The following is a 53783-nucleotide window of genomic DNA, read 5'->3' as shown; positions in this document are numbered from 1 at the left end:
CGCCGTCTCGGGGCGCTCCGCGACCGCCGCGGCCTTGGCACGGGCCAGGACGAGCGCCAGCTCCGCGGGGGTCGGTGCGCTCAGGGCGTCCTCGTCCACACCGCTGACGATCACCTCGGGGGCGAACCCGGCCTGGCGCAGCAGGCCGAGACGGGCAGGGGAGGCGGAGGCGAGCACGAGACGGCGCTGATCAGTCATGCGGGCCATCGTAGAAGGGCCCGGAAGGGCCGTGGACCCCGCAGTGCCCGGCGGGCGCACCGCCGGGCCGCCGTACCGCTCGGTGGACGCCGAGGCGGATCAGTGGATGCCGAGCACGAACATCGCCACCAGCATCGCCAGCGCCAGCAGCACGCCGGCTCTGCGCATCATCGCCTGGGCGTCGCGCAGTTCCTTCGGCGGCTTGTTCTCGGGGTCGGACCACAGCATGCCTCCGATCCTGCTGCGCCGGGCGCCGCCCCGCCTGAGTACGGGTACTCAAGAGTCCGCGGCGCCCGGTTCCGCTCAGGCCGGCCAGTACGTCCGGGCCCAGGCGCGGGGGCCCGGACGCGGGCGGTCCGTGCGGGCGATGCGCCCCGGGTCGGACCACTGCTCGGGCGGCAGCGGCGCGCCGGACGACACGGCGGACGCCGCCGCGGCGCGCGCCCGGACCACCGCCAGTGCGGCGGCCAGCTCCTCCGGGGTGGGATTGCCCCGTACGACCTTGATCATGGGCAGGCCTCTCTGGGAAGTGCCGACGGCTACAGCGGGATGTTGCCGTGCTTCTTCGGGGGAAGGGATTCCCGCTTCGTACGGAGTTGACGCAGGCCCTTGACGATGTGGGCCCGGGTGTCGGACGGCATGATCACCGCGTCGACGTAACCGCGCTCGGCCGCCACGTACGGGTTGAGCAGCGCGTCCTCGTAGTCCGTCATCAGCTCGGCACGGGTGGCGTCCGGGTCCTCGGCGGCGGCGATGGTGCGGCGGTGCAGGATGTTCACCGCGCCCTGCGCCCCCATGACGGCGATCTGCGCGGTCGGCCAGGCCACGTTCAGGTCGGCGCCCAGGTGCTTGGAGCCCATCACGTCGTACGCCCCGCCGAACGCCTTGCGGGTGATGACGGTGATCAGCGGGACCGTCGCCTCCGCGTAGGCGTAGATCAGCTTCGCGCCGCGCCGGATGATGCCGCCGTACTCCTGGTCCACGCCCGGCAGGAAGCCCGGTACGTCCACGAAGGTGATGACGGGGACGTTGAACGCGTCGCAGGTGCGGACGAAACGGGCCGCCTTCTCGCTGGCGTTGATGTCCAGGCAGCCGGCGAACTGCATCGGCTGGTTGGCGACGATGCCGACCGGGTGGCCCTCGACCCGGCCGAAGCCGGTGATGATGTTCGGCGCGAACAGGGCCTGGGTCTCCAGGAACTCGGCGTCGTCCAGGACATGCTCGATCGCGGTGTGCATGTCGTACGGCTGGTTCGCCGAGTCCGGGATCAGCGTGTCCAGCTCACGGTCCTCGTCGGTGGTGGCGAGGTCCGCCTCCTCCGGGAAGGCCGGGGCCTCGGAGAGGTTGTTCGAAGGCAGGTACGACAGCAGTGACTTGACGTACTCGATGGCGTCCTTCTCGTCGCCCGCCATGTGGTGCGCCACCCCGGAGGTGGTGTTGTGCGTACGGGCGCCGCCCAGCTCCTCGAAGCCGACGTCCTCACCGGTGACCGTCTTGATGACGTCGGGGCCGGTGATGAACATGTGCGAGGTCTGGTCCACCATCACCGTGAAGTCGGTGATCGCGGGGGAGTAGACCGCGCCGCCCGCGCACGGGCCGACGATCAGCGAGATCTGCGGGATCACCCCGGAGGCGTGCACATTGCGGCGGAAGATCTCGGCGAACAGGCCGAGCGCCACGACGCCCTCCTGGATCCGCGCGCCGCCGCCGTCGTTGATGCCGATCACCGGACAGCCGGTCTTCAGCGCGAAGTCCATGACCTTGACGATCTTCTCGCCGTAGACCTCGCCGAGCGAACCGCCGAAGATCGTGAAGTCCTGCGAGTACACGCAGACCGGGCGGCCGTCGACCGTGCCGTAACCGGTGACGACACCGTCCCCGTACGGGCGGTTCTTCTCGATGCCGAAGTTGGTGGAGCGGTGCCGGGCGAACTCGTCGAGCTCCACGAAGGAGCCCTCGTCCAGCAGCAGCTCGACCCGCTCACGGGCCGTCAGCTTGCCCTTGGCGTGCTGCTTCTCGACCGCACGGGCCGAACCGGCGTGCGTCGCTTCGTCGATGCGGCGCGTCAGGTCCGCGAGCTTGCCCGCGGTGGTGTGGATGTCGCTTAGCGGCTCGGACATCGGGGGGCGGCTCCCTGCCTGGTCACGGGGACGACGTCTGGCACCGGTCACGGGGGGACGGCCAGCCGTCAGTCCGGCTCTGGCTACTGACTCGTAGGGTATCGGCGCGCCTGCGGAAAGGCAGTGCGTCCTTTGCCACACCTAGGCTGGGTTGCATGACACCACCGGATGCGCCACACAACCGCTGGTCGGACCTGGACCGGCCGCCCCTCAACGTGACCGCGCTGCGCCGCGGACTGCTCCGGCCGGACGCGCTGTGGACGTCGCTGGAGGTCGTGGAGTCCACCGGGTCCACCAACACCGACCTGGCAGGACAGGCCCGTACCGGGGCGGCGGGCGAGGGCACCGTGCTGGTCGCCGAGGAGCAGACGGCCGGGCGCGGACGGCTGGAGCGGACCTGGACCGCACCGCCCCGCTCCGGGCTCTTCCTCTCCGTCTACCTGGAGCCCGGCGACATCCCCGTGGAGCGGTGGGGCTGGGTGCCGCTGCTGGCCGGGGTCGCCGCCGCGACCGGGCTCGCGAAGTCGGCGGGTGTCGACATGTCGCTGAAGTGGCCCAACGACCTGCTCGTCTCCGTGGAGGGCGAGGAGCGCAAGACGGGCGGCATCCTCGGCGAGTTCGCCGGGGACGGCATCGTCGTCGGCCTCGGCATCAACGTCTCGCTGCGCGCCGACGAGCTGCCCGCCCCCACCGCCGGATCGCTGGCGCTCGCCGGAGCTGTCTCCACCGACCGCGAGACCCTGCTGCGCGCCGTCCTGCGCTCGCTGGAGGACTGGTACGGCCGGTGGAAGGCGGCCGGCGGCGACGCGGCCGCGAGCGGGCTCCAGGCCGCCTACGCGGCGGGCTGCGCGACCCTGGACCGGACCGTGCGGGCCGAGCTGCCGGGCGGGAAGTCGCTGGTCGGCGAGGCGGTCGCGATCGACGGCGACGGGCGGCTCGTCCTCTCCACCGAGGGCGGGCTCCAGCAGCCGGTGTCGGCCGGGGACATCGTCCATCTGCGGGGCGCGGCGGGCGGCCTGACCTGAGGCGGCTCCCGCCCCCGATGGGTGCGGGGGCGGATACCGCGTATGCCTGAGTTGTCACGCGCGACGCACCGACGGCGGGCAACCAAGGACGTGAGCTGGGGCACACCTGCCGTATCGTTGAGGCGATCCAGCGACAGATCGGCAGGGCAGTGCGCAGGGAACGGGCAGGAGGCGGCTGGTGACCGTCGGCGACACGACGTCCGGCGCGGGTGAGGAGCCCGGGCCTGACTCCTCGGTCCACGCCACACCCCACCACGAGGTCGACCACACGGTGGAACCGACCGACGACCCCCTCGCCATCCGCCTGGAAGCGCTGATCCTGGGGGCCGACCGGCGCTACACGCCCTTCCAGGCGGCCCGCACCGCCGGGGTCTCCATGGATCTGGCCTCCCGTTTCTGGCGTGCCATGGGCTTCGCGGACATCGGCCAGGCCAAGGCGCTCACCGAGGCCGATGTGCTCGCCCTGCGGCGGCTCGCCGGTCTCGTCGAGGCCGGGCTGCTCAGCGAGCCGATGGCGATCCAGGTCGCCCGCTCCACCGGGCAGACCACCGCCCGGCTGGCCGAATGGCAGATCGACTCGTTCCTGGAGGGCCTGACCGAGCCGCCCGAGCCCGGCATGACCCGCACCGAGGTCACGTATCCGCTGGTCGAGCTGTTGCTCCCGGAGCTCCAGGAGTTTCTCGTCTACGTGTGGCGGCGCCAGCTGGCCGCCGCCACCGGCCGGGTCGTGCAGGCCGCGGACGACGAGGAGATGGTCGACCGGAGGCTGGCCGTCGGCTTCGCGGACCTGGTCGGCTTCACCCGGCTGACCCGGCGCCTGGAGGAGGAGGAGCTCGGCGAGCTGGTCGAGTCCTTCGAGACGACCGCCGCCGACCTGGTCGCCGCGCACGGCGGCCGGCTCATCAAGACCCTCGGCGACGAGGTGCTCTTCGCCGCCGACGACGCGGGCACGGCCGCCGAGATAGCGCTCCGGCTGATCGAGGCGATGTCCCAGGACGAGACGATGCCGGCCCTGCGCGTCGGCATCGCCTTCGGCACGGTCACCACCCGGATGGGCGATGTCTTCGGCACCACGGTGAACCTCGCCAGCCGGCTCACCTCGATAGCTCCGAAGGACGCCGTCCTGGTCGACGGGGCGTTCGCCAAGGAGCTGGTCCGGCACGGCGAGGCCCCGGAGTCCGAGGCGCAGGCCGCCGAGGCCGTCGCGGCCGCCGCCGAACGGGCCCGGCTCGCCGAGAAGGAGGGCCGCGAGCCCGACGACGAGCCGCCGCTGCCCACGTACCGCTTCGGTCTCCAGCCGATGTGGCAGCGCCCGGTGCGCGGGCTCGGCGTGGTCGAGCCGTGGCTGCTGGCCCGCCGGGGCAGGACCGGCTCCTGAGCGGTTACGGCTTCGCCCCTGTCGGCGGTCCGGCGGTCCTGTCTAGGATTCCTGCCGGGTAACGCTCGTTAACGGGCGCCGTCGACCGACAGGGGTGCAGTCATGACCGTCACGTCCGAGCAGCGGTACGGGGAGTTCGTCGTCGTACGGCGGCGCGAGGGGCAGGACCACGTCGCCGAGCTGGTTCTCGACCGGCCCAAGGCCATGAACGCCGTCTCCACCGACATGGCCCGCTCCATCGCCGCCGCCTGCGAGGCGCTCGGCGCCGACCGGGACGTCCGGGCCACCGTCCTCACCTCCAGCCACGACCGGGCCTTCTGCGTCGGCGCGGACCTCAAGGAGCGCAACTCCTTCACCGACGCCGACCTCGTACGCCAGCGGCCCACCGCCCGCGCCGCCTACACCGGGGTCCTGGAGCTGCCGATGCCGGTGATCGCCGCCGTGCACGGCTTCGCCCTCGGCGGCGGCTTCGAACTCGCCCTCGCCTGCGATGTGATCGTCGCCGACGCCACCGCCGTGGTCGGACTGCCCGAGGTGTCCGTGGGGGTCATTCCGGGTGGCGGCGGTACGCAGCTGCTGCCGCGCCGGGTGGGTGCGGCGCGCGCCGCCGAGCTGGTGTTCAGCGCCCGCCGCGTCGAGGCCGCCGAGGCGCGCGAACTGGGCCTGGTGGACGAGCTGGTCGAGGCGGGCCGGGACCGCGAGGAGGCCCTCGCGCTGGGCGGCCGGATCGCCGCCAACTCGCCGGTCGGGCTGCGCGCGGCCAAGAAGGCGCTCCGGCTGGGCCACGGCCTCGATCTGCGGGCGGGCCTGGAGGTCGAGGACGCGGCCTGGCGGTCGGTGGCCTTCTCGGGGGACCGGGCGGAGGGCGTGGCCGCGTTCAACGAGAAGCGGCGCCCCGACTGGCCCGGCCAGTGACGACGCGCGTGCCTCACACAGAGTGAGCGCGATGCGAAGAAATAGTTGAAATTAGTTACGCATCAAGCTGATCAAGTAACTCAAAAGGGGGCAAATCTACATAAACTAGAGAAATGGGTGGTGACGATGTGCGGCTGCGGGCCGTGGTTTCGCTGGCGCAGTCCATGGCCGCGGCCTACACGCCGCGCGAGTCGTGGCGGGCGGCGGCGCTGGGCGCCTGTGAGGCGCTGAGCGGCAGTTTCGCCGCGCTCTCCGTGTGGGAGCGGGGCCGGGGCAGGCTGCGGGTGCTGGTGAACGCGGGTCAACGGGCCGAAGGGGAGGAGGAGTTCCCCGAGGAGGAGGCCTACCCGGTCCATGAGTTCCCGGAGATCACCGAGTTCCTGCACGAGCGGTGGGCCGGCGGCGGCGAGCCCGACGCCTGGGTGGAGACCGCCGACGGGCTGCCCGGCGCGGGCGGTCCGGCGCGCGGCGCCCGCCCGTACTGCCACCAGCGCGTCGCCGCGCTCCGGCGGCGCGGCCGGGGCTGCTGCGTGGTCGCGCCGATCGTGCTGCACGGCCGGGCGTGGGGCGAGCTGTATGTGGCGCGGCCGGCCGGGCAGCCCGTCTTCGACCGGGCCGACGCGGACTTCGCGACCGTGCTCGCCGCCGTCGTCGCCTCCGGGATCGCCCAGACCGAGCGCCTGGAGGAGGTCCGCAAACTGGCCTTCACCGACCCGCTGACCGGTCTCGCCAACCGCCGCGCGGTCGACATCCGGCTCGACGAGGCCATCGAGCTGCACCGCGTCGACGACACCGTCGTCAGCCTCGTCGTCTGCGACCTCAACGGCCTCAAGGCGGTCAACGACACCCACGGTCACGCCGTCGGCGACCGCCTGCTGGAACGTTTCGGCTCGGTGCTGTCGCTGTGCGGGGCGATGCTGCCCCAGGCGCTGGCGGCCCGGCTCGGCGGCGACGAGTTCTGTCTGCTCGCGGCCGGGCCCCCGGCGGACGCGGTGGTCGGCGTGGCCACCGAGCTCTGCGACCGGGCGGCGGTGATCGAGCTGGGCGACGGGGTCGCCTGCGGGGTCGCGTCGACCGGCGACCCGATCGGGCCGGTGCGCTCGGCCCGGCGACTGTTCCGGCTCGCGGACGCCGCCCAGTACCGCGCCAAGGCGGCGCGTTCGCTGGGGCCCGTGGTGGCCGGGCGGGACGGCGAGGTCATCCGGCTCGCGGACTCCCCGCCCAAATCCGCGCACGACCGGCGCAGGCTCCGCGGCAACCGGCCGTGAGCGGTGGCGGCGTCAGGTGCCGGGCTTCGGCGAGGCCGCGGCCCGGGTCTCGGCGCGGCGAGCAGCAGGAGCCGCGCGTGCGTGCGGCTTCCACGCATCGCTCGCGGCGGGCAACCCGCTCACATACTCGGGCCGCCTCGTAAGGGGCCCTGCTCGGTACCACTAGTGACATGAAGGCTTTCAATCCGTACGCTGCTGAATATGGATATGCACACTGTTGTGGTGGGGACGTCCGGAACCACCGCCGAGGACGTCGTCGCCGTGGCCCGCCACGGCGCCCGGGTCGAGCTCTCCGCCGCCGCCGTGGAAGCCCTGGCCGCCGCCCGGCTCATCGTGGACGCGCTCGCCGCCAAGCCCGAGCCCGTCTACGGCGTCTCCACCGGCTTCGGCGCGCTCGCCAGCCGCCACATCAGCCCCGAGCTGCGTGCGCAGCTCCAGCGCAACATCGTCCGCTCGCACGCGGCCGGCATGGGCCCCCGCGTCGAGCGCGAGGTGGTCCGCGCGCTGATGTTCCTCCGGCTGAAGACGGTCGCCTCCGGTCACACCGGCGTACGCCCCGAGGTCGCCCAGACCATGGCCGACGTGCTGAACGCGGGCATCACGCCCGTCGTCCACGAATACGGCTCGCTCGGCTGCTCCGGCGACCTCGCCCCGCTCTCGCACTGCGCGCTCACCCTGATGGGCGAGGGCGACGCGGAGGGCCCCGACGGCACGGTCCGCCCGGCGGGCGAGCTGCTCGCCGCGCACGGCATCGCCCCGGTCGAGCTCCGCGAGAAGGAGGGCCTGGCCCTCCTCAACGGCACCGACGGCATGCTCGGCATGCTCGTCATGGCCCTCGCCGACCTCAAGAACCTCTACACCTCGGCCGACATCACCGCCGCCCTCTCCCTGGAGGCGCTGCTCGGCACGGACAAGGTCCTCGCCCCCGAGCTGCACGCCATCCGCCCGCACCCCGGTCAGGGCGTCAGCGCGGACAACATGCTGCGGGTGCTGGCCGGTTCGGGCCTGACGGGACATCACCAGGACGACGCGCCCCGGGTCCAGGACGCCTACTCGGTGCGCTGCGCCCCCCAGGTCAACGGCGCGGGCCGCGACACCCTCGACCACGCGGCCGTCGTCGCCGGGCGCGAGCTGGCCTCCTCCGTCGACAACCCGGTGGTCCTGCCCGACGGCCGGGTCGAGTCGAACGGCAACTTCCACGGCGCGCCCGTCGCGTACGTCCTCGACTTCCTCGCGATCGTCGCCGCCGACCTCGGCTCGATCTGCGAACGCCGCACCGACCGGCTGCTCGACAAGAGCCGCTCGCACGGTCTGCCGCCGTTCCTCGCGGACGACGCCGGGGTCGACTCGGGGCTGATGATCGCCCAGTACACGCAGGCCGCCCTGGTCAGCGAGATGAAGCGGCTCGCGGTCCCGGCCTCCGCCGACTCGATCCCGTCCTCCGCGATGCAGGAGGACCACGTCTCCATGGGCTGGTCCGCCGCCCGCAAGCTCCGTACCGCTGTGGACAACCTGGCCCGGATCGTCGCCGTCGAGCTCTACGCGGCGACCCGGGCGGTGGAGATCCGGGCCGCCGAGGGGCTCGTCCCGGCCCCCGCCTCGCAGGCCGCCGTGGCCGCGCTGCGGGCCGCCGGAGCCGAGGGCCCGGGCCCGGACCGCTTCCTCGCGCCGGACCTGGCCGCCGCCGACGCGTTCGTACGCGAAGGGCGCCTGGTCGCGGCCGTGGAGCCGGTCACGGGACCGCTGGCCTGAGGTCACCGCCGTACCCGCGACACCGACGACGAAGGGCTGCCGCACCTGTCCGGAGCGGCAGCCCTTCGTCGTACGTACGGGATCAGAGCGCCGGGCGCGTACCCGTCACGGAGCGGCGGACCGAGTAGGTGACGAAGGCGGTGCCGAGGCCCAACAGGGCGGTGCCGCCGACGAGATACGGGGTGGTCTCCGGGCCTGGACCGGTGTCGGCGAGGCGCGCGTCCGAGGAGTCCTCAGCGGCGCCGGCGGCCGCGCGGGCGGCCGGGGCGGCCGGTGCGGACCGCGGGCGGTTCTCCCCGGTGTCCCCGGTCGCGTTGGCCGACGGGACGAACCAGAGAGCGGCCAGCAGCGTGCCTGCGGCGGTGGCGGTCAGCAGTGTGCGACGAGCGACGGACACAGATTCGATCCCCTTGCGACAACCATGAGTTAGCCCCGTGGGCCGATGCTAAGCAAAGCAGCGGGTCGGTGGAAAGTCGCGGCCTCGCCGAGCCTTACGCTCCGGCCTATGAGCACAGAAGAGACATCCAGGTTTGTTCGACTTCGCGTGGAGATGGTGCTGGAGGTCACCGACCTCGACGCCCTGACCGGCACCGCCCTCGAATCCATCGCCGCCGAGTACGGGGACCCCGTCGCGGCGGTCGCCGGAACCGACACCGCCGAGGAGCGGATGCATGCCGAGGCCACGGTCCGGGCAGACGGTGCGGAGGCCCTCGCCTCCCTGGTCGACCCGTTCGACCTGGTCAGCGAGGTGCCCGGGGTCGAACTCGCCCAGGCCTCCTGGAGCAGCGAGTCCATCGAGTACGACCCCGACGCGGAGGGCTGGGACGACGCGGACGACGGCGACGAGGGCCTCTTCCTGCCGCAGGACGAGGGCGACGAGGAGGGGTACGGCGACGCGGTCGCGCACAATGGGAAGAACGACGGCGAGGACGGTGACCCCGCGCAGCGGGTGTGACGTGTGAGAACACCGGCCCCGGCCCCGCTCACTCGCGGACCGGGGCCGCGCCGTGCGGCGACGGAAACCGGGGCCCGATCGGGGGGAACCACCGCACGCGGGGCCGCGTCGATGAGTGGTGTTCCCCACATCTGTCGTGGATGCGGAACGGAGCACCCGTGCCGGGTGTTCTTGGAACATTGACGGGGAATAGCCGCCTGGCGGCCCCGTCCGGGGATTTTGGGGAATCGGCAACGATGGAGAAGCGTGTGATGACGGACAGCAAGCGGCGCAGGGGCCTCGTGGCCGTGTCCGCACTGCTCGGCGGCGTGCTGGTGCTTTCGGCCTGTACCGACGACGGCGACAAGGGCGGAAAGACGAGCGCCGGGAGTTCGGAGTCGTCGCAGCAGGAGGTGGACAAGGCGGCAGCCGCGGACGCCTCCGAGGCGCAGATAGCGATCAAGCCGGAGAACGGCGCGACCAACGCCAGCATTAACAACGCGGCCCAGGTCACCGTCGCCAAGGGCAAGCTCACCGAGGTCGTCATGACCACGGCCGACGGCACCCCGGTCGAGGGCACGCTGGCGGCCGACGGGTCCAGCTGGAAGCCCGCGGGGCAGCTGGAGCGCTCCACCACGTACAAGATCGACGCCACGGCGGAGGACTCGAAGGGCCGCAAGGCACACGAGAACAGCTCCTTCACCACCGTCTCGCCCGACAACAGCTTCATCGGGAACTTCACCCCCGAGGACGGCTCCACGGTCGGCGTCGGGATGCCCGTCTCGATCAACTTCAACAAGGCGATCACGGACAAGAAGGCCGTCCAGGACGGCATCACCGTGACCTCCAGCAGCGGCCAGGAGGTCGTCGGCCACTGGTTCAACTCCCAGCGCCTGGACCTGCGCCCGCAGGACTACTGGAAGGGCGGCTCCACCGTCACCCTGAAGCTGGCGCTGGACGGCGTCGAGGGCGCGGACGGCGTCTTCGGGGTCCAGCAGAAGACCGTGACCTTCAAGATCGGCCGTAACCAGGTCTCCACCGTCGACGCGAAGACCAAGATGATGACGGTCACCCGCGACGGCAAGACCATCAAGACGATCCCGATCTCCGCGGGCTCCCCCGACAACCCCACGTACAACGGTCAGATGGTGATCTCCGAGAAGCACAAGGAGACCCGGATGAACGGCGCCACCGTCGGCTTCACCGATGACGACGGCAAGGGCGAGTACGACATCAAGGACGTGCCGCACGCCATGCGGCTGTCCACCTCGGGCACCTTCATCCACGGCAACTACTGGGGCAAGGGCATCTTCGGCAACGCCAACACCAGCCACGGCTGTGTGGGCCTCGCCGACGTGAAGGGCGCGAACGACCCCAACGCGCCGGGCGCCTGGTTCTACGACAACTCGATGGTCGGCGACGTGGTCATCGTCCAGAACTCCCCGGACAAGACCATCACCCCGGACAACGGCCTCAACGGCTGGAACATGAGCTGGGCCGAGTGGACGGCCGGCTCCCAGGCCTGATCCACCGGATCCGCCCGGTCCACCCGTTCTCCCCTCGCACCACCCCCGTCCCCACCCGAAGGCGGCGGCCCCGGAACACTCCGGGGCCGCCGCCTTCGGCGTTGCCGGGCCACGCATGACCTCCGAGGTAATCGACGCCCTCCGCCCGGCCCGGCAGCATCGTGGGTGTCCCGGAGACCGTCCCGGGAACCGCCCCGACGCCACCACGGAGGACCGGAACATGACCGCGTACGCCATCGCCCACCTGCACCCCGCCGACGGCCCCGTCGAGGACGAGGTGCTGAGCTACATCGAGCGCATCCAGGCCACCATGAAGCCCTACGGAGGCCGCTTCCTGGTGCACGGCGCCGAGGTGGAGGTGGTGGAGGGGACATGGCCCGGCGGGCTGGTCGTCGTCGGCTTTCCGGGGGTCGAGGAGGCCCACGCCTGGTACGCCTCGCCCGCGTACCAGGAGATCCTGCCGCTGCGTACCCGGCATCTCGGCGGTGACGTGATCATCGTCCCGGGCGTCGGTCCGGAGTACGACGCGTCGGCCACCGCGGCGGCGATGCGGGCGGCGCGGGACCGTACGGCCGGGGACCGTACGGCCGGGGACCGTACGGCCGGGGACCGCGCGACGCCGGACGGTACGGCGCCGGACGGTACGGCGCGGGAGGCCGGAGGCGACCCGGCTCAGCCCGTACGTTCCTCCGCCACCGCCGCCCGGTAGCTCCGCAGGTCGCTGCGGAGCACCTGGCGCACCCCCGCGAGGTCCTCGTGGCCCTCTGCGGGGCAGCCACCGGGCCGCTCCGGGCCGCTGGGCGAGGCAGGGCCCCGGAGCCGGTGCCAGGGCTGGAGCGGCAGCCAGAGGAGCCCGTACAGCCAGCGCAGCACCAGCCTCCGGAACCCCGGCCTGCCCGCGTCGGGCAGCCGGATCACCCGGACGCCCATGATCAGCTTTCCGGCGCTCGCCCGGACCGCCAGCGTCAGCAGCACCTGGTTGGCGAACGACAGCACGACCAGCTGGACCACCAGCAGGGCGACCGCGCGCCCCGTCCCGCCGGAATCCAGACAGGACCGCACCAGCAGCCCCACGGCCAGCAGGCACAGATAGGCGTCGAGCCCGACCGCCAGATAGCGCCGCATGTCCCCCGTGCCCTTGGGGATGCGCGGCCGCCCCCGGGGCGCCGGGGCGGGATACACCGAGGCGCGGGCGTACGCCGGGTACGCGGCCCGTGGAAGCGCCTGGCCGTACGGCGCCGGAGGCCGTGCGGAGGGCGGGTCCGGACGGGACAGCGCGGCGCTGCTCCCGGCCCGGCGCACTCCGTACAGCGCCCGTAACTCGTCAGGAGGCTGCCCTCTCCGACGCCCCCGCGGCTTCGTCATGGGGGCATCATGACTGATCGTCAGGCGGGGTGTCCCTGTTCCTGACGGGTAACTCCCACGGCCCTGCGTTGTTTCACCGGACCCTTACGGTTGGCGGCCTCCGGCCGCACGGACGCGTTGTTCCCGGCCGCACGGCGCGTCCCCTCCCGGCCGCAGGGCGCGTCCCCTCCCGGCCGCACGGCGACGGCGGGGGTGCAGCCCGCTCCACCCCCGATACGGGGGTGCTCTCCCTCCCCGCGGCGTGCCCCGGCCGACAGAATCGGAGCATCACCGACCACGGAGGCATCACCGTCATGAAGTCCCTGCTCTGGCTCGTCCTGTCCGCCGCACTCGCCGCCAACGTCTTCCTGAGTCTCGCCATCGAGGAGAGCGGCCTCCAGATCGCCCTGAGCGTCGCGGCGGGCGTCACCGCGATCGCCTCCGGGGTCGGGCTCTGGATGCTGCGGGACCCGCACGGGAGCCGATCCGGAATGTGACCTTCGCCACTCAGTAGTCCGTGGCCGGGGTACGGGCCCGGGCCGCGCGGTCCGCCCGCAACAGCGGTTCGGAGGGCGGCGGAGCGCCCGGCAGGGCACTCCGGACGCTGATCAAAACGCCCGATCATGGTCAATATGTGGATGGTCCTCGAAGATCATCGGGCCGCCCTGGAGAATCGGACCGTACGACGGTCCTGCGTATCGCCCGGCCGGGCGACGGCCGCGCGGCCCTCCCGAGCGGGAGTCCGCGTGGCCCCGGCGGGGGAGACGGACCGGTGGCGCCCTCCGGGACGGGGGCGCCGACGCGCACGAGCCCGACCACGGAAGGTCTTGATCAGATGCCGGTCATCCCCGAATCGCCCGACTCCGTCCGCACGCACGACGCCGCGGCCCGTGTCATCGAGCCGCTCTACGCCGAGATCCTGCGCCGCAACCAGGGCGAGCAGGAGTTCCACCAGGCGGTCCGCGAGGTCCTGGAGACGCTCGGGCCGGTGCTGACCCAGCGGCCCGAGTTCGTCGACGCGCGCATCATCGAGCGGATATGCGAGCCCGAGCGCCAGCTGATCTTCCGGGTGCCGTGGTCGGACGACTCCGGCGACATCCACGTCAACCGCGGCTTCCGGGTGGAGTTCTCCAGCTCGCTCGGCCCCTACAAGGGCGGCCTGCGCTTCCACCCCTCGGTCAACCTCGGCATCGTGAAGTTCCTCGGCTTCGAGCAGATCTTCAAGAACGCCCTCACCGGCATGCCCATCGGCGGTGGCAAGGGAGGCGCGGACTTCGACCCCAAGGGCCGCTCCGACGCCGAGATCATGCGGTTCTGCCAGTCCTTCATGACCGAACTCCACCGCCACCTGGGGGAGTACACCGACGTGCCGGCCGGTGACATCGGCGTCGGCGGCCGCGAGATCGGCTATCTCTTCGGCCAGTACAAGCGGATCACCAACCGCTACGAGTCCGGTGTCCTCACCGGCAAGGGCCTCGGCTGGGGCGGCGCACAGGCCCGTACGGAGGCCACCGGTTACGGCACGGTCCTGTTCACCGCCGAGATGCTGCGCAGCCGGGGTGAGTCGCTGGAGGGCCAGACCGTCGCGGTGTCCGGTTCCGGCAACGTCGCCATCTACGCCGCCGAGAAGGCCCAGCAGCTCGGCGCGACCGTGGTGACCTGCTCGGACTCCGGCGGCTATGTGGTCGACGAGAAGGGCATCGACCTCGCCCTCCTCAAGGAGATCAAGGAGACCGGCCGGGGCCGGGTCTCGGAGTACGCCGAACGACGCGGCGCACACGCCCGGTTCGTGCCCGGTACGGGGGTGTGGTCGGTCCCCGTGGACGTGGCCCTGCCCTGCGCCACGCAGAACGAACTGCACGAGGCCGACGCGCTGGACCTCGTGCGCAACGGGGTCAAGGCGGTCGCGGAGGGCGCCAACATGCCCACCACACCGGAGGCGGTACGGGTGTTCCAGGAGGCGGGCGTCGCCTTCGCCCCCGGCAAGGCGGCCAACGCGGGCGGGGTCGCGACGAGCGCGCTGGAGATGCAGCAGAACGCGTCCCGGGACTCGTGGACCTTCGCCCACACCGAGGAGCGGCTCGCCGAGATCATGCGGCACATCCACGACTCCTGCTACACGACCGCCGAGCGGTACGGGAGCCCCGGCAACTACGTGGTGGGCGCGAACATCGCGGGCTTCGAGCTGGTCGCGGACGCGATGCTGGCGCAAGGTCTGATCTGACGGTACGTGGCGAGGCGTCGGTGCCGGTGCCGGTGCCGGTGCCGGTGCCGGTGCCGGTGTCGGCGTCGGTGGGTGTGGGTGCGGGTGCCGGTGACCGTGCGGGTGCCGGTGGGGGTGTTGCCGCCGGCACCGCTACCTCGCGTGGGCGAGGCCGCCGGGTGTGGACTCCCCCGCGCGGGGGAGCGGGTTGGCTCGCGCGGGGGATTCCTCGTCGTGCCTGCTCCGCGAGGGTGGAGTCATGACCCCGAAGATCTTTCACCGCCCGCCGTCCGTCGATGACACCGAGCGGCCTGTTCCGCGCTGGGCGATGCGCCTGGCCTACGCGCTCCCGCTGTTACTGCTGCCGGCGTGCCTGTGGCGGCTGCCCTTCGCCCTGCACTACACGATGGGGCAGGAGGCTCAGGAGGGCAGCCTGCCGGCCTACTGGCTGAGCATCCCGTACGTTCTCGGGCTCAGCGTGCTGACGGAAGTGGTCGCGATCCTGACCATCGGACTGGTCCGGGGCTGGGGAGAGGTGGCGCCTGCCTGGATACCGCTCATCGGCGGCAGACGTGTCCGGCCGATGGCGGCCGTCGTCCCCGCCGTGCTCGGCGGCCTGATCCTCACCCTCCTGTTCACCGCCGTCCCGTTGGGCGACAACCGCGACCTCACCCTGTACGGCGTCATCGACTCCATCGGGTACACCAACGGCGCCTGGAACGTGTTGGCGACGGTGGTCGGCACCCCCCTCGCCGCCTGGGGACCCATCACCATCGCTCTCGCGATCGCCTACTACCGTCGCCGCCGGGCCACCGCCGTCGACGTCTCCGGACGAGCCCCGGAAGGAGTCGTTCACGCGGGCGGGCGGCGGTAGTACTCCGCGCAGCCCGTGTTCAGGGCCAGCACGAGGGCGAACGCCCCGGCCGCGACCGGGTGCCCCGTCCCGTACGCCGCCGCCGCACCACCGCCGAGGACCAGCGCCTTCACCGCCGGCACCCCCGCGAGCGGAGGCCTGAACCGGGCGCGGGGCGCGGCGAACAGCCCCCACAAGGTCACGGCCGCAGCGGGCACCCCGAGACCGAGCAGCACCGATACGAGGACTCCGTCCATGGCGGTGAAGCCCCACCAGGCGAGGCAGCCGATCGCCGCGAGCTCCAGCAGGAAGGCGAGGACTTCGTTGGCGGCGAACCAGGGGTGCTGCCGGAGCGCGTGCGGATCGTGGTGCCCCGCACGCCCTGCGGCCTGCCGTTCTCGCCTCATCCTGACCCCCTGAAGAGACCCCGCTGACGGTCGGGACGATAGCCCGGGCGTGACCACGACGTCCGCCCTTGCCCTTCGGAACCGGCGGACTGTCACACGACTTCGCCGTCAGCAGATCCGCCCGGAGCGCAACGCCCGGGCCGTGTCGGGGCGGTGCCGCGCTCCTAGGCTGGGACGGTGAGCATCCGAGCGACGAACCAGGCCGACGTGATCCCTCTGCGCCCGCTTCCGACGGCGGCGTCTCCGGCGATCCCCGCGACACCGGAGCTGCCGGGACTGCCCCGGGAACCGCTCTGGCGTGACCTCGTCGGAGAAGTGCTGCGCCGTGAACGGCGGTCGCAGGGGCGGACGTTGAAGGAGGTGTCCGAGGCGGCCCGGATCTCCATGGCGTACCTCTCCGAGGTGGAGCGCGGCCGCAAGGAGGCCTCCTCCGAGGTGCTGGCCGCCGCCGCCCAGGCGCTCGGCCTGAGCCTCGCGGACGTCCTGGCGCTGGCCGGGGAGCGGCTGGTCAGCCTCACGGCGGTGCGGTCCCGGTCCCGGTCCGGGGTCGGGTCGCCGGGGGCGGTGGGCGGTCACCGGTCGGCGCGGACGACAGGTCCGGCCCGTCCGGCTCGTCCGGCCGGCCCGATGGGCGGCGTGCTGCTGGCGGCCTGAGTTACAGGTGAGGTCGCCCGGCGGCCGGGAGGGCACGTCACGGGCGGTCATGGTCGCCCCGGGGTGCCCGGTCCGCGAGGGCTCGTAGCTCGGCGGCGACGGCGGCATGCCGTTCGCGCGGGATGTCGTGGCCGACGCCCGGCTGGAGGACGAGGCGGGCGTCGCGGATCGCGGCGGCGGTGGCCCGGCCGGCCGAGGGCTTGAGCAGCGGGTCGTCCGTGCCGTGCAACACCAGCGCGGGGAGGCGCAGTTCGGACAGGGGCGGGCCGTTCCAGGGGGCGCCGATCTGGCGGGACTGGGCGTCCGGGTCGGCGATGCCGGTGTCCACGTCGGCGGTGATCCGCGCCAGGGCCTCCGCCTCGTCGAACGGGTAGCCGGGCGAGGCGCAGAGCCGTGCCACCGCGAGGCCGGTCGCGATGCGCCCCGCCCGGTCCCGGGCGGGCTTGATGCGGGCGAACCTCGCGAGCGTGCCGAGCCGTAGATGGCGGAAGGCGCCCAGCCCGCCGACATCGCTCGGCAGCGCGGCGGACGAGGTGAGCGTGCGCACCCGGTCCGGGTGGCGCAGGGCCACGCGCTGGGCGACGACCCCGCCCAGCGAGTGCCCGAAGAGGTGTGCCCTCCCAGCCGAGCGCGTCCAGGACGGCGACCGCGTCGTCGGCCATGTCCTCGGCGGTGTAGGCCGCACCGCGGCCGGCGGCCAGGGCGGCGAAGGGGTTGCCCCGGGAGGCGGGCTTCGGCAGCCGGGTGGACTCGCCCGCGTCCCGCTGGTCGTAGCGGGCGACGGCGAACCCGGCGTCGGCGAAGGCCGCGCACAGCTCCCCGGGCCACCAGTGCCGGGAGACCGCAAGACCCATCACCAGGAGCAGCGGCTCACCGTCCGCGCCCTCCTGGAGCCGGTCGTGGGCGAGCTCGACCGCACCGTTGCGGGCGAAGCGGCGTTCGGTCCAGGTCATGACGGGCTCCTTCGGCGTCGAATGGCAAAATACTGCGAACGATGTTCGCAGTATTGGACTACCGACCAGTCCAGCAGTCCGGAACGACCGAGGGGGAGGTGCGGGCCGTGGCCGACCGCGAGACCCGGCCGACGACCGTCTGGTCACGTCCCGTGCGGGGCGCGCGCGGACCCGCACCCGAGCGGAGCCGCGCCGAGATCACGACGGCTGCCCTCGCCCTCGCCGATGCGGAGGGCCTGGCAGCCGTGTCGATGCGCGCGCTCGCGCAGCGGCTGGGCACCGGGCCCGCCTCGCTCTACCGCTACGTGGGGAGCCGGGACGAGCTGCTGGACCTCATGGCGGACGCGGTCGCGGCCGAGCTGGACCTCTCCGCGGCCCCCACCGGCGACTGGCTGGACGATCTCGTCGGCCTGGCCCGCCAGTCCAAGGCCGCGCACGTCCGGCACCCGTGGCTGGCCGATCTGAACGACCGGCGCGGCGAGGTGCTGGGCCCGCACGCGATCGACTACCTCGACCACGCGCTCCGGATCCTGGCCCCCGCACCCGGCACCGCCGGCCAGAAGCTGGAGGCCATCGGCCTGCTCGGCGGCCTGGCCACTCTCTTCGCCCGCCGGGATGCCCTCGCGGCGGACACCGAGGCCCCGCCCGCCCGGGCTGCCCACCTGGCCGCGGTCGCCGCCGAGGGACGCCACCCGCACCTGCTCGCCGCCCTCACCGCGGCGGGCGCCCCGCCCACGGCCGGCCCCGACGACCGGGACGCCCTCTTCGTACGGCTGCTGCGACGGGTGCTTCCGGCGACGCTGACCGGCTGACGCAGGGCCCCGGGCGAGCGGCCCGGAGACTCCTGCGGCCGGGCTCAGCCCTCGGCCGGGGCCACGCCGATCGGGCAGCTCACGCCCGTACCGCCGATGCCGCAGTAGCCGCCCGGGTTCTTGTCCAGGTACTGCTGGTGGTACGCCTCCGCCGGCCAGAACGGGCGGCCGTCGGCCGGGAGGATCTCCGTCGTGATCTCCTTGTGGCCCGAGGCCGTCAGGACCTTCTGGTACGCCTCACGGGACGCGTCGGCGGCCGCTGCCTGGGCGGGGGAGTGGGTGTAGATCGCCGAGCGGTACTGGGTGCCCACGTCGTTGCCCTGGCGGAAGCCCTGGGTCGGGTTGTGCGACTCCCAGAACAGCCTCAGCAACTCCTCGTACGACACGACGGCCGGGTCGAAGACGACGCGTACCGCCTCCGTGTGTCCGGTCAGGCCCGAGCAGGCCTCCTCGTACGTCGGGTTCTCCGTGTAGCCGCCCTGGTAGCCGACGAGCGTCGTCCAGACGCCCTCGGTCTGCCAGAACTTCCGCTCCGCGCCCCAGAAACAGCCCAGCGCGAAGTCCGCCACCTCCAGGCCCTCGGGATACGGGCCCACCAGCGGATTGCCGAGGACCGTGTGGCGGGAGGGGACGGTGAACTCGGGGACGGGGCGGCCGCGCAGGGCCTGCTCCGGGGTGGGGAGCACGGGAGTGCGGTGGTTCAGGAACATGCGGGGCTCCTCCGGGGGTCGGTTTTCGGTACCTACAACAAGGGAGCGGCCGCCGGGATTCCGGGCGGCGACGCCCACCCCGTGGCCCCGGTGACGTCCGCCAGGGCCCGGGCGAAGCCCCGCGTGCGCCCCGCGAGGCCGCCTCCTCGCTCTTCGTCGCGGTGTTCGACGGGGCCATCGCGCTCGGGGCGCCGGCCGGCGGGCTGGGTGGCGGCCGGCATCGGGATCACGGCCGTCGCGGCGACCGGCGCGGCGCTCGTGGCGGCCGCGCTGACGGCCGCAGCGGTGGGCCCGGGCCCCCGCGCCCGCCCGCGCCGAGCCGTGAAGCCGTACGGAGAGCCGTGAAGCCGTACGGAGATCAGTGCGGCAGCGTCGCCGGGCTGCCGCCGTTCGCCTCGTACCCCGCGACCGCCAGTGCCCGGTAGACCGTGTACTGCGCGGCCGGGTCCGGGCCCGCCGTCCACGGCAGCGCGCCCACGTGCCCGTCGATCCGGACCAGCTGGTGCATCGCCTCCGACCAGCGCTCCATGTGCACCAGGAACAGCACCAGGAGGTGGCGTACGTGGGCCAGCATCGGGTCGTCCGGACGTGCCGCGTGCACCGCGAACATCGCGCCCTCGACCGCCTTGGTCACCACCTGGCCCCGGTAGAAGCTCTGCACCAGATTGACCTCCGGCAGATGCTCGTACACCGCGAACAGCGGCAGCGCCGCCAGCAGTGAACCCTGCGGGGCGCGGGCGGCGGCGGCCGTGGCGAACGCGTCGGCGTCCTTGCGCGAGCCGTGCCACTTCTCGCAGTGGAAGTGCAGCGCCGCGATGTGCGCGCCCATGTGCGCCGGAGCCCGGTCGATGATCTTCGCCCAGAGCTGGTCGAACTGCTCGGGGGTGTAGTTCAGGCCCCGGGCCACCGCCAGCTCCACGATGTACGGAACGGGATCGCCCGGCGCGAGCAGGGCCGCCTCGCCGCAGACCGTACGGGCCTCCTCCAGGATGATCCGGAAGTCGTCGCTGCCCGCGGCCGAGGACCGCCAGGCCTGCTGCACCAGGAACTCCGCGTGCACCGCCGCGCCGCCCGCGTCCTTCGGGGACTCCGCGCGCCAGGTCCGCAGCCAGGCGCCGCCCACCCCGGGCCGCTGCGCCAGCTCCAGCGAGGCCGCGCCAGCGAAGGCCTGGATCCGCTGCCAGCGCACCTCGCCCTCCTTCGGCGTCCCGGCCAGCAGCTGGGAGGCCGCGCGCCAGTCCTGGGTGCCCTGGACGACGTCGAGCACGTCCAGGAGATCCTGGTCGGGGCCCGGCATCCGGACGTCCAGCTCCTCCTGGCGGGCGAAGCCGTACGTGTCCGGGTCGGCGGCGTCCGGCGCACCGGGTTCGACCTGGCGGATACCGCCCCGGCGACGCATGACCCAGGGGCCGATGATCGCCGCGAGCATGCACATCGCGAGCAGGAACAACAGAATCTCCATGGCCCCATTGTCCCCGGAGCGGCGAGTGGCCGGTAAGGGCCCTCTTCACGAACTACGCTCGGCCCCATGAGCGACCAGCACAGCTTCGAAACCCTCGCCATCCACGCGGGGAACACCGCCGACCCCCTCACCGGCGCGGTGGTACCGCCGATCTACCAGGTGTCCACGTACAAGCAGGACGGCGTGGGCGGACTGCGCGGCGGATACGAGTACAGCCGCAGCGCCAACCCGACCCGCACCGCCCTGGAGGAGAACCTCGCGGCTCTCGAAGGCGGCCGCCGCGGTCTCGCCTTCGCCTCCGGCCTCGCCGCCGAGGACTGCCTCCTGCGGACGCTGCTGACCCCCGGCGACCACGTGGTCATCCCGAACGACGCCTACGGCGGCACGTTCCGGCTGTTCGCGAAGGTCGCCGCGCGGTGGGGCGTGGAGTTCTCCGTGGCCGACACCTCGGACGTGGCGTCCGTGCGGGCCGCGATCACCCCGCGCACCAAGGCGATCTGGGTGGAGACCCCGTCCAACCCGCTGCTCGGCATCACCGACATCGCCGCCGTGGCCCAGGTCGCCCGGCAGGCCGGGGCCCGCCTCGTCGTCGACAACACCTTCGCCTCGCCCTACCTCCAGCAGCCCCTCGCGCTCGGCGCGGACGTCGTCGTGCACTCCACCACCAAGTACATGGGCGGCCACTCCGACGTCGTCGGCGGCGCGCTCGTCGTCAGCGACCCGGAGCTCGCCGACGAGCTGGCGTTCCACCAGAACGCCATGGGCGCGGTCTCCGGCCCCTTCGACGCCTGGCTCGTGCTGCGCGGCATCAAGACGCTGGCCGTCCGCATGGACCGGCACACCGAGAACGCCACCAAGGTCGCCGACCTGCTGACCAGGCACCCCAAGGTCTCCCAGGTCCTCTACCCGGGCCTGCCCGAGCACCCCGGCCACGAGGTCGCCGCCAAGCAGATGAAGGCCTTCGGCGGCATGGTGTCCTTCCGCGTCGCGGCCGGCGAGGAGGCGGCGGTCGAGGTCTGCAACCGGGCGAAGCTCTTCACGCTCGGCGAGTCCCTCGGCGGCGTGGAGTCGCTGATCGAGCACCCGGGCCGGATGACGCACGCCTCCGTCGCGGGCTCCCTGCTGGAGGTCCCGGCCGACCTGGTCCGGATCTCCGTCGGCATCGAGAACGGCGACGACCTGATCGCCGACCTCACGCAGGCGCTGGGCTGATCCGGCGGGAGCGACAGCAGTGGCGAGGGCGCCCGCGGGTGACAGGCGGGCGCCCCTCGCGTCTCGGCGTTCAGGCGCTCACCTTCTCGTCCGTGTCCTCCAGCATGCCCTTGATCTGCTCGCGCAGTTCGGGACCGTCCTCGTGTCCGTGGACCGACGCGGCGTGCTCGCTCGCGGCCCGGACGACCTCGTCCTCCTCACCGACGATGGTGAGGGTGCAGTTCATCTCGCTCGGATACTTGCGGCAGTCCGCCATCTTCCTGGTCATCACGGCCTCCTCGGCTCGTACGACGACCGACCTCTCCAGCGTAGGCCTCCCGCGCCGGGGGCCCAACGGCTCACCAGCCCTCCAACGGTGGAGTGACCTGGGCGGGCTCGGTCGCCCACGGCTGCTCGACGCCGACCCAGACGAGGAACGCGGCGAGCGCCAGGCCCAGCAGCCAGGCCGCCGTCCGGACCGCCGCCCGGCGCAGCCGCAGCCGCCGCCCGCCGTGCCGGACCGCCCGCGCGGCCAGGTCCGGCGGCAGGACCGGGTGCGGGCCGTCCAGCATCCGGCGGACCTGCTCCTCGCGCGGGTCGCGGCGCCCCGCGCTCACGGCGTCACCCCGGCCGTCCCGCGCCGGGGCCCGCCCGATCGCAGCGACGCCACTGCGCGGGCGCACACCGCGCGGACCCGGTCGGCCGGCAGCCCGAGCAGCGCCGCCGTCTGGTCCTCACCGACGTCCTCGTACATCCGCAGCACCAGCACCAGCCGCTCGATCGGGGTCAGCCGGTCCAGCAGACCGCCGCGCGGCCGCTGGTTGCGCCGGGCCTCCCGGGCGAACCGGAGGGCCAGCTCCCGGCGGGCCAGGTCGTAGGGGTCGCCGCCGTGCAGCCGGTCCCAGCCGGCGTAGGTACGGGCGAGCGCCGCGTGCAGCAGCCGCTCGGCCCGTACGTACGCGCCCGGCGGCTCGGCCGGTTCACCGGTGAGCAGCGTCGCCGTGTGCAGCAGGCGTCCGCCCGCGCCCGCCACGAAAGCCTCGAACTCCAGGGCGCGGAGCCGGTCCCGGTGGGTCGCCCGCTCTGCCATGGACCACATACGAGCCCCGGTGCACCGCCCCGGTCAAGAGCCCGGACGCGGCCGGTGCGCGCGGGCCGGCGCCGTCAGTCGGACTGCGGCGGCTGGTGCGCGGCCTGCCGGGCGGCCAGCGAGCCGTTGAACCGGGTGAGCAGGGTGCAGAAGATGTCCCGCTCCTCCTCCGTCCAGCCGTCCGTCACCTGGGACATCAGCTCGCGCCGCGAGGCGCGGACCTCGTTCAGCCGGGCCTGACCGCGCGGCGACAGCTGGAGCACCACGGCCCGGCCGTCCTCCGGGTGCGAGGTGCGCTTGACCAGCCCGGTGTCGACGAGCGGCGCGACCTGCCGCGTCACCGTCGAGGAGTCGATACCCATCCCGGCCGCCAGCGCTTTCACGCCCATCGGGCCTTCCCGGTCAAGACGGTTCAGCAGCAGGTACGCCGCCCGGTCCATCGAGTTGCGGACCTGGCCGACACCGCCGAGGCGGGTCTGCTCGGCACGGCGGGCGAAGACCGCCACCTGGTGCTGGAGCGCGTCCAGCAGGCGGTCGGGGCCCGGGGATTCGGGGGCGGCGCCCCCGGAAGGAGACGCAGCAGTCGTCATGTCCTGAGGGGGCATGGCCGGGGGCTCTCTTCAGTGCGGTGTCGGATGGGTGGGGGACAGAGTACGCGGCCCCGGGGCAACGCGTACCAGTGCCGCACAAACCTGCGGACACCACCGCAGGCCGCCATGAGACAAGTCTGCCGCGTGCTCTTCGAGCTGCAAGACTTGCGGACATGAGCTTCCGCGCGACCGCCCACCACCCGGCCCTGATCCTCGACGACGTCCGGGGCGCGCAGAAAATGCTGTCCGGGGTGGCCCGGGTGACCGCCCTGGAGGGCAGTCGGCATCTGACCGAGCTGGTCGGCGCCCCGGTCCACCTCAAGTGCGAGAACCTCCAGCGCACCGGCTCCTTCAAACTGCGCGGCGCCTACGTCCGGATCTCCGGCCTCACCCCGGTGGAGCGGGCGGCCGGGGTCGTCGCCGCCAGCGCCGGGAACCACGCCCAGGGCGTCGCGCTCGCCTCGTCGCTCCTCGGCGTTCGCTCCACGGTCTTCATGCCCGTCGGGGCGCCGCTGCCCAAGGTCGCCGCGACCCGGGAGTACGGGGCCGAGGTGCGGCTGCACGGCCAGGTCGTCGACGAGACCCTCGCCGCCGCCGAGCGGTACGCGGAGGAGACCGGCGCGGTCTTCATCCACCCCTTCGACCACCCGGACATCATCGCGGGCCAGGGCACCGTCGGGCTGGAGATCCTGGAGCAGTGCCCGGAGGTCCGCACGATCGTCCTCGGCGTCGGCGGCGGCGGGTTCGCCGCGGGCGTCGCCGTCGCGGTGAAGGCCCTGCGCCCCGACGTCCGGATCGTCGGCGTCCAGGCCGAGGGCGCCGCCTGCTACCCGCCCTCCCTGGCCGTCGGGCACCCTGTCTCGCTCGACTCCCCGGCCACGATGGCCGACGGCATCAAGGTCGGCCGGCCCGGCGACGTACCGTACCGGCTGGTCGAGGAGCTGGTCGACGAGGTCCGCACGGTCACCGAGGACGAACTGTCCAGCGCGCTGCTGCTCTGCCTGGAGCGGGCCAAGCTGGTCGTCGAACCGGCCGGGGCCAGCCCGGTGGCCGCGCTGCTCAGCGACCCGAAGGCGTTCCGGGGACCGGTGGTGGCGGTGCTGTCCGGCGGCAACGTCGACCCGCTGCTGATGCAGCGGATCCTGCGGCACGGGATGTCCGCGGCGGGCCGCTATCTGAGCCTGCGGCTGCGGCTCACCGACCGCCCGGGGGCGCTGGCCGCCCTGCTGGCCGCGCTGACCGTGGCCGACGCCAACGTCCTCGACATCAGCCATGTGCGCACCGACCCGCGCCTGGGGCTGACCGAGGCGGAGGTCGACCTGCATCTGGAGACGAAGGGCCCGCAGCACTGCGCCGAGGTCGAGGCGGCCCTGCGGGCGGCGGGCTACCGCGTGATGAGCTGACCGCCCGCTTCGCGCCGATTGGCCGGATCTCGGTATTCGCCGCGCGGTGGAGCCCCGCGAATCCTAGGATCGCGCATAGGCCACGTACGGGTGCGGTCAGCCGCGATGACGGGGGAGTTCCGCTATGCCAGGTGCGATCCACGCCGAAGGTCTGGTGAAGACCTTCGGCGACGTACGAGCGCTCGACGGCGTCGATCTCGACGTCCCCGAAGGCACCGTCCTCGGACTGCTCGGGCCCAACGGCGCGGGCAAGACCACCGCCGTACGGGTGCTGACCACGCTGCTGCGCCCGGACAGCGGCACGGCCGTCGTGGCCGGGATCGACGTCCTGAAGAAGCCCAACGAGGTACGCCGCTCGATCGGGCTCTCCGGACAGTTCGCCGCGGTCGACGAGTATCTGACCGGCCGCGAGAACCTCCGGATGGTCGGGCAGCTTTACCAGCTGAGCGCCCGGGACGCGAAGGCCCGCGCGGGCGTCCTGCTGGACCGGTTCAACCTCGGCGACGCCGCCGACCGCACCGCCAAGACGTACTCCGGCGGTATGCGCCGGCGGCTCGACCTCGCGGCGGCGCTCGTCGTCTCGCCGCCCGTGATGTTCATGGACGAGCCGACGACCGGCCTCGACCCGCGCAACCGGCAGCAGCTCTGGGACGTGATCGAGGACCTGGTGGCAGGCGGTACGACCCTGCTGCTGACCACGCAGTATCTGGAGGAGGCCGACCGCCTCGCGAACGACATCTGCGTCATCGACCACGGCAAGGTCATCGCCCGCGGCACCTCCGACCAGCTCAAGGCCCGCACCGGCGGCGAGCGCGTCGAGGTCGTCGTGCACCGCCCCGAGGAGATCGAGCCCGCCCGGACCGTGCTGACCGCCCTCGGCAAGGGCGAGGTCACCGTCGTCCGGCTCTCCCGGAAGCTGACCGTCCCGGTGAGCGGCGGGGCCAAGCTGCTCGCCGAGATCATCCGCGACCTGGACGCCCGGGGGGTGGAGATCGACGACATCGCCCTGCGCAGGCCCACCCTGGACGACGTCTTCCTCTCCCTCACCGGCCACGCGGCCGAGGTCTCCGAGCAGAGCAAGGAGGGCGCCCAGTGAGCGCGATCGCCAAGGACGAGGCCCCGGCGCTGCTTCCCCGCCCCTCCGGGAGCGTCACCCAGTCCGTGAAGGACTCCCTCGTCGTCGCCAAGCGGAATCTGATCCGGATGACCCGGATCCCCGAGATGGTGATCTTCGGACTGATCCAGCCGATCATGTTCGTGGTGCTGTTCACCTACGTCTTCGGCGGCTCGATCAGCATCGGCGGCTCCACCGATCCGCAGCTGTACAAGGAGTTCCTGATGGCGGGCATCTTCGCCCAGACCGTCACCTTCGCCACCGCGGGCGCCGGCGCGGGCATCGCCGACGACATGCACAAGGGGCTCATCGACCGCTTCCGGTCGCTGCCGATGGCCCGGGGCGCGGTCCTCACCGGACGGACGCTCGCCGACCTCGTACAGACCACCCTCACCCTCGTCGTGCTCGCGGGGGTCGCCCTGATCGTCGGCTGGCGCACCCACGAGAACATCGGCAAGGTGCTCTGCGGCTTCCTGCTGCTGCTCCTGCTCGGCTACGCGTTCTCCTGGATCGGGGCGCTGATCGGCCTGTCCGTGCGCACCCCGGAGGCGGCGACCTCCGGCGGGCTGATCTGGCTGTTCCCGCTGACGTTCATCTCGAACGCCTTCGTGCCGGTCACCGGCATGCCGACGTTCCTCCAGCACGTCGCCGAATGGAACCCCTTCAGTGCCACGGTGGCGGGGGCCCGTGAGCTCTTCGGCAACACCATGCCGAACATGCCGAAGTCGGTCACCGGGGCCTGGCCGATGGAGCACCCGATCCTCGCCTCGGTCATCTGGTCGGTGCTGATCATCGTGGTCTTCCGGACCCTCGCGGTCCGCAAGTACCGCTCGGCCGCCGCCTGACGGCCGCGTCGGGCGGAGCGATGAGTCCCGGTGGCGGTGCGAGTCGCTTCAGGGGGACGGGGGATGCCGCAGACACCACGGAGGACACCATGACCGCCACCGCTCCCGACGACCACGACCCGGCCCCCGAGCGACCCGGCCGCCCGCCCGTCGTCGACCGCTACGGCCGCGGCGAGGCGTGGGAGGACAACCCCGAGGGCCGGCCGGTGCTCGGCCGGGCCCGCGAGGGGGATCCGGGGGAGGGCGGGCCCTGCTGGTACTGGCGCACGGACGCGGACGGCACCGCCAGCTGGGGTCCGGCCAGCCGCCCCACCCCACAGTGGACCCGCCCCGGCGCGACCCCGGAGAAGACCCTCGGCCGCACCGGCGACCACTCCTGACCTGCCGGGACGGACGCGCGCCCGGACGGCCCGGAAGCTGCGCGGCGACGCACGGGAGCCCCGGCCTCTCTGAGGCCGGGGCTCCCGTGTCGTTCGGTCGTGGTCGGCCGGGTCAGCCGGAGTAGGGCTTCGCCGCCAGGATCTTCACCGTGGCGGTCTTGCCGTTCGGCAGCTCGTACTCCGCGTCGTCACCCGTCCGCTTGCCGTTCACACCGAGGCCGAGCGGGGACTGCGGGGAGTACGTCTCGATCTCCGTGCTGGCGTATTCACGGGAGGCGAGCAGGAAGGTCAGCGTGTCGTCCTCGTCGCCGTCGAAGGCGATGGTGACGACCATGCCGGGCTCGACCACGCCGTCGTCGGCCGGCGCCTCGCCGACCTTCGCGTGCTCCAGGAGCTGGGTCAGCTGGCGCACCCGCAGCTCCATCTTGCCCTGCTCCTCCTTGGCCGCGTGGTACCCGCCGTTCTCCCGGAGGTCACCCTCCTCACGGGCCGCCGCGATCTTGACGGCGATCTCCGTGCGCGCGGGACCAGACAGGTACTCCAGCTCGGCCTTGAGCTGGTTGTACGCCTCCTGCGTGAGCCAGGTGACGTTTTCGCTGGTCTGGGTCACAGGTGCTCCTCGTCGGTACTGGGAAGTGCTGGGAAATACAAAGCATCGCCCTACCCAGAAGCATGTGCCTCTGCGGGTGGGCGAAACCACGAGCCTAACAATTCCGCAGGAAAAGGGGGAGAAGGTAAACCGTCACGCGCCAGGACCGGCCGCTGTGACCCGTATCGTCGCAGGTCACGCGGGGTGTGCTGCGAATCAGCCGGTCGGGCCGTCGTCGGCGGTGCAGCCCATCGGCTCGACCGCCGTCGCCCGGGACCGGGTCACCACGTTCACGACCTCGTCGATCCGGTCCGCGGCCCGGTCGAACCGGACCTCCTTGCGGCCCACCTCGGAGCCGTCCTCGCTGAGCGCCCGCACCAGGCAGTAGCCGTGGCCCTCGCGGTCCTTGCGGACCTCCAGGTGGACGTCGGCCCGGGTGTCGGAGACGATCTTGAACTTGATCATCTCGGCGCTGATGCCCTGGCCGCCCACGTAGTCGAAACCGATCCACCCGATCACGCCGAGCAGAGCGACGCCCAGGACCGATCCGACGATCTTCAGCCTGCGGTCCGCGCGCTGATCCTCGGTCCGGCCGTACCGCCCCTCGGGCGCAGCCTCGCGAACCGCCGTCATGATCGTTCCCTCCGGACCGGGCATCGAGGAATTTTCCGGTCCCTCGTTCAGTCACTATAGAAGCCGCCCGTCCGTCACCCGACCGCGCCCCACACCGACGTCGCGCGGGCCGGCACCTCTTCTTCGAACCAGAGCGACCAATGACTGAGGATCGAGCTTTGACTGAGCAGCTGCGACTGATGGCCGTTCACGCCCACCCCGACGACGAGTCGAGCAAGGGCGCGGCCACCATGGCCAAGTACGTGTCCGAGGGGGTGGACGTGCTGGTCGTGACCTGCACGGGGGGCGAGCGCGGCTCCATCCTCAACCCGAAGCTCCAGGGTGACGCGTACATCGAGAAGAACATCCACGAGGTGCGCAAGAAGGAGATGGACGAGGCCCGGGAGATCCTGGGCGTCCAGCAGGAGTGGCTCGGCTTCGTCGACTCGGGGCTGCCCGAGGGCGACCCGCTGCCGCCGCTGCCCGAGGGCTGCTTCGCCCTGGAGGACGCCGAGTCCGCAGCCGGGCGCCTGGTGGCGAAGATCCGCGCGTTCCGGCCGCAGGTCATCACCACGTACGACGAGAACGGCGGCTACCCGCACCCCGACCACATCATGACGCACACGATCTCGATGATCGCGTTCGACGGTGCGGCTGACGCGGAGCGGTTCCCCGAGGACGAGTTCGGCCCGGTCTGGACGCCGCGGAAGCTCTACTACAACCAGGGCTTCAACCGGCCGCGCACCGTCGCGCTGCACGAGGCGCTGATCGCCCGGGGCCTGGAGTCCCCGTACGGCGAGTGGCTGGAGCGGTGGAAGGAGTTCGAGCGCGTCGAACGCACGCTGACCACGCACATTCCCTGCGACGAGTTCTTCGAGATCCGCGACAAGGCGCTGATCGCGCACGCCACGCAGATCGACCCGGAGGGCGGCTGGTTCCGGGTTCCGATGGACATCCAGCGCGAGGTCTGGCCGACCGAGGAGTACGAGCTGGCGAAGTCTCTGGTCGATACCTCCCTCCCCGAGAGCGACCTCTTCGCGGGCATCCGCGACAATGCCTGATATGTACGCGACCCAGGCACTGACGCACCTCGTCCCGTTCGCCGCCGAAGAGCTCGACAAGAACAAGGTCACCCCCGGCGTTCTCGGCTTCCTCGTGTTCGCCGCGCTCGCCGTCGGCGTGTGGGCCCTGATGAAGTCGATGAACCGCCACATGGGCCGGGTGAACTTCGAGGAGGCCCCCGACCCGGACGCCGAGCCGGCCGCCGACGCGGCGGCCGCGCCCCGGAAGTAGCCGGCGCGGCACGCCGTACGGGTGGGGAGGGCGTCCGGCCCGGTGCCGGACGCCCGTCGTGTACGGGTACGGGCGCCGGGCTCTCCCCGACGCCCGCCCGGTCACGCCGGTGCTGTCCCCGGCGTCACGGCCGGGCCGGCTCCGTCGGCACCCCCATGACCTGGCCGGCGCTACGGGTCGGGGTGAGCCCGAGCCGCCACGCCTGCCAGCCGTCCTCCAGGTCCACGCCCCGCTCCAGGGCCACCGCGAACGCCGCCGCGGACTGCTCCAGCTTGCCGTCCCGGGCCGGATGCCGGGCCTCGACCAGCTCGGCCAGCTCCTGCTGGGCGACCACCGTGCCCACCTCGACGCCCCCGGGCGAGGCGTACGGCAGCAGCGTGCACCGCAGGAACCGGGCCCAGTCGCCGCCCCGCGCGTCCCCGTACGAGTCGAACAGCTCGGCCGCCTGACCGCACAGCTCCAGCGCCTGCGGGGCCCGCCCGTTGCCCGCGTCGATCAACGCCAGCTCCACGCACGCCCAGGCCTCGCCGTACGGCACCTTGATCCGCCGGAAGTCCGCCCGCGCGTCCATCAGCAGCTGCCGGGCGAACCCCGAATTGCGCAGGTTGCCCGTCTGCGCGGCCCGCTGGTCCCGGGTCACCCGGCCCGAATGGTGCCGGGCGCACGCCAGCCCGTACACGTCCCGCATCCGGGAGAACATCGTGCGGGACCGCTCCAGCTCACGCACCGCCTGATCGGTGTCCCCGTCCTCCTCCAACGCCTGACCCAGGTAGTACAGGGTCCACGCCTCACCGCGCGCGTCCTCGTTGTCCCGGTGCCGGTCCAGGGCCTCGCGCAACTGCTCCAGCGCGGCCGCCGGATCGCCGTCCAGCAGCCGGGCCCGGGCCAGCTGGGTGATCGCCCAGGCCTCACCGCGCCCGTCGCGGGTGCGCCCGTACAGCTCCAGGGCCGTACCCAGCGCCTCCTCGGCCGCCGCCACCTCGCCCGTGCGCAACCGCACCTGCCCCAGCTGGAACTGCGTCCAGGCCTCACCGTGCAGCGACTCACCCTCCCGGTGCAGCCGCAGCGCCTCGTCCAGCAGCGCGAGCGCCTTCACCAGATCGCCCCGGTCACGCTCCACGGCGGCCAGCGCGTGCAGGGTCCAGGCCCGGTCCTCGGCCTGCGCCTGCGAGGACTGCAGGGCCAGCGCCTCGCCGAGCCGGGCCGCCGCCTCGGTCAGATTGCCCTGGTGGTGCAGGGTGATGCCGAGCGAGCACAGCGCCAGCGCCTCACCCGCGTCGTTCTGCGCCTCGTGGTAGAGCCCGACGACGGAGGACAGCGTGGTGCGGGCCTTGTCCAGCTCGCCGAGCTGCCGGGCCGCGATGCCCGTACGCCACTGCACCGAGCGCTCCAGCAGCCCCTGGTCCACGGCCTGCGTCAGCTCGCTGATCTCGCCCAGGCGGTACAGGTCGCCGCGCAGCAGGCAGTAGTCGCACAGCGCGCCCAGCAGATGCAGCACCGTGGCCTGGTCGACGCCCTCCGCGTGCCGCAGCGCCGCCGTGATGAAGCTCGACTCGTCGTCCAGCCAGCGCAGCGCCGAGTCCAGCGAACCGAAGCCGTGCGAACCGAACTGTCCGGCGCGGGTCGACATCTTCCCGTCGACCATCCGGATCACCGCGTCGGCCAGCTCCGCGTAGTTGGTCAGCAGCCGCTCCTGCGCCGCCGTCCGCTCGGCCGGCTCCTCCTCGTCCAGCAGCCGGGCCAGTGCGAACGCCCGCACCAGATCATGCAGCCGGTAGCGCGATCCCCGTACGCGGGTGAGCAGCCCGGCCCGGGCCAGCACGGTCAGCAGCCGCTCCGCCTCCTGCTCGTCGGCGGAGAGCAGCGCGGCCGCGGCTGCCGCGCCCAGGCTCGCCCGGCCCGCCAGTGCGAGCCGCCGCAGCAGCCGCCGGGCCTGTTCGCCCTGGTCGGTGTAGCGCAGCCACAGCGCCCGCTCCACCGGGTCCACCGGCCCGTACGCTCCCAGGTCCTCCGCCAGCGAGTGCCGGCTCCGCGCCCCCAGCGCGGAACCGGCCACCCGCAGCGCCAGCGGCAGCCCACCGCACAGCTCCACGATCGCGTCCGTGGACGGATAGTCGTACGGCCCGGTCTCCTCCTCCTCGGCCACCTCGCGCAGCAGCTCCTCCGCGCCCGCCGCCTCCAGCGGGCCGACCGGCAGATGGTGCACCCAGGCCGGCAGGTCCTCGGGCAGCTCCATCGGCTCCCGGGCGGTGACGATCACCAGACTGTCCGAGCGCTCCGGCACCAGGGTGCGGACCTGCCCGGCGTCCGTCGCGTCGTCGAGCACGACGGTGACCGGCGTCCCGGTGAGGTGCTGGTGGTACAGCTCGGAGAGCCGCCGCACCTGCTGCTCCGCCGAAGCGCCCTCCCGGAACAGCAACTGCTCGCGCGGCGCGCCCAGCCGGTTCAGCAGATGCAGCAGCGCGTCCCGGGTCGGCAGCGGGCTCTCCCCGGCCACCTGGCCGCGCAGATCGACCACGCACGCACCCCGGAACTGGTCCTTGAGCGCATGGGCGGCCCGCACCGCGAGCGCGGTACGCCCCGAGCCCGGCTCACCGTGCAGCACGACGACGGTCGGCCGGGTCTGCGTGGAGGCGCGGGCCGCGTGCACCCACTGGGCGATCTGCGTCAGTTCGGCCCGCCGTCCGGTGAACGGCCCCTCCGCGTTCGGGAGATGACCGAAGGACTGCTCCAGCACCACCCGGGTGCGGGCCGCCGCGCTCCGGTCGCCTCCGCGCAACGGGCGTCCCGCCGGGGCGGCCTGCTTCTTCGGGGCGCGGGCGGCCGGGGTCAGCATGCGCTGCTGGTCCAGATACGGGCGGATGCCCCGTACCTCCAGGGCGGTCAGCCACTGGAGCCTCAACTGCTCGGCGCCGCCCGGCTGTCCGGCGGCGGCGGCCCGGCGGTGGGCGGCGGGCCAGTGCGAAGCGGTCGCCTTCGCCACGGTCGTCGCTGTTCCGGCCACCGCGACGACCGCACCCGCACCGACGGCCAGACCGGTGTTCGCGCCGAGCGCCAGATCGGCCCCGAACGCGGCTGCCGCGGCAACACCCGTCACCAGCAGGGGCGTTCCCAGGGTCGCTCTGCTGAAGCGCTCCGCGAGCGGCCGATCGCCCGCCGCCACCGAGTCCAACGCCTGCGTGTACGCGGCGTACTCCTCGCCCGCGCTGGCCGCCATGGTGTCGAGCGCCGCCCGCGCCCGCGACATCAGCGCCCCGGCATCGGTCCGCCCGCCGGTACGCCGCGCCTCCTCCTCCACGGCGCGCACCAACAGCCTCTCGGCTTCCGCCCGATGGCTGTCCCGCATATGTGTCCCCCTCCGAGAGCTGCGTCGAGCTGCGCTCCGGACCTCGGGTTCCGGAGCGTCAGTTACCAAGCGTCGGGGTCAAGTGTCCTGCGTAGCGCGCTCCGGCGCGAGGGGCACCGGGCAAGGGGACGGTCAAGGCACGGCCGGGCGGCTCACCCGGCCAGGTCGCCGGGGCCCGCCGCGAGGGGACAGCCTCAGCCGACGTCCCGGCGCGCGAACCGCCACCAGGCCGCGGCCACGACGGGGAGCAGGTGGACGGACAGGGCGAGGAAGGCGGTGGTCGCGGTGGTGCCCTCCCGCATGGCCAGACAGGCGGCCTCGCCGATACAGGTGGTCCGGTCCGTCTCCATCAGCAGACGCTCGTTGAGGACGGCGAACGTGATCCCGGAGAGCTGGTACTCGGCCAGAGCCGGGACGTACTCCTGGACGATACGGCCGGAGGCGATCAGATAGGCGAGTGCGATGCCGAGGGCCGTGGCCGTACGGCGGGTCAGCATGGCGAGGGCGTAGCCCAGCAGCGCCACCAGCCCGACGAGGACCGCACCGCGCGCCCCGACGACGGTGAGCACCGTCCAGTACCGCCCGTCCGTGTCGGCCAGGGACCCCTTGAAGTGGGCCACGCCCAGCAGGAGGGGCACGAAGAAGACGAAGGTCAGGACGGCGGCGGCGGTCGCGACGGCGGTGACGAGCAGGCCCCTGGTGAGGAAGAGCCGGGTGCGCCGGGGCTCGGCGGCGGTGAGGGTGAGCATCACGCGGGACGACCAGTCGACGCCCCCGCTGAGGACGCCGAGCACCAGGGCGGCCAGCGACAGCCCCGACAGCACCGCGCGCAGGTCGACGAAGGAAGCCTTCGCCATGAGGTAGCGGGGGTCGTCGAAGAACTCGCGAGGGGACAGGGACTCGACCGAGCCCGCGGGCCGGGTCGCCGCTTCCTCCGCGTACGCGCGGTAGGCCGCTTCGGCCGCCCGCCACGCCGCCGCCACGTCGGTGTGATGACTGACGAAGGCGGTCACGGCAAGGGCCAGCAGGATCGCGGGGAGCGCGCAGAGGCCGTACCGAACGGGCTTCGGACTCAGTACCCGGCGCAGTTCGGCCCGGACGAGGCGGCTCAGGGGCGGCGACGAGGGTTTCGCCAGGAGGGTCATCAGCCGACGTCCGTTCGGGTGGAGCGCCACAGGGCCAGAGCGAGCACCGGGAGGAGATACAGGAGGATCCCGACGAAGCCGTCGGCGGCGGTCAGGTCGACGTGGACCGCCTCGCAGCCGGGGCCCGCGATGCAGTCGGACTCCGCCATGGGGATGACGGGCTTCTCATTGAGGACGGCGAACGTGAGGCCGTCCATGTCGTACTCGGCCAGTCGCGGCCCCCGCCCCCCGAAGATCCGGCCCGCGCCGGCGAGATAGAGGAAGGCGATCGCGAGGGCGGCGGGGACGTGGCGCGTCAGCACGGCGAGGCTGTGGCCGAGGAGGGCCAGCAGCCCCACGAGCACGATGCCCCGCAGGAACTGGCTGACCAGCACTGCCCAGTACGCGGCGTCCAGGCCTTCCGCACTGCCCCGGAGCTGAGCCGCGAGCAGCAGACACGGCACGAGGAGCAGCCCGCACAGGGCGGTCGCCGCCATGGAGAGACCGCCGACCAGCAGGCCGCGGGTGAGGAAGAGCCGGGCGCGCCCCGGCTCGGCGGCGGTGAGCGTGAGCATCACCCGCGAAGCCCAGTCGGCACCGCCGCTGACGATCCCGAAGACCGTGGCCGCAGCGCAGAGCCCGAGCAGGACGGTGCGCAGGTCTCCGAAGGAGAGCGCCTCCATCAGGTAGCGCGGGTCGTCGAAGAAGTTGTCCCGCCCAACGCTGCCGGTCGGCATGCCCGTGCGGGCGGCCTGCTCGATGAACTCCCGGTAGCGCGCGTCCGCTTCGCGCAGGGCCGGGCCGGTGTCCGGGCTGTGGGTGAACAGCTTCGACAGGCCGAAGGCCAGGACCAGCAGCGGCAGAGCGGCCGCGACGCGGCGTACGGCCGGGGGTGCGGTCAGCCGGAGCAGCTCGGCCCGCACGAGGCGGCGCCAGGGCGGGGCGCCGAAGCCGCGCACCTGGTCAACGGCGGTCAAGGGGACCGTCCTTCGCCGCGGCGTCGGCCGCCCGGACCGCCGCGACGTAGATGTCCTCCAGGGAGACGGACTCCACCAGCAGCTCGCGCGGATACACGTCCTGGGCGGTCAGCAGCCTCAGCACGTCGGGCGCGTGCGGACGTGGCTTCGGGACGGCCATACGTAGCTCGTCCGTGCCGCGCGGCCCGGCGGCCCGGGTGAGGGTGTGGCCGTTCCGCTCCAGTACGGCGACGGCCTGCTCGGTGACCGTGTCGTGCACCCGCACCACCAGGTGCTCGGTCCCCCGGGAGATCAGCTCGGAGACCCCGGCGTCGCAGATGACGCGGCCGTTCCTGACGATGGTGACCCAGTCGCAGACCAGCTCGACCTCGGCCAGGATGTGAGAGGAGACGACCACGGTCATACCGCGCTCGTCGCGCAACCTCTTCAGCAACTCCCGCATGTCCCGCACGGCTTCGGGATCGAGACCGTTCATGGGCTCGTCCAGGACGAGGAGTTCGGGTCCGGAGATCAGCGCCCCGGCCACGCCGAGCCGCTGCTTCATGCCGAGCGAGTAGCCGGAGTAGGCGCGCCGGGCGGCGGGCGCGATCCCGACCAGCTCCAGCGCCTCGGCCACTTCGGCCGCCCCCGCGCCGTGCAGTTCGCCGATCAGCCGGAGGTTGTGCTCGCCGGTCAACGAGGCGTTGAACGCGGGGCCTTCGATGAGCGCCCCCATCCGACCGGCGACATGCCGCTGGTCCTTCGGGAGCGCGCGGCCGAAGGCGTGAACAGCGCCGCTGTCGGGCCGGACGAGGCCGAGAAGGGTCTTGAGAGCGGTGGTCTTGCCCGAGCCGTTCGGTCCGAGAAGCCCCACGATCGAACCCCGGGGAATGGACATGGAGAATCCGTCCAGGGCCTGCTGCCGGCGGCCGCGCGCGGTGCGGAAGGACTTTCGGACGTCCTCGAAGCGGACGAGCGCGTCGGAGGGCCCGGTGGGTTCGGGCTCCTGCGTCACGCGGCTTTGCCGATCTTTCCGGTTTTGGGCTCGGGGAACGTTATGGCGCAGTAGCCGGTCCTGTTCCCGGATTCCCAGGATTCCTTGTTGAGCGGCACGAAGAGCAGTCCGATCAAGGATCCCTTGTTCTTCGAAACAAGAGGATTCAGTACGGGATCGCAGACCTTGCGCATGGCGTCCATGACACCGCGGTCACCGGGGAAAGGGCTTTTCCCGTCTTTCGGAATCTCGCCCTCGGAAAGAATCTCGAATCGGTGCGGCGTCGCGCAGTCCACCGTGCCGACTTCCTGGTCCGAGCTGACATCTCCCTGGAAGTTGGAACACATGCCGACCTCGAGATCGGCGAACGCGGTGGGATTTCCCTGCGGCAGACCGCTCATCGCGTCCTGGGAGTTCGCGGACTGCTCCGCCCCGGGAGCCGGGTCCTTCGCTTCACCCTCGGTCGTGGCGCAACCCGACAGCATCAGCGCCGCCAGGGCGACTGTGGCCAGCGGTAATGTGAGGTGACGGGGCATGCCTGGTTCGCCTTCTGCTGTGGGGGCCGCGTGGTGCGGGTGAACTTCCACCCGCACCACGGTAATTGATTCAAACGGTCGGGGAGACTAGCACTTGCGCGTACCGTAGTACGAGTCCCAGGTGTCGCCGTCGCTGCCGCCGTTGTTGTCCGCATACCAGTCGACCAGGTCGCCGGCGATGTAGCCGACGTAGTGGTTTCCGGTGTTGTGCTTGTGGCCGGACGCCTTGCTCGGAGCCTCGGCGCCCTTGCCGCTGTTGATGGTGATGGTGCTCCAGCTGCAGCGGGTGTCCGCCTGCGCCGTGGCACCTCCCCCGATCACCATGATGCCTGCGAGCGCCGCCGCGGCCGTACCGATCGCACCAATTCTGCGAACGTTGTTCTTCATTTCTCTGCCCCCTCGGATGGATGAACTGGTGAAGCCGGAGCTACTCTTCACGGCGGCTGTGGGGATGGTCAACGGAAATTAGGTCGATGGCTGGTTCAAGACAGTGGTACTGCTGGGCAATTCCGCCCGGAGGGTATACCTCCATGTTCCCTCTACGTGATCAAAAGGCCCGTCGAGGCGGACAATGGAGACGGAGGCCCCAGTTCCGCCCGCACGGTGAGTGATCATCGTCGCGAGGGCTCATCGGCCGTGGCGTGTCAGGCTGTCTCGATATCGGCCCTTGGCGTCGTCGGCAGGAAGCCGGGCAGGGCGGGAAGAGCGAACCGCCGATGCCGGTCGCGACGATCGCACCGACCACGGCTACCACCACGGCGATCAGGGACAGGTACTCGATGGCGGTCTGCCCGCTGCTCGCACGCACACCCAGACGTATCCGGTCGCTGCGTTGCACGGGTCACCTCGTTCTCACCGCCGTATCACCGGGCCGCACGCCCGCCGGGAACGAAGAGCGACGCATCGGTGGGCAGGAGCAGGGCTCAGGGGCCCGGAGGGAGGGGCCCGGATCGCCGCGACGGAGGCCCGCAGTGGCCGAACTCCTCGCCTCACCCTTCGTACGTGCGCAGCGGGTCGATCATGTGACGGAGCTTCGGAGCGACGTCACCGCCGACCTCGCCTCTGCCGTCGTGGTGCCGACGGGGGTCTCCCGGCCGGGGGCCTGCCCGTTTCCGCCCCGCCCCGTGGCGCGCGGGTGTCCTGGAGGCGGGTGCGCGAGGATTGGGGTCATGGCCAACCGACTTGCGCAGACCACCTCCCCGTATCTCCTCCAGCACGCCGACAACCCCGTCGACTGGTGGCCCTGGTCGCCCGAGGCGTTCGAGGAGGCCAGGAAGCGGGATGTGCCCGTGCTGCTCAGCGTCGGGTACGCCAGCTGCCACTGGTGCCACGTCATGGCGCACGAGTCGTTCGAGGACGAGACCGTGGCCGCCTATCTCAACGCGCACTTCGTGCCGGTGAAGGTCGACCGGGAGGAGCGGCCCGATGTCGACGCCGTCTACATGGAGGCCGTGCAGGCGGCCACCGGGCACGGTGGGTGGCCGATGACCGTCTTTCTCACCCCGGACGCCGAGCCCTTCTACTTCGGGACCTACTTCCCGCCCGAGGCCCGGCACGGCTCGCCCTCCTTCCAGCAGGTGCTGGAGGGGGTGGTGGCCGCCTGGACCGACCGGCGTGAGGAGGTCGCCGAGGTGGCGGAGCGCATCGTCGCCGATCTGGCGGGGCGGTCGCTGGTCCATGGCGGTGACGGGGTGCCGGGGGAGTCGGAGATCGCTCAGGCTCTGCTCGGGCTGACCCGGGAGTACGACGAGCAGCACGGCGGGTTCGGGGGCGCGCCCAAGTTCCCGCCGGCCATGGCCGTGGAATTTCTGCTGCGGCACTATGCGCGGACCGGGGCCGAAGGGGCCCTGCAGATGGCCGCCGACACCTGCTCGGCGATGGCCCGCGGCGGGATCTACGACCAGCTCGGCGGCGGGTTCGCGCGGTACTCCGTGGACCGGGAGTGGATCGTGCCGCACTTCGAGAAGATGCTGTACGACAATGCGCTGCTCTGCCGCGTGTACGCCCATCTCTGGCGTACCACCGGGTCCGACGAGGCCCGGCGGATCGCCCTGGAGACCGCCGACTTCATGGTGCGGGAGCTGCGCACGGCCGAGGGCGGGTTCGCCTCGGCGCTGGACGCCGACAGCGAGGACGCGGACGGCAGGCATGTCGAGGGGGCGTTCTATGTGTGGACGCCCGGGCAGTTGCGTGACGTGCTGGGGGAGGACGACGCCGTCTTCGCCGCCTCTTACTTCGGAGTGACCGAGGACGGCACCTTCGAGGAGGGCGCCTCCGTGCTCCGGCTGCCGGGGGACGCGGGGCCTGTGGACGCCGCGCGGCTCGCGGACGTACGGGCCCGGCTGCTGGCCGCCCGTGAGGAGCGGCCGCGCCCGGGGCGGGACGACAAGGTGGTCGCCGCCTGGAACGGGCTCGCCATCGCCGCGCTCGCCGAGACCGGCGCCTACTTCGACCGGCCCGACCTCGTGGAGCGGGCCACCGAGGCCGCCGATCTGCTGGTCCGGGTGCACCTGGGCGAGATCGCCCGGCTGACCCGTACCTCCAAGGACGGGCGGGCCGGGGACAACGCCGGGGTGCTGGAGGACTACGGAGACGTCGCCGAGGGCTTCCTCGCACTGGCGGCGGTGACCGGGGAGGGCGCCTGGCTGGAGTTCGCCGGGTTCCTGCTGGACATCGTGCTGGAGCAGTTCACCGGCGAGGGCGGTCAGCTGTACGACACCGCTCATGACGCCGAGCAGCTCATCCGGCGGCCCCAGGATCCCACCGACAGCGCCACCCCGTCCGGGTGGACCGCTGCCGCCGGTGCGCTGCTCTCGTACGCCGCGTACACCGGGTCCGAGGCCCATCGCACCGCCGCCGAGGGCGCGCTCGGCGTGGTGAAGGCCCTGGGCCCGCGCGTCCCCCGGTTCGTCGGCTGGGGCCTCGCCGTGGCCGAGGCGCTGCTGGACGGGCCCCGCGAGGTGGCCGTGGCCGGTCCGGTCGGCGGGGAGCTGCACCGTACGGCGTTGCTGGGGCGGGCCCCGGGCGCGGTGGTCGCCGCGGGTCAGGGGCCGGGTGCGGGGGCCGAGTTCCCACTGCTGGTGGACCGGCCGCTGGTGGGCGGGGAGCCGACCGCGTACGTCTGCCGCCACTTCGTGTGCGACGCGCCGACGACGGACGCGGGGGAGCTGGCGGACAAGCTGGGCGGGTGAGGGCCCGCACAAAGGTGAGCACATGAGTGAGGGGCCGGTCGCTTCGTGCGGCCGGCCCCTCGTCCGTATGTCCTGCGTGTGCCCTATCCGTGCTGGTACGCCACCAGCGAGATGCCCACGTAGTGCGCGACGAACGCCGCCAGCGTCAGCGAGTGGAAGACCTCGTGGAAGCCGAACCAGCGCGGCGAAGGGTTCGGCTTCTTGATGCCGTAGATCACGCCGCCCGCGCTGTAGAGCACGCCGCCGACGATCACCAGGACCAGGACCGCGATGCCACCGGTCCGCATGAAGTCCGGCAGGAAGAAGACCGCCGCCCAGCCCATCGCGATGTAGCACGGGGTGTAGAGCCAGCGCGGCGCGCCGACCCAGAACACCCGGAAGGCGATGCCCGCCGCCGCGGCCGCCCAGACCGCCCACAGCAGCGGCCGGGCGGTCGACTCGGGCAGCAGGAGCAGCGTCAGTGGCGTGTAGGTGCCCGCGATGATCAGGAAGATGTTCGCGTGGTCCAGACGGCGCAGCACCGCCTCGCCGCGCGGCCCCCAGGTGCCGCGGTGGTAGACCGCGCTGACGCCGAACAGCAGACAGGCGCTGAGGATGTAGACGGTGCAGGCGATCCGGCCCGTGGTGCTGTCGGTCAGTGCGATCAGGGTGATGCCCGCGACCAGCACCGCCGGGAACATTCCGGCGTGCAGCCAGCCGCGCATCCGTGGTTTGACGGGTACGGGGTCGAGGACGACGGGGCCCGGGGTCGCGTCGCTAGCGGCGGCGTCAGTCATATCCGCATGCTACCTACGCCACCGTAGGTACTGGATATCGGGCGCAAATGAGTGGCGATGCTCACGTGTGAGGCCCCCTGGACAGATGGGCGGATCGGTCGGATGATCAAATGAGTGCAGTCGGCACCGGATGAGCGCCAGGGGAATTCGAAGGGTACGAAGCATCCGGGTCGCAGCCCCCACGGGGCCTCAGACAACTGACACCCTCAACTAGGAGCGATCGTGGCGCGCGACATCGCGGCTCCCCTCACTGTCCCCACCCACCACCAGGAGCTGATCTCCTGGGTCGACGAGATCGCAGCGATCACCCAGCCGGACCGGGTGGTCTGGTGCGACGGTTCCGAGGCCGAGTACGAGCGCCTGTGCGGGGAGCTCGTCGCCAAGGGCACGTTCACCAGGCTGGACGAGATCAAGCGGCCGAACTCGTACTACGCCGCGTCCGACCCGAGCGATGTCGCCCGCGTCGAGGACCGTACGTTCATCTGCTCCAAGGAGGAGAAGGACGCGGGTCCGACCAACCACTGGAAGGACCCCGCCGAGATGCGGGAGATCTTCACCGGTGCCGATGGTGTGTTCCGTGGGTCCATGCGCGGACGCACCATGTACGTCGTGCCCTTCTGCATGGGGCCCGTCGGCTCGCCGCTCTCCGCGATCGGCGTCGAGATCACCGACTCCGCGTACGTCGCCGTCTCCATGCGCACCATGACCCGCATGGGCCAGGCCGTCCTGGACGAGCTGGGCACCGACGGCTTCTTCGTGAAGGCCGTCCACACGCTGGGAGCGCCGCTGGCCGAGGGTCAGGAGGACGTTCCGTGGCCCTGCAACACCACCAAGTACATCTCGCACTTCCCCGAGGACCGCGAGATCTGGTCGTACGGCTCCGGCTACGGCGGCAACGCCCTGCTCGGCAAGAAGTGCTACGCCCTGCGCATCGCCTCCGTCATGGCCCGTGACGAGGGCTGGCTCGCCGAGCACATGCTCATCCTGAAGCTCACGCCGCCGCGGGGGGAGAGCAAGTACGTCGCGGCCGCCTTCCCCTCCGCCTGCGGCAAGACCAACCTCGCCATGCTGGAGCCGACCATCCCCGGCTGGACCGTGGAGACCATCGGCGACGACATCGCCTGGATGCGGTTCGGCGAGGACGGCCGCCTCTACGCGATCAACCCCGAGGCCGGCTTCTTCGGCGTCGCGCCCGGCACCGGCGAGCACACCAACGCCAACGCCATGAAGACCATGTGGGGCAACTCCGTCTTCACCAACGTGGCGCTGACGGACGACGGCGACGTCTGGTGGGAGGGCATGACCGAGGAGGCGCCCGCGCACCTCACCGACTGGAAGGGCAACGACTGGACCCCCGAGTCCGGCACGCCCGCCGCCCACCCCAACGCCCGCTTCACCGTCCCGGCCGGGCAGTGCCCGATCATCGCGCCCGAGTGGGAGGACCCCAAGGGCGTGCCGATCTCGGCGATCCTCTTCGGCGGCCGCCGCGCCTCGGCCGTGCCGCTGGTCACCGAGTCCTTCGACTGGCAGCACGGTGTCTTCCTCGGAGCCAACGTCGCCTCCGAGAAGACCGCCGCCGCCGAGGGCAAGGTCGGCGAGCTGCGCCGCGACCCGTTCGCCATGCTGCCGTTCTGCGGCTACAACATGGGCGACTACATGAACCACTGGGTGAAGGTCGGCGCGGACAAGGCCGACCAGTCGAAGCTGCCCAAGATCTACTACGTGAACTGGTTCCGCAAGAACGACGCCGGCAAGTTCGTCTGGCCCGGCTTCGGCGAGAACAGCCGCGTCCTGAAATGGATCGTGGAGCGTCTGGAGGGCAAGGCCGAGGGCGTCGAGTCCCCGATCGGCATCCTGCCGGCCAAGGGCTCGCTGGACACCGAGGGCCTGGACCTCTCCGAGGCCGACCTCGACTTCCTCCTCACGGTCGACAAGAAGGTCTGGCGCGAGGAGGCCGCCCTGGTCCCCGAGCACCTCAACACCTTCGGCGACCACGCGCCCAAGGAGCTGTGGGACGAGTACCACGCGCTCGTCGAGCGCCTGGGCTGATCCCGGCGCTCCCACCGGACCCCGCGGCCGGGTCCATCGGACATCCGCCCTGACCTGTGGGGCCGAACGATCCGCCGCGGTACGGGGCCTGTCGTCGCCGACGGCCCCGGAGGGCCTGTTCCCGACCAAGGACACCCTCCCGGCCCCCGGAACCCCCTCACGGTTCCGGGGGCCGCCCCGTTTCTGCCCTTGCCGCCGAGCCGCCCCGGTCCTCCGGATACGCGGAGCTGCCCCGGTCTTCCCGATGCCCGGAGCCGCCCCGGTCCTCCAGGTACCTCGTGTGCGACCGCTGGCGCAGCTCCTCCGCCTCGCGCAACCCGTCCACCAGCCGCTGCGCCTCCCCGTGCAGCAGCGACAGCTGCCGCTCCAGCTCCTCCTCCGGAGCCCGCGCGCCCGGTGCGAGCCGCGTCCACCACCGGGTCCGCAGATAGGTGTCGACGGACTCCGGAACGTCCCGGCACACCGCCCGCGCCACCACATGGCCGCCCTCCGGGTCGTCCGCCAGCGCCTCCGAGACCCAGCCGGGTGCCAGCAGCCCGTCCAGCAGAACGGTCAGCGCCTCCAGCCGCTCCGTCGCGGCGGGCGGCAGGTCCACCTGCTTCAGGTACGCCCGCAAGGTCGCGAGGTCGGCCCGCAGCTCGTCCAGCCGGGAGGAGGGCTCATCGAACGCCGGGGCGGGCGGGCGGCGCGGCGGGGCGATCAGGGCGCCCGCCCCGTACAGCCCGCCGACCACCACGGGCCAGTACGCGCCCGCGAACCCGGCGAAGGTGAGGGCGAGCCCGCCGAGGGCCGCGGCCCCGCCGGTCAGATTCCGGGCCGACTCCAGATAGCCGATCACCCGGGCCGCCACGGACCCCCTTCGCGCCGGACCCGGGCCGGCAGTCGGTGATCTCTTCCCCGCCGCGCCCCTGCCGACAGCCGTTGGCCCCTTCCCGGCCGCGTCCCTACTGGTAGCCACGGATCTCCTCGAACGCCCCGTCCAGCGAGCCCGGGCCCGCCTTCTTCGTCCCGTCGAAGAGCCGGCCGCCGGTCAGCTCGGCGATCGCGTCCAGCTCCGAGCGGTCGGAGTCGCCGAACACGATCGGGAACACCGGGGTGACCTGCCGGGCTGCGGGCAGCGCCCGGTAGAACGCCGTGAACTGGGCCGCCGACCGGCCCGCCGTGTTCTCGCCGTCCGTCATCAGCACGATGGAGGTGAACGCGGACTCGGTGTCCGGGCCCAGATGGTCGTAGGCCGCAGCCAGGGAGGAGTAGATCGCCGTGTCCCCCTCGGCCGTCAGCGCCGCCGTGTCCGCCCGGATCGCCGCCGGGCCCGCCTTCGGGTCCGCCGGGTCGACGGTGTGGGTGCGGACCTGTTTGACGGTGGACCCGAACGGCAGCAGCGTGACCTGTTCGCGCTCCCTGAAGCCGCTGGTCAGCCCGTTCAGCGCGGACTTCAGCCGGTCCAGCCGCCCGCCCTTCATCGACTCCGAGGTGTCCAGCACGTACACGGTCCGCGAAGGGCGCCGCAGCCGGTGTTCGTACGAGGACAGCAGCCCGTCCGCGACCGATCGCGTACCGGGGAACGGCAGTTCGCGGCGCTGCTCGGGCGAGAGCGGATCGGCGGGGCGTGCGGCGGCGACGACCGGGCGGCGCAGCGTCCGCGCGGTGATCTCCCGTTGCACCTCGGTGGACCGGAAGTGCTCGGTCAGCGTCCGCACGGCGTCGCGGGCCTCCGGTGTGGCCCCGCTGAGCGCGCTCAGCGGGTAGTCGGCGGTGACCACCCCGTCGCGCGGGCGGATCACGGTCAGCCCGGCGTCGCTGTCCCGGTTCAGCGACAGCAGCACCGACTCGTAGTTGATCAGCGCGTCCACGGTGGAGCGCCGGGCGTACGCGGAGGCCAGCCAGCCCGAGGAACCGGAGGTGAGCCGCTGCCCGGCGAAGAACTCCCTCAGCTTCGGCCCGGCCCTGCGGACATCGGCGTCGGTGAGCGCCGCCTGGGCGCCGGAGAGCCCGGAGGCGATCGAGATCAGTGCGGAGAAACCGGAGTTGGAGCGGTTCGGGTCGGTCATCCCGTACGTCAGGTCCCCGGCCGCGACCGCCCGGTGGACCTGCGCCCAGCTGACCGCGTCGGCGTCCCAGCCGAGCCGTCGCACCGCCGCGGGCCGCACGCCGAGCGCGACCGGGGAAGCCATCAGCGGGGTCTCGGACGCGATTCTCCGGGCGGCCTCCGGGACGAGCCGCAGATAGTCGTTGGACGACAGCCAGACCGCGTCGAACGCCCCGTCCGCCTTGCCCGACGCCAGCCGTTCCACCGCGTCCAGCGTGCCCGCCCAGGTGGGCCGCACGGTGATCCCGGTCGCCTCGCGGGCCTTCTCCAACAGCGGCTCCATGTCGCTCAGTTCGCTGGAGGCCAGGATCCGGAGCGTGCCCGTGCGCGCCCGCCCGTCGTCGCCGCCCCGGCCGGTGTCCCGCCCGGCGTCCCGGTCCGTCGTGCAGGCGGCGAGCGGGACGAGCAGGAGCGCGGCCAGCAGCGGGAGCAGCGCGCGCCGGGCCACCTGGGCGCGCCGGGCGGGAAGAGGTCTCGTCGGGCGTCGGTCTCTCATGAGCGGCCTCCGTCCAGTGCCGGATCCGTCGTGCGGCTGCGGTCCAACCGGGCCCCGGCCTCCTGGAGTTCGGCGGTCAGCGTCCGCACGGTGGCCGCCATGGTCTCGGTCGCCCGCGCCTTGTACGTGTCGATCGCGTCGAGCGTCGCGTAGATCTGCCCGAACGCCGTGCGCAGGGTCTCGACGCCGACCGCCGGATCGGCCGCCAGCTGCTGGATCTCCCCGCTCTGCGCGGCGAGCATCTCCGCGTTCCCCCGGATCAGGTCCTCCGTGGTGGAGCGCAGCACCTGCACCTGCTCGGTCACCCGGCGCTGGTTCTCCAGCGCCGAGGACAGCATCACCGCGATCCGCAGCGCGGACACGGTCGTGGTGGCCGCCCGGTCGACGCCCTTGATCAGCTCGTCGTTGTTGCGCCGCACCACGTCCATCGCCAGATAGCCCTGGGCGCAGACCGCGATCTGGGTCAGCAGATCCTGGTGCTTCTGCCGTACGGGGAAGAGGACGTCGGCCCGCAGCGCGTCCGCCCGCACCGGGTCGCCCGCCGCCTCGGCCTCCGCGACGCGCCGCTCCACGACGCCGTCCAGGGCCTCGGTGAGCACCACGTACTCCTGGAGTTTGCCCATGGATTCCCAGAGACGGGTGCGCTCGGTGTACAACGCGGCCTTGTCGCGCCGTAGTTCGTCCTGGCCGCCGCGGAGCGAGCGCACGATCCGGTCGAGGGTGCCCTTGGCGGAGGCGTACTTCGCGACGTGGTCGCGCAGCGCCCGCCCGCCCGGCAGCCGGGACAGCAGCCGGCGGGCCCCGCGCCTCGGGGTGTCGCGCGGATCGAGGTCCTCCACCGTGCGGCGCAGCTCGACCAGTGAGGAGCCCACCCGGGCCGGGGCGTCGCCCTCGCCGGAGGCGAGCGAGCGGACGGTGCGGTCCAGCATCCGGTTGGACTGCTGGGCGGCGCTGCGGATGTCGCTCTGTCCGAGCGCGGCGATCTCCCCGACGCGGGCGCCGAACTCGGGTGACCGGGCGTCGAGTTCGGCGAGGCCGTCGACGTACTCCTCGGCGCGCCGGACCATGTCGGCCCGCACGGCTTCTTCGACCGGGACGAGCCCGGCGGCCTGCTCGGCGCGGACGGGGGCGACGGGTGCGGGCGGGGTGAGCACGAGAGGGGTGGTCGGCGGGCCGTACGGCCTTCGGGGATCCTGGGGGCCGGGGTTCTCGGGCCCTGCGTTCCGGGGCCCGGCGTTCTGGGTCATGGTGGAGGTCTCCTGACTGCGGGTGGCTGGGCCGGTTGCGGGCCGGGCGTCGTCAGCCGCGGGCCCGCTGTGCCATCGAGCGCAGCACCTCCGCGGTGGGTACGGGCGCCTGGCGTACGCCGGTCAGCCGCTGGTCGATGTAGGCGGTGTGATCCGCGGTGGCGGCGCTGAAATCGGCGGCCGCGCCCTGGGGCCGGAAGCCGTGCCGTACCGCCAGCTTCCGCAGCTCGGGGTCGGTGGACAGCAGCTCGCCGAGCTCGCGGCCGTGGCCGGTCAGCGGTACGAGGGTGTGGTCGCTGGAGACCGTGGTGTCCGGGTAGAGGACGACGAGGTCGCCGATCTCCTGCCGCTGACTGCTCATCAGGAGCGATGCCACCTGCGACTCGTAGACCAGCACGAGCGGATTGCCGACCCCACTGATGAAGTCCCGGAACGGCGCGTCGCTGCTGGTCTGCTGTGCGCCCTGCACCTGGACGAGCTTGCGCAGCAGCGGCGCCGTGCGTTCCACGGCCTTCGCGTCCGTGGCCACCCGGCCGCCCTCGGCGACGTACGAGGCGGCGGCGAGGTAGAGGGCGCCGGAGTTGGAGGAGACGGGGTCGGTGCTGGTGATGAACACCGTGCCGCTCAACTCGGCGTGCCCGGAGGCCCCTTTGAGCTGCTGCCAGGTCCGGTCGTCCTTCGCCGCCGCCAGGTAGGGGTCCATCAGCAGCGTGCCCTGTGTGGTGAACTTCGAGCCGCCGTCGGACCGCAGCCGGGCCAGGCCGTTGTCGGCGAGGACCTCGGCCGCGTTGCGGTGGGCCACCACGACGAGCGGCGAGTAGAACGGCCGCAGCGGGCCGCCCTGGTCCTCGGCTTCCCGGCGCAGCTCGTCGGCCGGCGCCTTGGAGCCGGGGAAGGCGAAGTCGTAGCCCTTCAGGGGCAGTCGGTCCATGGCCCAGGACCCGGAGGTCTCCGTGCGGACGGTTAACCCCTTGGCGGCCAGGGCCTTCACGGTGTCGGGGTCGGCGAAGAACTCGGCCTTCTCCGACCCGATCACCCCGCGCACGGTCTTCGCGGCGGTGCCGCTGTCCTCGCTGTCACGGCCCAGGGCGACGGCCGCCGCCACACCGGCGATCAGCACGACCGCCAGGACGATTCCCACGATGCGTCTCACCCTGCGCAGCGTGCTCGCGGAAACCCACATTCCGGGCCGAGTCGGGTGGACGGCAGATGAAGGAGCCATCCCAGTACGCAACGGCCGGTGGTGTCACCCGGGCCGCGGGCAGGTCGTGGACAGGTCATGGCGCCCGGTCCGCACGCCTGCGCGGCATGCGGACCGGGGCCGTCAGTGGGCGCCGACCAGCTGCCCGGAGGGGGCGGCGTCGGCGAGCGCGGCCAGGGCCGCGGTGTGGGCGTCCATCCGCTCGGCGGAGAGGATGGCGGCGGTCGTGTCGGCGCGGGACGCGGCCACCAGCAGAGCGCGGCCCGCGAGGGCGTGGGCGCGGCGGTGGAGGTCCGCGGGGGCGGCGTCGGTCAGGCCGGCGTGCCGGGCGGGCGGTGCGCCGCGCAGCCGGGCCACCTGCTCGGCGATGCGGTCGCCCGCCGTGCCGAGGCCCAGCTCGTCGGTGACCGCGAGGAGGGCGGCCAGATGCCCGGCGAGCTGGATGTCCAGCTCCTCCTCGCGGCTGCGGTGCGGAAAGTCCGCGTCGTCGGCCGGGGCGTGGACCGAGGGGCTGCGGATCGGCTCGTACATGGATGGCCTCCCGATGGTGCGTGGAACCATCCTACATTGGAATGAGTCTAAAGTTGTGCTCGATCCGGAATGTGGTCGCGTTACGGCTGTCCGTAACCGTCCGGGCGCGTCACGGCTGTCCGTAACCGTCCAGGAACGTGCCGATCCGGGTCACCGCGTCGGTCAGGTCCTCCACCGTCGGCAGCGTGACGATCCGGAAGTGATCGGGCTCGGGCCAGTTGAAGCCGGTGCCCTGCACGACCATGATCTTCTCGGCCCGCAGCAGGTCCAGCACCATCTGCCGGTCGTCCTTGATCTTGTAGACATCGGGGTCGAGCCGGGGGAAGAGATACAGCGCCCCCTTCGGCTTCACGCAGGTCACCCCGGGGATCGAGGTCAGCAGGTCGTACGCCACATCCCGCTGCTCCAGGATCCGGCCGCCCGGCAGCACCAGGTCCTCGATCGACTGCCGCCCGCCGAGCGCGCTGGCCACCGCGTACTGCGAGGGCATGTTGGCGCAGAGCCGCATGTTGGCGAGGATCGTCAGCCCCTCGATGTACGAGGAGGCGTGCGCCTTCGGGCCGCAGACGGCCATCCAGCCGGAGCGGTACCCGGCCACCCGGTAGTTCTTGGAGAGCCCGTTGAAGGTCAGCACCATCAGGTCCGGCGCCAGCGAGGCCGTCGGGGTGTGGGTCGCGCCGTCGTACAGGATGCGGTCGTAGATCTCGTCGGAGCAGACGATCAGGTTGTGCCGCCGGGCGATCTCGGTGAGACCGCGCAGCATCTCGTCGTCGTACACCGCACCGGTCGGGTTGTTCGGGTTGATGATCACCAGGGCCTTGGTGCGGTCGGTGATCTTCCGCTCGATGTCCGCGAGGTCCGGCATCCAGTCGGCCTGCTCGTCGCACCGGTAGTGCACGGCCGTCCCGCCCGCCAGCGAGACCGACGCGGTCCACAGCGGATAGTCGGGAGCCGGTACGAGCACCTCGTCGCCGTCGTCCAGCAGTGCCTGCATCGACATCTGGATCAGCTCGGAGACGCCGTTGCCCAGGTAGATGTCCTCGACGTCGAGGTCGATCCCCTTGGTCTGGTAGTGCTGCATCACCGCACGGCGCGCCGACAGCAGGCCCTTCGCGTCGCCGTACCCGTGCGCGCTCGCGAGGTTGCGCAGGATGTCTTCCAGGATCTCCGGCGGGCACTCGAACCCGAACGCGGCGGGGTTGCCCGTGTTCAGCTTGAGGATGCGCTGACCGGCCGCTTCCAGCCGCATCGCCTCCTCCAGCACGGGGCCCCGGATCTCGTAGCAGACGTTGGAGAGCTTCGTGGACTGGATGACCTGCATGTCCGCGAGCTTACGGCCGCGTTTCGCGGGGTGCTCGGGGATCGCTCCGGCCGTACGCCCTCCGGGGCACGCTCGGGCCCCGGCCCGTCTTCCATCGCCATGTCCGCCACCGCCCCGGACCGTGGGATGGCCCGGTCGGGGCGGCGTCGCGGCTTGGAAAGGAGGTGTGGGCGGCCGGAACGGGTGAGATGCGCCACGCGGGCCACACCGGCGGCAGGGCATACGGCGGAAGGAATCACTCCGGCAGGCGGGTGCCCTCCGGGAGCCGGATGCCGAAATCGTCTGCGAGGACCCGCAGCGCCTCGTCGCCGTCCTTCAGCTGCCGCTCGCGGACCGTGCCGTCGTCGGCCGTCTCCACCAGATCGAGCCCGGACAGCGCGAGGTGGAAACCGATCCGGGTGCGCTGCGCGTACACCGCCTGCCGGAACGGCGAGCGCGGGTGCGTGGCGATGAACCAGTTGATCACCTCGTAGTCCGGCTTCTCGTACGGATCCAGGGTGAACGTGTACTGCGGCTCCCACGACCCGCCCTGGTCGGTCTGCAGCTCCCACAGCGGCAGCGGACCGTGGTGCGGCGCGTGGACCAGGCGGTGGCGGCGCGGCGCGTCGAACAGCTCGGCGCCCTCCACCAGCTCGATCGGCTCCAGCAGCGCCCCGACCGTCCCGAACCCGACGTCCGCCAGATACGGGTGCGGCTCGCCCGCCACGTCCACCCGCATCAGCATGTGCGTACGGGGCCGGATGTCGCCCGGCGCCGCGCCCAGCACCACCCGGGCCGTCAGCGGTGTCACGGAGAAGCCGATCTGCCGGAGCGCGGTGGAGAAGAGGGTGTTGTGCTCGTAGCAGTACCCGCCGCGCCCGCCCCGTACGAGCTTCGCCTCCAGGTCGTCGAGTGCCAGCGACGGCGCGGAGCCGAGGACGGCCTCCAGGTTCTCGAACGGGATGCCGAGCAGATGCGCGCGGTGCAGCGACCGCAACACCTCCAGGGTGGGGCGGGGCTCCCCGGTCCAGCCGATGCGGGCGAAGTACGCGTCGAGGTCGAGTGTCATACGCCGACCGTACGCAGCCGGGGCGCGGGCGCGCCTCCGGCTGCGGACCGACATGCGCGGCCGGAGGGCCTCGGTCCCGGGACCGAGGCCCTCCGGCCGGGTTCCGGGCGGAGCCGGCGCACCGGGCGGCGCGGCACACGGCAGGGCAGGGGGGCTCAGATCTTGCTCAACTCCGGTGAGAGCCGGGCCGGCCGGGGAAAGGTGGCCCCATGAGCCTGTTCCGGAAGCCCCAGCCCCTCGCCGTCCTCGTCCTCCACGACGCCCCCGAAGTCGTCGCCGGGATCCGGAGTGCGCTGGAGACCGCCACGGACGCCGAGCGCCCCGGCCTGGAGCGCGCCCTCGCCCTGGCCGAGGAATCCGCCGGGCGCCCGGACACGGAGCTGCGCGGCCGGTGGGTGCGGCAGTACCTCACCGCCGCCGGGCACGAGGGCCCGGCGGACTCCGTGGCGGCCATCAAGATCCTGCGCGAGGCCGAACCCGGTCTGACGCTGCTCCAGGCGGTGACGTACGCGAAGGAGGCCGCGGCGGCCGACGCCTGACGCGCCCGGCCCCCCGGGTGTCAGATCCCGTTCATCGAGCCCGCCGACGCGATCAGCAGGGCCGTGTCGACGCCCTGCTCCCGGGCCGTACGGAGCAGCTCCTTCTCGTCGGCCCCCGACCCCGCGACCAGCGCTGCCGCGTGCCGGGCGCCGGCGAACATGGCGGTCATCGCGCTGAGCAGCGCCACGTCGTGGAGCGCGGCGAACCCGGGGTCGGCGCCGACGTACCGGGTGCCGACGGGTACGGACAGCGCCTCCTGGTGGGCGTCGAAGACCTCGCGGTCACCGCTGCAGAAGACATAGCCGCCGGCCCCCGGCACACCGATCATCGGCGGAACGGCCATGATCCCGCCGTCCAGGAAGCGGGCGCCGCGCTCGTTCGCCCAGACCGCGCGGGTGCGCGACTCGGCGGGGGTGGAGGTGGTGAGGTCGACCAGGTCCTTGCCCGTCAGGTCGGCGTCGGCCAGCGCCTCGCGGACCGAGGCGTCGTCCAGGAGGCAGGTGACGACGAGCGGGCTCGCGGCCACCGCCTCGGCCGCCGTGGCGGCCACCCGCGCGCCGCCGGCGGCGAGTCCGGCGCTCCGGCCGGGGGTGCGGTTCCAGACGGTCAGCGGGTGCCCGGCGGCGAGCCAGGTACGGGCGAGCGCGGCGCCCATCGCGCCGAGGCCGAGCAGGGTGAGAGGGGTGGGCGGGGCGGGCGGAACGGAAACAGCGGTGTTGTCGGACATGCCGATTAGGCTGGTCGACGGTGCCGGAGGCAACAAGTACGCACTATCGAGTGGGTGGTTACCTCGTGGTGAGCGAGCAGGTGGGGGAGCGGGCGATGAAACGGATCGTACGGAGGCCGGGGGCTTTCGTCTGCGGGATCGACGCGGCGATGGATGTGATCGGCGGCAAATGGAAGGTGCTCATCCTGTGGGCGCTGAACGAGCGGACCTGCCGCTTCGGTGAGTTGCGCCGGGCCGTGCCCGGGGTGACCGAGAAGGTCCTGAGCTCCCATCTCAAGGAGCTGGAGGACGACGGCATCGTGCACCGCGAGGTGTACGCCGAGGTGCCGCCGCGCGTGGAGTATTCACTCACCCCGCTGGGCCTCTCGCTGAACGCGGCGCTGGAGCCGCTGGGGCTGTGGGGGCGCGACCACATCTACCGCGGTGCGGCCGAGGCCGGCGCCGTGGCCGGAATTGACCCCTTGTGATGGCCTGACATCTGCGCCAGCATGCGCATGTCAAAAGCCGGAAGATCTCCGGCCCTTGGCATCACTGGAGGTACCCCCCACATGAACAAGCCTCTCGTCGGTGCGTTTCTTGCTGCCCTGCTCCTGGGAGCGGGTGCCGCGCCCGTCGGCGCGGCCGAACCCGCCGGGAACGCGAGCGAGGTTGCGGCCGAAGCCGCACCGCAGGCAAGCGAAGCCGCCCCCGCGGCGAAGGCCGTGACCTTCGCCGGGACCGTCGCACTCAGCAACTGTTCGGGTTCCGTGGTCCGTTCACCCGACGCCGAGCCCACCGACCGCGCCCTCGTGCTCTCCAACGGGCACTGCCTGGCGTCCGGCTTCCCGGGTCCCGGCGAGGTCGTCCTCGACCAGCCGTCCTCGCGGACGTTCACCCTGCTCAACGCCTCGGGCAGCGGTGTCGGCACTCTCAGGGCGAGCAAGATCGCGTACGGCACGATGACCGACACCGATCTCTCGCTCTACGAACTCACCAGCACCTACCAGCAGATCGAGGACAGCTACGGCATCCAGGCGCTGGAGCTGGAGACCGCGCACCCGACGGCGGGCACCGCCATCACGGTCGCCTCCGGCTACTGGAAGCGCACCTACAGCTGTGACATCGACGGCTTCGTCCACCAGCTCAAGGAGGGCCGGTGGACCTGGAAGGACTCGGTCCGCTACACCCCGGAGTGCCGGACCATCGGTGGCACGTCCGGCTCGCCGGTGATCGACGACGCCACCGGCAAGGTGGTCGCCGTCAACAACACCGGTAACGAGAGCGGCCAGGAGTGCACGGACAACAACCCGTGCGAGGTCGACGAGAACGGCGAGGTGACCGTCCGCGAGGGCATCAACTACGCCCAGCAGACCTACAACATGGTTCCGTGCATCGGGGTCGGCAGCAAGATCGACCTGGATGCCGAGGGCTGCGCGCTGCCCAAGCCGTAGCGGTCGTCCTGTGCGATCCCGGGCGCGCGCCGGGCGGTCCTGACCTTCCTCAGGGCCGCCGGGCGCGCGCCGCCTCGATTCCGTCCAGCAGGACGTCCAGCCCCACCCGGAACGTCTCGCGCGCCTCCCGCTCCGGATACGGCACCGCGTCGTGCCCGCCGCCTTCCGGAGGCGGCTCCGGCGCCCCGTCCCGCTCCAGCCCGATCACCGCCGGAAAGCGCTCCGCGAAGTCCGGGACCAGCGCCGTCAGGGCCGCCGAACGCGCCGCCCACCACTCCTCGTCGGAGCTCCCGGTCGCGGCTGCGGCCCGTCGGGCGTCCGCCACCGTCCGCGCCGAGCCCTGCACCAGCGGGAACAGCGTCCCCACCAGCCGCCGCACCGTCCGGGCCGGCAGCCCGGTCGCCCCGAGCAGCCGGACGAGCGTGTCCAGGTTCGCGTACTCGTGCGGTCCCAGCACCGGCCGGGCCTGCGAGACCTGGAGCACCCAGGGGTGGCGGACGTAGAACTCCAGCACCTCCCCGGCCCACGCGGTGAGCGGCGCCCGCCAGTCGTCCGAATCC

The 53783-nt window shown here is 72.4% G+C and carries 55 protein-coding genes and 3 pseudogenes (2 of these 58 cut by a window edge); 26 read left to right on the top strand and 32 right to left on the bottom strand.

What is annotated here, in order from left to right:
- The 4 genes from AC0VY3_RS29945 to AC0VY3_RS29930 all read right to left on the bottom strand — a co-directional run.
- A protein-coding gene (locus AC0VY3_RS29945; RefSeq protein WP_103512222.1) for a nucleoside triphosphate pyrophosphatase crosses the window boundary here: on the bottom strand, positions 1 to 207 show its 5' end (the start). Its footprint begins 405 nt before the window's first position; only the first 207 of its 612 coding nucleotides appear in the window; it begins with the start codon at positions 205 to 207; the stop codon falls past the left edge of the window.
- A gap of 90 nt (positions 208 to 297) precedes the next feature.
- Positions 298 to 426 carry a morphogenic membrane protein MmpB gene (gene mmpB / locus AC0VY3_RS29940; protein WP_010058523.1) on the bottom strand — a complete coding sequence of 43 codons (129 nt, stop codon included), beginning with the start codon at positions 424 to 426 and terminating at the stop codon, positions 298 to 300.
- A 75-nt stretch (positions 427 to 501) separates the two neighbouring features.
- Complete coding sequence (locus AC0VY3_RS29935; protein ID WP_137232025.1) at positions 502 to 708, bottom strand: acyl-CoA carboxylase epsilon subunit; 207 nt, start codon at positions 706 to 708, stop codon at positions 502 to 504.
- A 29-nt stretch (positions 709 to 737) separates the two neighbouring features.
- Entirely contained in the window at positions 738 to 2318 is a 1581-nt protein-coding gene (locus AC0VY3_RS29930; protein WP_030086854.1) for an acyl-CoA carboxylase subunit beta, read from the bottom strand.
- A 155-nt stretch (positions 2319 to 2473) separates the two neighbouring features.
- Here AC0VY3_RS29930 and AC0VY3_RS29925 point away from each other — a divergent pair, with 155 nt between their 5' ends.
- The 5 genes from AC0VY3_RS29925 (at position 2474) to hutH (ending at position 8656) form a co-directional block, all read left to right on the top strand.
- Positions 2474 to 3343 carry a biotin--[acetyl-CoA-carboxylase] ligase gene (locus tag AC0VY3_RS29925; protein ID WP_103512224.1) on the top strand — a complete coding sequence of 290 codons (870 nt, stop codon included), beginning with the start codon at positions 2474 to 2476 and terminating at the stop codon, positions 3341 to 3343.
- Between the two features lie 178 nt (positions 3344 to 3521).
- Positions 3522 to 4721: an adenylate/guanylate cyclase domain-containing protein gene (locus AC0VY3_RS29920; protein ID WP_103512225.1), complete on the top strand. Its 1200-nt coding sequence runs from the start codon at positions 3522 to 3524 to the stop codon at positions 4719 to 4721.
- Positions 4722 to 4823: 102 nt separating this feature from the next.
- Entirely contained in the window at positions 4824 to 5636 is an 813-nt protein-coding gene (locus AC0VY3_RS29915; protein WP_103512226.1) for an enoyl-CoA hydratase/isomerase family protein, read from the top strand.
- A gap of 113 nt (positions 5637 to 5749) precedes the next feature.
- A complete protein-coding gene (locus tag AC0VY3_RS29910) occupies positions 5750 to 6904 on the top strand; it encodes a GGDEF domain-containing protein (RefSeq protein ID WP_475551020.1) in 1155 nt (384 codons plus the stop codon).
- Positions 6905 to 7105: 201 nt separating this feature from the next.
- Complete coding sequence (gene hutH, locus AC0VY3_RS29905) at positions 7106 to 8656, top strand: histidine ammonia-lyase (RefSeq protein ID WP_103512228.1); 1551 nt, start codon at positions 7106 to 7108, stop codon at positions 8654 to 8656.
- Between the two features lie 82 nt (positions 8657 to 8738).
- Here hutH and AC0VY3_RS29900 read toward each other — a convergent pair whose 3' ends face one another.
- Entirely contained in the window at positions 8739 to 9053 is a 315-nt protein-coding gene (locus AC0VY3_RS29900; RefSeq protein WP_103512229.1) for a hypothetical protein, read from the bottom strand.
- A gap of 108 nt (positions 9054 to 9161) precedes the next feature.
- Between AC0VY3_RS29900 and AC0VY3_RS29895 the strand changes: the two genes are divergently transcribed.
- The 3 genes and pseudogenes from AC0VY3_RS29895 to AC0VY3_RS29885 form a co-directional block, all read left to right on the top strand.
- The gene (locus AC0VY3_RS29895; protein ID WP_242741381.1) at positions 9162 to 9611 is read left to right on the top strand and encodes a hypothetical protein; all 450 of its coding nucleotides are present in this window, start codon (positions 9162 to 9164) and stop codon (positions 9609 to 9611) included.
- Positions 9612 to 9847: 236 nt separating this feature from the next.
- A complete protein-coding gene (locus AC0VY3_RS29890; RefSeq protein ID WP_103512230.1) occupies positions 9848 to 11116 on the top strand; it encodes a L,D-transpeptidase in 1269 nt (422 codons plus the stop codon).
- 220 nt (positions 11117 to 11336) lie between these two features.
- Positions 11337 to 11690 (top strand): annotated as a pseudogene (locus tag AC0VY3_RS29885) (DUF1330 domain-containing protein); the annotation flags it as partial.
- Positions 11691 to 11788: 98 nt separating this feature from the next.
- Here the strand turns inward: AC0VY3_RS29885 and AC0VY3_RS29880 are convergent.
- Positions 11789 to 12241 carry an RDD family protein gene (locus tag AC0VY3_RS29880; RefSeq protein ID WP_103512237.1) on the bottom strand — a complete coding sequence of 151 codons (453 nt, stop codon included), beginning with the start codon at positions 12239 to 12241 and terminating at the stop codon, positions 11789 to 11791.
- 533 nt (positions 12242 to 12774) lie between these two features.
- On the opposite strand from AC0VY3_RS29880, the gene AC0VY3_RS29875 reads away from it, so the two are divergent.
- The 3 genes from AC0VY3_RS29875 to AC0VY3_RS29865 all read left to right on the top strand — a co-directional run bounded on the left by AC0VY3_RS29875 (position 12775) and on the right by AC0VY3_RS29865 (position 15537).
- Positions 12775 to 12957, top strand: coding sequence for a hypothetical protein (locus AC0VY3_RS29875; protein WP_103512238.1), 183 nt, complete (start codon positions 12775 to 12777; stop codon positions 12955 to 12957).
- Positions 12958 to 13295: 338 nt separating this feature from the next.
- Positions 13296 to 14684 carry an NADP-specific glutamate dehydrogenase gene (gene gdhA, locus AC0VY3_RS29870; RefSeq protein ID WP_475551019.1) on the top strand — a complete coding sequence of 463 codons (1389 nt, stop codon included), beginning with the start codon at positions 13296 to 13298 and terminating at the stop codon, positions 14682 to 14684.
- Positions 14685 to 14922: 238 nt separating this feature from the next.
- Positions 14923 to 15537, top strand: coding sequence for a hypothetical protein (locus tag AC0VY3_RS29865; RefSeq protein ID WP_475551018.1), 615 nt, complete (start codon positions 14923 to 14925; stop codon positions 15535 to 15537).
- Here AC0VY3_RS29865 and AC0VY3_RS29860 read toward each other — a convergent pair.
- Complete coding sequence (locus AC0VY3_RS29860) at positions 15516 to 15923, bottom strand: YrdB family protein (RefSeq protein WP_475551017.1); 408 nt, start codon at positions 15921 to 15923, stop codon at positions 15516 to 15518. The genes AC0VY3_RS29865 and AC0VY3_RS29860 overlap by 22 nt on opposite strands.
- Before the next feature lie 177 nt (positions 15924 to 16100).
- Between AC0VY3_RS29860 and AC0VY3_RS29855 the strand changes: the two genes are divergently transcribed.
- Positions 16101 to 16577, top strand: a complete 477-nt coding sequence (locus AC0VY3_RS29855; RefSeq protein ID WP_475551016.1) for a helix-turn-helix domain-containing protein — start codon at positions 16101 to 16103, stop codon at positions 16575 to 16577.
- 37 nt (positions 16578 to 16614) lie between these two features.
- On the opposite strand, the pseudogene AC0VY3_RS29850 reads toward AC0VY3_RS29855, so the two are convergent.
- Positions 16615 to 17530, bottom strand: a pseudogene (locus AC0VY3_RS29850) (alpha/beta fold hydrolase).
- Between the two features lie 107 nt (positions 17531 to 17637).
- Between AC0VY3_RS29850 and AC0VY3_RS29845 the strand changes: the two are divergent.
- Positions 17638 to 18342, top strand: coding sequence for a TetR/AcrR family transcriptional regulator (locus AC0VY3_RS29845; protein ID WP_475551753.1), 705 nt, complete (start codon positions 17638 to 17640; stop codon positions 18340 to 18342).
- A gap of 44 nt (positions 18343 to 18386) precedes the next feature.
- Here AC0VY3_RS29845 and msrA read toward each other — a convergent pair whose 3' ends face one another.
- Complete coding sequence (msrA, locus tag AC0VY3_RS29840; RefSeq protein ID WP_030086883.1) at positions 18387 to 19052, bottom strand: peptide-methionine (S)-S-oxide reductase MsrA; 666 nt, start codon at positions 19050 to 19052, stop codon at positions 18387 to 18389.
- 207 nt (positions 19053 to 19259) lie between these two features.
- Here msrA and AC0VY3_RS29835 point away from each other — a divergent pair, with 207 nt between their 5' ends.
- Positions 19260 to 19397, top strand: coding sequence for a hypothetical protein (locus tag AC0VY3_RS29835; RefSeq protein WP_475551015.1), 138 nt, complete (start codon positions 19260 to 19262; stop codon positions 19395 to 19397).
- 13 nt (positions 19398 to 19410) lie between these two features.
- On the opposite strand, the gene AC0VY3_RS29830 is transcribed toward AC0VY3_RS29835, so the two are convergent.
- Positions 19411 to 20514 (bottom strand): hypothetical protein, encoded by a 1104-nt coding sequence (locus AC0VY3_RS29830; protein WP_319600867.1) that lies wholly within the window; start codon positions 20512 to 20514, stop codon positions 19411 to 19413.
- Positions 20515 to 20580: 66 nt separating this feature from the next.
- On the opposite strand from AC0VY3_RS29830, the gene AC0VY3_RS29825 reads away from it, so the two are divergent.
- Positions 20581 to 21726 (top strand): cystathionine gamma-synthase, encoded by a 1146-nt coding sequence (locus AC0VY3_RS29825; protein ID WP_103507540.1) that lies wholly within the window; start codon positions 20581 to 20583, stop codon positions 21724 to 21726.
- A gap of 70 nt (positions 21727 to 21796) precedes the next feature.
- Here AC0VY3_RS29825 and AC0VY3_RS29820 read toward each other — a convergent pair whose 3' ends face one another.
- From AC0VY3_RS29820 to AC0VY3_RS29805, 4 genes are all read right to left on the bottom strand, one after another.
- Positions 21797 to 21994, bottom strand: a complete 198-nt coding sequence (locus tag AC0VY3_RS29820; RefSeq protein WP_103507539.1) for a DUF1059 domain-containing protein — start codon at positions 21992 to 21994, stop codon at positions 21797 to 21799.
- 70 nt (positions 21995 to 22064) lie between these two features.
- Positions 22065 to 22322, bottom strand: a complete 258-nt coding sequence (locus AC0VY3_RS29815; RefSeq protein WP_242741373.1) for a hypothetical protein — start codon at positions 22320 to 22322, stop codon at positions 22065 to 22067.
- Positions 22319 to 22795 (bottom strand): sigma factor-like helix-turn-helix DNA-binding protein, encoded by a 477-nt coding sequence (locus tag AC0VY3_RS29810; protein WP_475551014.1) that lies wholly within the window; start codon positions 22793 to 22795, stop codon positions 22319 to 22321. Before AC0VY3_RS29810 ends, AC0VY3_RS29815 begins: the two co-directional genes overlap by 4 nt.
- A gap of 74 nt (positions 22796 to 22869) precedes the next feature.
- Positions 22870 to 23400 (bottom strand): MarR family winged helix-turn-helix transcriptional regulator, encoded by a 531-nt coding sequence (locus AC0VY3_RS29805; RefSeq protein ID WP_103507423.1) that lies wholly within the window; start codon positions 23398 to 23400, stop codon positions 22870 to 22872.
- A gap of 158 nt (positions 23401 to 23558) precedes the next feature.
- On the opposite strand from AC0VY3_RS29805, the gene ilvA reads away from it, so the two are divergent.
- The 4 genes and pseudogenes from ilvA to AC0VY3_RS29785 form a co-directional block, all read left to right on the top strand.
- Positions 23559 to 24788 carry a threonine ammonia-lyase gene (ilvA, locus tag AC0VY3_RS29800; RefSeq protein WP_103507422.1) on the top strand — a complete coding sequence of 410 codons (1230 nt, stop codon included), beginning with the start codon at positions 23559 to 23561 and terminating at the stop codon, positions 24786 to 24788.
- 124 nt (positions 24789 to 24912) lie between these two features.
- A complete protein-coding gene (locus tag AC0VY3_RS29795) occupies positions 24913 to 25884 on the top strand; it encodes an ATP-binding cassette domain-containing protein (RefSeq protein WP_475551013.1) in 972 nt (323 codons plus the stop codon).
- Positions 25881 to 26747 (top strand): ABC transporter permease, encoded by an 867-nt coding sequence (locus AC0VY3_RS29790; protein ID WP_475551012.1) that lies wholly within the window; start codon positions 25881 to 25883, stop codon positions 26745 to 26747. The genes AC0VY3_RS29795 and AC0VY3_RS29790 overlap by 4 nt, the downstream gene beginning before the upstream one ends.
- Before the next feature lie 161 nt (positions 26748 to 26908).
- A pseudogene (locus tag AC0VY3_RS29785) lies at positions 26909 to 27127 on the top strand (DUF899 domain-containing protein); the annotation flags it as partial.
- Positions 27128 to 27239: 112 nt separating this feature from the next.
- On the opposite strand, the gene greA reads toward AC0VY3_RS29785, so the two are convergent.
- Positions 27240 to 27737, bottom strand: a complete 498-nt coding sequence (gene greA / locus AC0VY3_RS29780) for a transcription elongation factor GreA (protein ID WP_103507420.1) — start codon at positions 27735 to 27737, stop codon at positions 27240 to 27242.
- Positions 27738 to 27932: 195 nt separating this feature from the next.
- Positions 27933 to 28349 (bottom strand): DUF4307 domain-containing protein, encoded by a 417-nt coding sequence (locus AC0VY3_RS29775; RefSeq protein ID WP_103507425.1) that lies wholly within the window; start codon positions 28347 to 28349, stop codon positions 27933 to 27935.
- Between the two features lie 158 nt (positions 28350 to 28507).
- Between AC0VY3_RS29775 and mca the strand changes: the two genes are divergently transcribed.
- Positions 28508 to 29389, top strand: a complete 882-nt coding sequence (gene mca, locus AC0VY3_RS29770; protein ID WP_103507419.1) for a mycothiol conjugate amidase Mca — start codon at positions 28508 to 28510, stop codon at positions 29387 to 29389.
- Position 29390: 1 nt separating this feature from the next.
- On the top strand, positions 29391 to 29621 hold the full coding sequence (locus tag AC0VY3_RS29765) for a hypothetical protein (RefSeq protein ID WP_030086905.1): 231 nt from the start codon (positions 29391 to 29393) through the stop codon (positions 29619 to 29621).
- A 124-nt stretch (positions 29622 to 29745) separates the two neighbouring features.
- Here the strand turns inward: AC0VY3_RS29765 and AC0VY3_RS29760 are convergent, their stop codons facing one another.
- The 6 genes from AC0VY3_RS29760 to AC0VY3_RS29735 form a co-directional block, all read right to left on the bottom strand.
- The gene (locus AC0VY3_RS29760; protein ID WP_475551011.1) at positions 29746 to 32967 is read right to left on the bottom strand and encodes a tetratricopeptide repeat protein; all 3222 of its coding nucleotides are present in this window, start codon (positions 32965 to 32967) and stop codon (positions 29746 to 29748) included.
- Between the two features lie 194 nt (positions 32968 to 33161).
- Complete coding sequence (locus AC0VY3_RS29755) at positions 33162 to 34112, bottom strand: hypothetical protein (RefSeq protein WP_475551010.1); 951 nt, start codon at positions 34110 to 34112, stop codon at positions 33162 to 33164.
- Entirely contained in the window at positions 34112 to 35068 is a 957-nt protein-coding gene (locus tag AC0VY3_RS29750; RefSeq protein ID WP_103507416.1) for a hypothetical protein, read from the bottom strand. Before AC0VY3_RS29750 ends, AC0VY3_RS29755 begins: the two co-directional genes overlap by 1 nt.
- The gene (locus AC0VY3_RS29745) at positions 35055 to 36062 is read right to left on the bottom strand and encodes an ABC transporter ATP-binding protein (RefSeq protein ID WP_475551009.1); all 1008 of its coding nucleotides are present in this window, start codon (positions 36060 to 36062) and stop codon (positions 35055 to 35057) included. Before AC0VY3_RS29745 ends, AC0VY3_RS29750 begins: the two co-directional genes overlap by 14 nt.
- Positions 36059 to 36577 (bottom strand): septum formation family protein, encoded by a 519-nt coding sequence (locus AC0VY3_RS29740; protein WP_475551008.1) that lies wholly within the window; start codon positions 36575 to 36577, stop codon positions 36059 to 36061. Before AC0VY3_RS29740 ends, AC0VY3_RS29745 begins: the two co-directional genes overlap by 4 nt.
- A gap of 87 nt (positions 36578 to 36664) precedes the next feature.
- Positions 36665 to 36964: a hypothetical protein gene (locus AC0VY3_RS29735; protein ID WP_242741362.1), complete on the bottom strand. Its 300-nt coding sequence runs from the start codon at positions 36962 to 36964 to the stop codon at positions 36665 to 36667.
- Positions 36965 to 37746: 782 nt separating this feature from the next.
- Here AC0VY3_RS29735 and AC0VY3_RS29730 point away from each other — a divergent pair.
- On the top strand, positions 37747 to 39768 hold the full coding sequence (locus tag AC0VY3_RS29730; protein ID WP_475551007.1) for a thioredoxin domain-containing protein: 2022 nt from the start codon (positions 37747 to 37749) through the stop codon (positions 39766 to 39768).
- An 83-nt stretch (positions 39769 to 39851) separates the two neighbouring features.
- On the opposite strand, the gene trhA is transcribed toward AC0VY3_RS29730, so the two are convergent.
- The gene (gene trhA, locus AC0VY3_RS29725) at positions 39852 to 40544 is read right to left on the bottom strand and encodes a PAQR family membrane homeostasis protein TrhA (RefSeq protein ID WP_103507411.1); all 693 of its coding nucleotides are present in this window, start codon (positions 40542 to 40544) and stop codon (positions 39852 to 39854) included.
- A 222-nt stretch (positions 40545 to 40766) separates the two neighbouring features.
- Here trhA and AC0VY3_RS29720 point away from each other — a divergent pair, with 222 nt between their 5' ends.
- Complete coding sequence (locus AC0VY3_RS29720; protein WP_103507410.1) at positions 40767 to 42593, top strand: phosphoenolpyruvate carboxykinase (GTP); 1827 nt, start codon at positions 40767 to 40769, stop codon at positions 42591 to 42593.
- A gap of 157 nt (positions 42594 to 42750) precedes the next feature.
- Here the strand turns inward: AC0VY3_RS29720 and AC0VY3_RS29715 are convergent, their stop codons facing one another.
- The 7 genes from AC0VY3_RS29715 to AC0VY3_RS29685 all read right to left on the bottom strand — a co-directional run bounded on the left by AC0VY3_RS29715 (position 42751) and on the right by AC0VY3_RS29685 (position 50526).
- Positions 42751 to 43443, bottom strand: coding sequence for a hypothetical protein (locus AC0VY3_RS29715; RefSeq protein WP_475551006.1), 693 nt, complete (start codon positions 43441 to 43443; stop codon positions 42751 to 42753).
- A 94-nt stretch (positions 43444 to 43537) separates the two neighbouring features.
- The gene (locus tag AC0VY3_RS29710; RefSeq protein WP_475551005.1) at positions 43538 to 45178 is read right to left on the bottom strand and encodes a vWA domain-containing protein; all 1641 of its coding nucleotides are present in this window, start codon (positions 45176 to 45178) and stop codon (positions 43538 to 43540) included.
- Complete coding sequence (locus AC0VY3_RS29705; protein ID WP_475551004.1) at positions 45175 to 46425, bottom strand: toxic anion resistance protein; 1251 nt, start codon at positions 46423 to 46425, stop codon at positions 45175 to 45177. Before AC0VY3_RS29705 ends, AC0VY3_RS29710 begins: the two co-directional genes overlap by 4 nt.
- A 52-nt stretch (positions 46426 to 46477) precedes the next feature.
- Positions 46478 to 47566, bottom strand: a complete 1089-nt coding sequence (locus AC0VY3_RS29700; RefSeq protein WP_475551752.1) for a hypothetical protein — start codon at positions 47564 to 47566, stop codon at positions 46478 to 46480.
- A 183-nt stretch (positions 47567 to 47749) separates the two neighbouring features.
- Positions 47750 to 48157, bottom strand: a complete 408-nt coding sequence (locus AC0VY3_RS29695; protein WP_475551003.1) for an SCO4983 family protein — start codon at positions 48155 to 48157, stop codon at positions 47750 to 47752.
- A 109-nt stretch (positions 48158 to 48266) separates the two neighbouring features.
- Positions 48267 to 49478, bottom strand: coding sequence for a pyridoxal phosphate-dependent aminotransferase (locus tag AC0VY3_RS29690; protein WP_475551002.1), 1212 nt, complete (start codon positions 49476 to 49478; stop codon positions 48267 to 48269).
- A gap of 235 nt (positions 49479 to 49713) precedes the next feature.
- Positions 49714 to 50526, bottom strand: coding sequence for an arylamine N-acetyltransferase family protein (locus AC0VY3_RS29685; protein ID WP_103509944.1), 813 nt, complete (start codon positions 50524 to 50526; stop codon positions 49714 to 49716).
- 209 nt (positions 50527 to 50735) lie between these two features.
- Between AC0VY3_RS29685 and AC0VY3_RS29680 the strand changes: the two genes are divergently transcribed.
- On the top strand, positions 50736 to 51065 hold the full coding sequence (locus AC0VY3_RS29680) for a hypothetical protein (RefSeq protein ID WP_475551001.1): 330 nt from the start codon (positions 50736 to 50738) through the stop codon (positions 51063 to 51065).
- A 20-nt stretch (positions 51066 to 51085) separates the two neighbouring features.
- On the opposite strand, the gene AC0VY3_RS29675 is transcribed toward AC0VY3_RS29680, so the two are convergent.
- Positions 51086 to 51793, bottom strand: a complete 708-nt coding sequence (locus AC0VY3_RS29675) for an NAD(P)-dependent oxidoreductase (RefSeq protein ID WP_475551000.1) — start codon at positions 51791 to 51793, stop codon at positions 51086 to 51088.
- Between the two features lie 95 nt (positions 51794 to 51888).
- Here AC0VY3_RS29675 and AC0VY3_RS29670 point away from each other — a divergent pair, with 95 nt between their 5' ends.
- Entirely contained in the window at positions 51889 to 52260 is a 372-nt protein-coding gene (locus AC0VY3_RS29670) for a winged helix-turn-helix transcriptional regulator (RefSeq protein WP_032787323.1), read from the top strand.
- A gap of 81 nt (positions 52261 to 52341) precedes the next feature.
- Positions 52342 to 53223: a S1 family peptidase gene (locus AC0VY3_RS29665; RefSeq protein WP_475550999.1), complete on the top strand. Its 882-nt coding sequence runs from the start codon at positions 52342 to 52344 to the stop codon at positions 53221 to 53223.
- 49 nt (positions 53224 to 53272) lie between these two features.
- Here AC0VY3_RS29665 and AC0VY3_RS29660 read toward each other — a convergent pair whose 3' ends face one another.
- Positions 53273 to 53783 carry the 3' portion of a TetR/AcrR family transcriptional regulator gene (locus tag AC0VY3_RS29660; protein ID WP_475550998.1) on the bottom strand. The gene runs 299 nt beyond the window's last position, so the window shows 511 of its 810 coding nt (coding positions 300-810); its start codon lies beyond the right edge, outside the window — the gene reads right to left on this strand; it ends in the stop codon at positions 53273 to 53275.

The organism is Streptomyces sp. iso_384, assembly GCF_056172905.1.
Note: the sequence above shows the minus strand (reverse complement) of the source record. Positions and strands in the feature narration are given on the sequence as shown.

Excerpts from the sequence above, each read along its gene's own strand:
- AC0VY3_RS29670 (WP_032787323.1), top strand. The coding sequence starts at position 51,889 with ATGAAACGGATCGTACGGAGGCCGGGGGCTTTCGTCTGCGGGATCGAC.
- AC0VY3_RS29685 (WP_103509944.1), bottom strand. The coding sequence starts at position 50,526 with ATGACACTCGACCTCGACGCGTACTTCGCCCGCATCGGCTGGACCGGG.
- ilvA (WP_103507422.1), top strand. The coding sequence starts at position 23,559 with ATGAGCTTCCGCGCGACCGCCCACCACCCGGCCCTGATCCTCGACGAC.
- AC0VY3_RS29735 (WP_242741362.1), bottom strand. The coding sequence starts at position 36,964 with ATGAAGAACAACGTTCGCAGAATTGGTGCGATCGGTACGGCCGCGGCG.
- AC0VY3_RS29875 (WP_103512238.1), top strand. The coding sequence starts at position 12,775 with ATGAAGTCCCTGCTCTGGCTCGTCCTGTCCGCCGCACTCGCCGCCAAC.
- msrA (WP_030086883.1), bottom strand. The coding sequence starts at position 19,052 with ATGTTCCTGAACCACCGCACTCCCGTGCTCCCCACCCCGGAGCAGGCC.
- AC0VY3_RS29755 (WP_475551010.1), bottom strand. The coding sequence starts at position 34,112 with ATGACCCTCCTGGCGAAACCCTCGTCGCCGCCCCTGAGCCGCCTCGTC.
- gdhA (WP_475551019.1), top strand. The coding sequence starts at position 13,296 with ATGCCGGTCATCCCCGAATCGCCCGACTCCGTCCGCACGCACGACGCC.
- AC0VY3_RS29825 (WP_103507540.1), top strand. The coding sequence starts at position 20,581 with ATGAGCGACCAGCACAGCTTCGAAACCCTCGCCATCCACGCGGGGAAC.
- AC0VY3_RS29925 (WP_103512224.1), top strand. The coding sequence starts at position 2,474 with ATGACACCACCGGATGCGCCACACAACCGCTGGTCGGACCTGGACCGG.
- AC0VY3_RS29820 (WP_103507539.1), bottom strand. The coding sequence starts at position 21,994 with ATGACCAGGAAGATGGCGGACTGCCGCAAGTATCCGAGCGAGATGAAC.
- AC0VY3_RS29690 (WP_475551002.1), bottom strand. The coding sequence starts at position 49,478 with ATGCAGGTCATCCAGTCCACGAAGCTCTCCAACGTCTGCTACGAGATC.
- AC0VY3_RS29665 (WP_475550999.1), top strand. The coding sequence starts at position 52,342 with ATGAACAAGCCTCTCGTCGGTGCGTTTCTTGCTGCCCTGCTCCTGGGA.
- AC0VY3_RS29915 (WP_103512226.1), top strand. The coding sequence starts at position 4,824 with ATGACCGTCACGTCCGAGCAGCGGTACGGGGAGTTCGTCGTCGTACGG.
- AC0VY3_RS29765 (WP_030086905.1), top strand. The coding sequence starts at position 29,391 with ATGTACGCGACCCAGGCACTGACGCACCTCGTCCCGTTCGCCGCCGAA.
- AC0VY3_RS29910 (WP_475551020.1), top strand. The coding sequence starts at position 5,750 with ATGGGTGGTGACGATGTGCGGCTGCGGGCCGTGGTTTCGCTGGCGCAG.
- AC0VY3_RS29675 (WP_475551000.1), bottom strand. The coding sequence starts at position 51,793 with ATGTCCGACAACACCGCTGTTTCCGTTCCGCCCGCCCCGCCCACCCCT.
- AC0VY3_RS29760 (WP_475551011.1), bottom strand. The coding sequence starts at position 32,967 with ATGCGGGACAGCCATCGGGCGGAAGCCGAGAGGCTGTTGGTGCGCGCC.
- hutH (WP_103512228.1), top strand. The coding sequence starts at position 7,106 with ATGGATATGCACACTGTTGTGGTGGGGACGTCCGGAACCACCGCCGAG.
- AC0VY3_RS29705 (WP_475551004.1), bottom strand. The coding sequence starts at position 46,425 with ATGACCCAGAACGCCGGGCCCCGGAACGCAGGGCCCGAGAACCCCGGC.
- AC0VY3_RS29890 (WP_103512230.1), top strand. The coding sequence starts at position 9,848 with ATGGAGAAGCGTGTGATGACGGACAGCAAGCGGCGCAGGGGCCTCGTG.
- AC0VY3_RS29680 (WP_475551001.1), top strand. The coding sequence starts at position 50,736 with ATGAGCCTGTTCCGGAAGCCCCAGCCCCTCGCCGTCCTCGTCCTCCAC.
- trhA (WP_103507411.1), bottom strand. The coding sequence starts at position 40,544 with ATGACTGACGCCGCCGCTAGCGACGCGACCCCGGGCCCCGTCGTCCTC.
- AC0VY3_RS29935 (WP_137232025.1), bottom strand. The coding sequence starts at position 708 with ATGATCAAGGTCGTACGGGGCAATCCCACCCCGGAGGAGCTGGCCGCC.
- AC0VY3_RS29805 (WP_103507423.1), bottom strand. The coding sequence starts at position 23,400 with ATGCCCCCTCAGGACATGACGACTGCTGCGTCTCCTTCCGGGGGCGCC.
- AC0VY3_RS29810 (WP_475551014.1), bottom strand. The coding sequence starts at position 22,795 with ATGGCAGAGCGGGCGACCCACCGGGACCGGCTCCGCGCCCTGGAGTTC.
- AC0VY3_RS29795 (WP_475551013.1), top strand. The coding sequence starts at position 24,913 with ATGCCAGGTGCGATCCACGCCGAAGGTCTGGTGAAGACCTTCGGCGAC.
- AC0VY3_RS29930 (WP_030086854.1), bottom strand. The coding sequence starts at position 2,318 with ATGTCCGAGCCGCTAAGCGACATCCACACCACCGCGGGCAAGCTCGCG.
- AC0VY3_RS29710 (WP_475551005.1), bottom strand. The coding sequence starts at position 45,178 with ATGAGAGACCGACGCCCGACGAGACCTCTTCCCGCCCGGCGCGCCCAG.
- AC0VY3_RS29860 (WP_475551017.1), bottom strand. The coding sequence starts at position 15,923 with ATGAGGCGAGAACGGCAGGCCGCAGGGCGTGCGGGGCACCACGATCCG.
- AC0VY3_RS29740 (WP_475551008.1), bottom strand. The coding sequence starts at position 36,577 with ATGCCCCGTCACCTCACATTACCGCTGGCCACAGTCGCCCTGGCGGCG.
- AC0VY3_RS29880 (WP_103512237.1), bottom strand. The coding sequence starts at position 12,241 with ATGCGGCGCTATCTGGCGGTCGGGCTCGACGCCTATCTGTGCCTGCTG.
- AC0VY3_RS29775 (WP_103507425.1), bottom strand. The coding sequence starts at position 28,349 with ATGACGGCGGTTCGCGAGGCTGCGCCCGAGGGGCGGTACGGCCGGACC.
- AC0VY3_RS29730 (WP_475551007.1), top strand. The coding sequence starts at position 37,747 with ATGGCCAACCGACTTGCGCAGACCACCTCCCCGTATCTCCTCCAGCAC.
- AC0VY3_RS29895 (WP_242741381.1), top strand. The coding sequence starts at position 9,162 with ATGAGCACAGAAGAGACATCCAGGTTTGTTCGACTTCGCGTGGAGATG.
- AC0VY3_RS29695 (WP_475551003.1), bottom strand. The coding sequence starts at position 48,157 with ATGTACGAGCCGATCCGCAGCCCCTCGGTCCACGCCCCGGCCGACGAC.
- mmpB (WP_010058523.1), bottom strand. The coding sequence starts at position 426 with ATGCTGTGGTCCGACCCCGAGAACAAGCCGCCGAAGGAACTGCGCGAC.
- AC0VY3_RS29865 (WP_475551018.1), top strand. The coding sequence starts at position 14,923 with ATGACCCCGAAGATCTTTCACCGCCCGCCGTCCGTCGATGACACCGAG.
- AC0VY3_RS29830 (WP_319600867.1), bottom strand. The coding sequence starts at position 20,514 with ATGGAGATTCTGTTGTTCCTGCTCGCGATGTGCATGCTCGCGGCGATC.